The 44227-nt window shown below is 63.0% G+C and carries 50 protein-coding genes and 1 tRNA gene; 20 read left to right on the top strand and 31 right to left on the bottom strand.

Annotated features, from left to right (window positions below; all coding sequences use genetic code 11):
- A partial coding sequence (locus WBQ96_RS18170; protein ID WP_336552512.1) for a hypothetical protein occupies window positions 1–226 on the top strand: 226 nt, incomplete at its 5' end.
- A 24-nt stretch (window positions 227–250) separates the two neighbouring features.
- On the opposite strand, the gene WBQ96_RS18165 is transcribed toward WBQ96_RS18170, so the two are convergent.
- The 7 genes from WBQ96_RS18165 to WBQ96_RS18135 all read right to left on the bottom strand — a co-directional run bounded on the left by WBQ96_RS18165 (window position 251) and on the right by WBQ96_RS18135 (window position 8612).
- Window positions 251–1831, bottom strand: a complete 1581-nt coding sequence (locus tag WBQ96_RS18165) for an FGGY-family carbohydrate kinase (protein ID WP_336552511.1) — start codon at window positions 1829–1831, stop codon at window positions 251–253.
- A 102-nt stretch (window positions 1832–1933) separates the two neighbouring features.
- Window positions 1934–3412 (bottom strand): mannitol dehydrogenase family protein, encoded by a 1479-nt coding sequence (locus tag WBQ96_RS18160; RefSeq protein ID WP_336552509.1) that lies wholly within the window; start codon window positions 3410–3412, stop codon window positions 1934–1936.
- A 192-nt stretch (window positions 3413–3604) separates the two neighbouring features.
- Window positions 3605–4381: an L-iditol 2-dehydrogenase gene (locus WBQ96_RS18155; protein WP_336552507.1), complete on the bottom strand. Its 777-nt coding sequence runs from the start codon at window positions 4379–4381 to the stop codon at window positions 3605–3607.
- Complete coding sequence (locus tag WBQ96_RS18150) at window positions 4378–5376, bottom strand: ABC transporter ATP-binding protein (protein ID WP_336552505.1); 999 nt, start codon at window positions 5374–5376, stop codon at window positions 4378–4380. The genes WBQ96_RS18155 and WBQ96_RS18150 overlap by 4 nt, the downstream gene beginning before the upstream one ends.
- Before the next feature lie 31 nt (window positions 5377–5407).
- The gene (locus WBQ96_RS18145) at window positions 5408–6232 is read right to left on the bottom strand and encodes a carbohydrate ABC transporter permease (protein WP_336552503.1); all 825 of its coding nucleotides are present in this window, start codon (window positions 6230–6232) and stop codon (window positions 5408–5410) included.
- A 9-nt stretch (window positions 6233–6241) separates the two neighbouring features.
- On the bottom strand, window positions 6242–7114 hold the full coding sequence (locus WBQ96_RS18140) for a carbohydrate ABC transporter permease (RefSeq protein ID WP_165119103.1): 873 nt from the start codon (window positions 7112–7114) through the stop codon (window positions 6242–6244).
- 187 nt (window positions 7115–7301) lie between these two features.
- Complete coding sequence (locus WBQ96_RS18135; protein WP_336552501.1) at window positions 7302–8612, bottom strand: ABC transporter substrate-binding protein; 1311 nt, start codon at window positions 8610–8612, stop codon at window positions 7302–7304.
- Window positions 8613–8980: 368 nt separating this feature from the next.
- On the opposite strand from WBQ96_RS18135, the gene WBQ96_RS18130 reads away from it, so the two are divergent.
- Window positions 8981–10411 carry an adenylate/guanylate cyclase domain-containing protein gene (locus WBQ96_RS18130; protein ID WP_336552500.1) on the top strand — a complete coding sequence of 477 codons (1431 nt, stop codon included), beginning with the start codon at window positions 8981–8983 and terminating at the stop codon, window positions 10409–10411.
- Window positions 10412–10414: 3 nt separating this feature from the next.
- Here WBQ96_RS18130 and gcvA read toward each other — a convergent pair whose 3' ends face one another.
- Complete coding sequence (gene gcvA / locus WBQ96_RS18125) at window positions 10415–11320, bottom strand: transcriptional regulator GcvA (protein ID WP_336552499.1); 906 nt, start codon at window positions 11318–11320, stop codon at window positions 10415–10417.
- A gap of 119 nt (window positions 11321–11439) precedes the next feature.
- On the opposite strand from gcvA, the gene WBQ96_RS18120 reads away from it, so the two are divergent.
- Window positions 11440–11628: a hypothetical protein gene (locus WBQ96_RS18120; RefSeq protein ID WP_336552498.1), complete on the top strand. Its 189-nt coding sequence runs from the start codon at window positions 11440–11442 to the stop codon at window positions 11626–11628.
- A 32-nt stretch (window positions 11629–11660) separates the two neighbouring features.
- Here WBQ96_RS18120 and WBQ96_RS18115 read toward each other — a convergent pair whose 3' ends face one another.
- A complete protein-coding gene (locus tag WBQ96_RS18115; RefSeq protein ID WP_336552496.1) occupies window positions 11661–12296 on the bottom strand; it encodes a LysE family translocator in 636 nt (211 codons plus the stop codon).
- 134 nt (window positions 12297–12430) lie between these two features.
- On the opposite strand from WBQ96_RS18115, the gene WBQ96_RS18110 reads away from it, so the two are divergent.
- On the top strand, window positions 12431–13135 hold the full coding sequence (locus tag WBQ96_RS18110; RefSeq protein ID WP_336552493.1) for a helix-turn-helix transcriptional regulator: 705 nt from the start codon (window positions 12431–12433) through the stop codon (window positions 13133–13135).
- A 14-nt stretch (window positions 13136–13149) separates the two neighbouring features.
- Here the strand turns inward: WBQ96_RS18110 and WBQ96_RS18105 are convergent, their stop codons facing one another.
- Both WBQ96_RS18105 and WBQ96_RS18100 read right to left on the bottom strand, forming a co-directional pair.
- Entirely contained in the window at window positions 13150–13434 is a 285-nt protein-coding gene (locus WBQ96_RS18105) for a hypothetical protein (RefSeq protein WP_336552491.1), read from the bottom strand.
- A gap of 5 nt (window positions 13435–13439) precedes the next feature.
- Entirely contained in the window at window positions 13440–14396 is a 957-nt protein-coding gene (locus tag WBQ96_RS18100) for a sugar-binding transcriptional regulator (protein WP_336552489.1), read from the bottom strand.
- 232 nt (window positions 14397–14628) lie between these two features.
- Here WBQ96_RS18100 and WBQ96_RS18095 point away from each other — a divergent pair, with 232 nt between their 5' ends.
- Complete coding sequence (locus WBQ96_RS18095) at window positions 14629–15264, top strand: HAD family hydrolase (protein WP_336552525.1); 636 nt, start codon at window positions 14629–14631, stop codon at window positions 15262–15264.
- Window positions 15265–15268: 4 nt separating this feature from the next.
- On the opposite strand, the gene WBQ96_RS18090 is transcribed toward WBQ96_RS18095, so the two are convergent.
- The 9 genes from WBQ96_RS18090 to ureC all read right to left on the bottom strand — a co-directional run bounded on the left by WBQ96_RS18090 (window position 15269) and on the right by ureC (window position 22646).
- Entirely contained in the window at window positions 15269–16036 is a 768-nt protein-coding gene (locus WBQ96_RS18090; protein ID WP_336552488.1) for a class II aldolase and adducin N-terminal domain-containing protein, read from the bottom strand.
- Window positions 16037–16109: 73 nt separating this feature from the next.
- Complete coding sequence (gene ureG, locus WBQ96_RS18085) at window positions 16110–16748, bottom strand: urease accessory protein UreG (RefSeq protein ID WP_336552486.1); 639 nt, start codon at window positions 16746–16748, stop codon at window positions 16110–16112.
- Window positions 16749–16763: 15 nt separating this feature from the next.
- Window positions 16764–17495 carry an urease accessory protein UreF gene (locus WBQ96_RS18080; protein WP_442920851.1) on the bottom strand — a complete coding sequence of 244 codons (732 nt, stop codon included), beginning with the start codon at window positions 17493–17495 and terminating at the stop codon, window positions 16764–16766.
- On the bottom strand, window positions 17428–17979 hold the full coding sequence (locus tag WBQ96_RS18075; protein ID WP_336552485.1) for an urease accessory protein UreE: 552 nt from the start codon (window positions 17977–17979) through the stop codon (window positions 17428–17430). Before WBQ96_RS18075 ends, WBQ96_RS18080 begins: the two co-directional genes overlap by 68 nt.
- Window positions 17976–18581: a glutathione S-transferase family protein gene (locus WBQ96_RS18070; RefSeq protein ID WP_336552482.1), complete on the bottom strand. Its 606-nt coding sequence runs from the start codon at window positions 18579–18581 to the stop codon at window positions 17976–17978. The genes WBQ96_RS18075 and WBQ96_RS18070 overlap by 4 nt, the downstream gene beginning before the upstream one ends.
- 45 nt (window positions 18582–18626) lie before the next feature.
- Window positions 18627–19220 carry a hypothetical protein gene (locus WBQ96_RS18065; RefSeq protein WP_336552480.1) on the bottom strand — a complete coding sequence of 198 codons (594 nt, stop codon included), beginning with the start codon at window positions 19218–19220 and terminating at the stop codon, window positions 18627–18629.
- A gap of 126 nt (window positions 19221–19346) precedes the next feature.
- On the bottom strand, window positions 19347–19892 hold the full coding sequence (locus WBQ96_RS18060; RefSeq protein ID WP_336552478.1) for a peroxiredoxin: 546 nt from the start codon (window positions 19890–19892) through the stop codon (window positions 19347–19349).
- 215 nt (window positions 19893–20107) lie between these two features.
- A complete protein-coding gene (locus WBQ96_RS18055; RefSeq protein ID WP_336552477.1) occupies window positions 20108–20902 on the bottom strand; it encodes a PhzF family phenazine biosynthesis protein in 795 nt (264 codons plus the stop codon).
- A gap of 34 nt (window positions 20903–20936) precedes the next feature.
- Complete coding sequence (ureC, locus tag WBQ96_RS18050; protein WP_336552475.1) at window positions 20937–22646, bottom strand: urease subunit alpha; 1710 nt, start codon at window positions 22644–22646, stop codon at window positions 20937–20939.
- Between the two features lie 167 nt (window positions 22647–22813).
- Here ureC and WBQ96_RS18045 point away from each other — a divergent pair, with 167 nt between their 5' ends.
- The gene (locus tag WBQ96_RS18045) at window positions 22814–23191 is read left to right on the top strand and encodes a hypothetical protein (protein WP_336552473.1); all 378 of its coding nucleotides are present in this window, start codon (window positions 22814–22816) and stop codon (window positions 23189–23191) included.
- Between the two features lie 222 nt (window positions 23192–23413).
- The gene (locus WBQ96_RS18040; protein WP_165119085.1) at window positions 23414–23905 is read left to right on the top strand and encodes a hypothetical protein; all 492 of its coding nucleotides are present in this window, start codon (window positions 23414–23416) and stop codon (window positions 23903–23905) included.
- A 52-nt stretch (window positions 23906–23957) separates the two neighbouring features.
- Here WBQ96_RS18040 and WBQ96_RS18035 read toward each other — a convergent pair whose 3' ends face one another.
- Genes WBQ96_RS18035 through WBQ96_RS18015 form a run of 5 tightly spaced genes read right to left on the bottom strand, consistent with a single transcriptional unit; the run spans window position 23958 to window position 26350 of the window.
- Window positions 23958–24263: an urease subunit beta gene (locus tag WBQ96_RS18035; RefSeq protein ID WP_165119084.1), complete on the bottom strand. Its 306-nt coding sequence runs from the start codon at window positions 24261–24263 to the stop codon at window positions 23958–23960.
- 11 nt (window positions 24264–24274) lie between these two features.
- Window positions 24275–24880, bottom strand: a complete 606-nt coding sequence (locus WBQ96_RS18030; RefSeq protein WP_336552523.1) for a HupE/UreJ family protein — start codon at window positions 24878–24880, stop codon at window positions 24275–24277.
- 32 nt (window positions 24881–24912) lie between these two features.
- A complete protein-coding gene (locus WBQ96_RS18025) occupies window positions 24913–25170 on the bottom strand; it encodes a DUF1272 domain-containing protein (RefSeq protein WP_336552471.1) in 258 nt (85 codons plus the stop codon).
- Between the two features lie 21 nt (window positions 25171–25191).
- Entirely contained in the window at window positions 25192–25494 is a 303-nt protein-coding gene (locus WBQ96_RS18020; protein WP_336552469.1) for an urease subunit gamma, read from the bottom strand.
- A gap of 16 nt (window positions 25495–25510) precedes the next feature.
- Complete coding sequence (locus tag WBQ96_RS18015) at window positions 25511–26350, bottom strand: urease accessory protein UreD (RefSeq protein ID WP_336552467.1); 840 nt, start codon at window positions 26348–26350, stop codon at window positions 25511–25513.
- A gap of 220 nt (window positions 26351–26570) precedes the next feature.
- On the opposite strand from WBQ96_RS18015, the gene WBQ96_RS18010 reads away from it, so the two are divergent.
- From WBQ96_RS18010 to WBQ96_RS18000, 3 genes are all read left to right on the top strand, one after another.
- Window positions 26571–26825, top strand: coding sequence for an acyl carrier protein (locus WBQ96_RS18010; protein ID WP_336552466.1), 255 nt, complete (start codon window positions 26571–26573; stop codon window positions 26823–26825).
- 1 nt (window position 26826) lies between these two features.
- The gene (locus WBQ96_RS18005; RefSeq protein ID WP_336552464.1) at window positions 26827–28038 is read left to right on the top strand and encodes a beta-ketoacyl-[acyl-carrier-protein] synthase family protein; all 1212 of its coding nucleotides are present in this window, start codon (window positions 26827–26829) and stop codon (window positions 28036–28038) included.
- Window positions 28039–28131: 93 nt separating this feature from the next.
- Complete coding sequence (locus WBQ96_RS18000) at window positions 28132–28836, top strand: glutathione S-transferase N-terminal domain-containing protein (RefSeq protein ID WP_336552462.1); 705 nt, start codon at window positions 28132–28134, stop codon at window positions 28834–28836.
- A gap of 94 nt (window positions 28837–28930) precedes the next feature.
- Here WBQ96_RS18000 and WBQ96_RS17995 read toward each other — a convergent pair whose 3' ends face one another.
- A complete protein-coding gene (locus WBQ96_RS17995) occupies window positions 28931–29494 on the bottom strand; it encodes a hypothetical protein (protein WP_336552461.1) in 564 nt (187 codons plus the stop codon).
- Window positions 29495–29572: 78 nt separating this feature from the next.
- Window positions 29573–30181, bottom strand: coding sequence for a nucleoside triphosphate hydrolase (locus WBQ96_RS17990; protein WP_165119078.1), 609 nt, complete (start codon window positions 30179–30181; stop codon window positions 29573–29575).
- Window positions 30182–30423: 242 nt separating this feature from the next.
- Here WBQ96_RS17990 and WBQ96_RS17985 point away from each other — a divergent pair, with 242 nt between their 5' ends.
- Window positions 30424–31266: a D-alanyl-D-alanine carboxypeptidase family protein gene (locus tag WBQ96_RS17985; protein ID WP_336552522.1), complete on the top strand. Its 843-nt coding sequence runs from the start codon at window positions 30424–30426 to the stop codon at window positions 31264–31266.
- A 28-nt stretch (window positions 31267–31294) separates the two neighbouring features.
- Here the strand turns inward: WBQ96_RS17985 and WBQ96_RS17980 are convergent, their stop codons facing one another.
- From WBQ96_RS17980 to WBQ96_RS17965, 4 genes are read right to left on the bottom strand one after another with little or no spacing between them, the layout of a single operon-like run.
- On the bottom strand, window positions 31295–31945 hold the full coding sequence (locus tag WBQ96_RS17980) for a CDP-alcohol phosphatidyltransferase family protein (RefSeq protein ID WP_336552460.1): 651 nt from the start codon (window positions 31943–31945) through the stop codon (window positions 31295–31297).
- Window positions 31942–32331, bottom strand: a complete 390-nt coding sequence (locus tag WBQ96_RS17975; RefSeq protein WP_336552521.1) for a hypothetical protein — start codon at window positions 32329–32331, stop codon at window positions 31942–31944. Before WBQ96_RS17975 ends, WBQ96_RS17980 begins: the two co-directional genes overlap by 4 nt.
- Window positions 32331–33278 carry a phosphatidate cytidylyltransferase gene (locus tag WBQ96_RS17970; RefSeq protein WP_336552459.1) on the bottom strand — a complete coding sequence of 316 codons (948 nt, stop codon included), beginning with the start codon at window positions 33276–33278 and terminating at the stop codon, window positions 32331–32333. Before WBQ96_RS17970 ends, WBQ96_RS17975 begins: the two co-directional genes overlap by 1 nt.
- The gene (locus tag WBQ96_RS17965) at window positions 33275–33919 is read right to left on the bottom strand and encodes a lysophospholipid acyltransferase family protein (protein ID WP_336552458.1); all 645 of its coding nucleotides are present in this window, start codon (window positions 33917–33919) and stop codon (window positions 33275–33277) included. The genes WBQ96_RS17970 and WBQ96_RS17965 overlap by 4 nt, the downstream gene beginning before the upstream one ends.
- 292 nt (window positions 33920–34211) lie before the next feature.
- Here WBQ96_RS17965 and WBQ96_RS17960 point away from each other — a divergent pair.
- The 9 genes from WBQ96_RS17960 to WBQ96_RS17920 form a co-directional block, all read left to right on the top strand.
- Window positions 34212–34288: transfer RNA gene (locus WBQ96_RS17960), tRNA-Arg, on the top strand.
- A 132-nt stretch (window positions 34289–34420) separates the two neighbouring features.
- On the top strand, window positions 34421–35020 hold the full coding sequence (locus WBQ96_RS17955; protein ID WP_336552457.1) for an ANTAR domain-containing response regulator: 600 nt from the start codon (window positions 34421–34423) through the stop codon (window positions 35018–35020).
- A 2-nt stretch (window positions 35021–35022) separates the two neighbouring features.
- Window positions 35023–36261: a CmpA/NrtA family ABC transporter substrate-binding protein gene (locus WBQ96_RS17950; protein ID WP_336552454.1), complete on the top strand. Its 1239-nt coding sequence runs from the start codon at window positions 35023–35025 to the stop codon at window positions 36259–36261.
- Between the two features lie 355 nt (window positions 36262–36616).
- Window positions 36617–37933 (top strand): CmpA/NrtA family ABC transporter substrate-binding protein, encoded by a 1317-nt coding sequence (locus WBQ96_RS17945; RefSeq protein WP_336552452.1) that lies wholly within the window; start codon window positions 36617–36619, stop codon window positions 37931–37933.
- A gap of 53 nt (window positions 37934–37986) precedes the next feature.
- Entirely contained in the window at window positions 37987–38880 is an 894-nt protein-coding gene (gene ntrB, locus WBQ96_RS17940; RefSeq protein ID WP_336552450.1) for a nitrate ABC transporter permease, read from the top strand.
- Window positions 38881–38891: 11 nt separating this feature from the next.
- On the top strand, window positions 38892–39689 hold the full coding sequence (locus tag WBQ96_RS17935) for an ABC transporter ATP-binding protein (protein ID WP_336552448.1): 798 nt from the start codon (window positions 38892–38894) through the stop codon (window positions 39687–39689).
- Between the two features lie 4 nt (window positions 39690–39693).
- Entirely contained in the window at window positions 39694–42144 is a 2451-nt protein-coding gene (gene nirB, locus WBQ96_RS17930; protein ID WP_336552446.1) for a nitrite reductase large subunit NirB, read from the top strand.
- Window positions 42145–42146: 2 nt separating this feature from the next.
- Window positions 42147–42476, top strand: coding sequence for a nitrite reductase small subunit NirD (gene nirD / locus WBQ96_RS17925; protein ID WP_336552520.1), 330 nt, complete (start codon window positions 42147–42149; stop codon window positions 42474–42476).
- A 4-nt stretch (window positions 42477–42480) separates the two neighbouring features.
- A partial coding sequence (locus WBQ96_RS17920; RefSeq protein WP_337035907.1) for a molybdopterin-dependent oxidoreductase occupies window positions 42481–44227 on the top strand: 1747 nt, incomplete at its 3' end.

The raw sequence follows: 44227 nt of genomic DNA, 5'->3' as shown, positions 1-44227 counted from the left end.
CGCGGTCTCCATGACCTGGGACCCATCGGCCTCCCGCCCGCAACCATCATGCCACAAACACAACACACAGGGACCCATTGACCAGCTCGGCCGGGTACTGAGTTCGCACATCGGTATTGAAGCGTGCCAGGCCGAGGACCGGGCCGTTCTCGACGATGCCCTGGCCAATGGGTCCCGGGTCTCCCTTCGCTTTGCTATGGTCGCCCGGGATGACGCCTGCGAGTAACGCCTCGATGCATGTCACTACCGCCTACAGCCCCTCCAGCACCTGCCGCTGGCGGTGCATCTCCAGAAAAATCCGGTAGTCGCGCTCGAAGCTTTTCCGCGCCGCGGGATTGGGTTTGCGCTCGCGCCCGCCCTGCTGCATGGCCGCCGCTGCCTCGGCAAGTGTCGGATAGAGGCCACCGGCGGCGGCTGCCGCCATGCCGGTGCCGAGCAGGACTGCTTCGTCGGCTAAAGGTTCTATCACCGTGCAGCCGGTTGCATCGGCATAGAGTTCCATCAGCAGCGGGTTCTTGGTGTGGCCGCCGGTGACGTGCAGTGTGTCGATGACATAGCCGTTCTCGTTCAGCGTCTCGAGAATGTGGCGCACGCCGAGCGCGATGCCGACGGCGGTGCGCCAGTAGAGCCGGCACAGGCTGTCGAAGGAGGCGTCAAGCGTCAGCCCGGAGATGACGCCGACCGCATGCGAGTCGGCCAGCGGCGAGCGGTTGCCATGAAAATCCGGCAGCACCTGCAGCCGCGACGCAAAGGCCTCGCCTTCTTCGGCGCGCAGCGCCATGACGCGCTCGGCGATTCTGCCATGCATGGCGGCATCCGGTTCGCCGCCGGCGCCATGCCAGCGGATGATGTGGTCGAGCAGCGCGCCCGTTGCCGATTGACCGCCCTCGCTCGTCCAGCAGTCGGCCAGCGTGACCCCGAAATAGGGGCCCCAGCCCCCGGTGAAGGGACGCGGTTCCGGTGACATCGCCATGACGCAGCTCGACGTGCCGGCAATCAGCGCCATGTGACGCTCTATGCTGGCGAAATCGCCGACGAAGCGGCCGAGCACGCCAAGCGCGCCGGCATAGGCATCGATCAGCCCGGAGCCGACGCGGCAGGCGGTGGTGAGGCCGAGCGCTTCCGTGGCCTGCGGGGTAAGCGGGCCGAGATCGGCGCCGACGGGGCTTGCTCGGTCGGGCAGATTTCCCCGCGCCAGAAGGTCGCCGAGTGCTACCGTGTTGAGAAAATCGTCCTGCCAGCCGGGGCTCTCATGGGCGAGATAGGTCCATTTGCAGGTCAGCGTGCATTGCGAGCGCGCCGTCGAGCCAGAAGCCTTCCAGGTCAGGAAATCGGCCAGATCGAAGAAATATCCGGTCTTCTGCCACTGGCCGGGCAGATGGCGCTTCAGCCACATCAGCTTGGGAATTTCCATCTCCGGCGACATCACGCCGCCGACATGGTCGAGCACATGATGCCCTGTGGCGGTGCATTCGTCGGCCTCGGCCAGCGCCCGGTGGTCCAGCCAGACGATGGTGTCCCAGCGCTTGTCGCCGTCGCCGGAAACGCCGAGCTGGTTTGCATCCACATCGCGCACCACCAGCGAGCAGGTGGCATCGAAGGAAATGCCGACTATGTCTTCCGGCTTCACCTCGGCCTTCTCGCGCGCAGCCTTCACTGCCGCGCAGACGGCCGACCAGATATCTTCCGAATCATGCTCGGCATGGCCGGGTTTCGGCTGGCGCATCGCTATTCTGTGGTCGGCGCGGCCGAGCAGATTGCCGTCACGATCGAGAATGCCGGCGCGCGCGCTGCCGGTTCCGACATCGACGGCGCAGACGAACCCCGCCATCAGCAGGCGGACTTTCTTGATTTCGGGGAGTGAGGGCGAAGCATCATGGCAGGCAGAATAATGCCCACCGGATAGGGCGCAAGGGGCCAGCGCGGTCTGACTCTATAGCGCGCCGGCCAGATAGAGCTTCAGCGTCTCGCGCGCGCCTTTTTCCCACAGCGTTTTCAGATTCCAGGCGAAGGCGGCGGCAAAGACCGGCGAGCGCCCGACCTCGCCATAGATATCCTCCATCGCAAGCCATGCCGAGGGATCGTCCTTGGCCGCACGCGCGGTTTTCTGCAGGCGCTCCCAATTCGGGTCGTTGGGTTCGATGAGCGCTCCTGAATCCGTGGTGCCGAAGCAATAGCGGCACCACAGCGCCGATTCGAGCGCGAGGCCGGAGACGTCCTTGCCGGCCTTCAGCCGGTCGGAGATGGTCGGGATGATGAATTTCGGCTGGCGGTTGGAGCCGTCGAGGCAGAGCCGCCGCACGGTATCGCCGATCTTGGGGTTGGAGAAGCGTTTTTCGATCAGCTTGAAATAGTCTTCCAGCACCACGCCCGGAACCGGCGGCACGGTCGGGATGATCTCCTCGCGCTCCAGCTTGGCGAGGAAATCGCGCACCAGCGGCTCCTGCATCGCCTCGTGCACAAAATGGATATCCATCAATCCGGCGGGATAGGCGATCGTCGCGTGACCGCCATTGAGGATGCGGATCTTCATCAGCTCGAACGGCGACACGTCCTGCACGAAGGTAACGCCGACGGCCTCCAGCGCCGGCCTGCCGGTCGGGAAATTGTCTTCCAGCACCCATTGCCGGAACGGCTCGCAGAACACCGGCCAGTTGTCCGCCAGGCCGAATTCTTGCACCAGGAGCTTGCGCTCGCGGTCGGTCGTTGCCGGTGTGATGCGATCGACCATGCCATTCGGGAAAGCGACATTTTCCGCCACCCAGCGGGCGAAATCGGGATCGCTGAGCTGCGCCAGCCCGATCACCGCATCGGCAGTCACGTGCCCATTGTGGGGGATGTTGTCGCAGGACATGACAGTGAAGGCCGGCGTGCCTTCCACGCGCCGCCGCGCCAGCCCGGCCAGGATGAGACCGAAGACGGTTTTTGGCGCATTGGGATTGCCGGCGTCACTGACGATGTCGGGGTGCGCGGGATTGAACTTGCCCGAGGCCGGATCGATGAAATAGCCGCCTTCGGTAATGGTCAGCGAGACAATACGAATTTTTGAATCGGAAAGCCGGCTAATGATCGCTTTCATATCGCCCGGGACCAGAAAATCAGTCATCGCGGCGGTTACGCGCGCTGCCATGTGACCTTCATCCTGCTCGACAACAGTCGTGAGAAAATCCTGCCCGGCGAGCTTTTCGCGCCCGACCTTCTCGCCCTCGAAAACGCCCGCGCCGACCAGTGCCCAATCATGGTCGCGGCCTTCATTGAAGAGGTCGTCGAGATAGACGGCCTGATGCGCACGATGGAAATTGCCGACGCCGAAATGCAGGATGCCGGGAGTGAGCGAGGCGCGGTCGTATTTCGGGCCAGCGACTTTGGCGGGGAGGTGCCGGAGGGTCGTTTGGGAGAGTTTTACGGGCATGTTTCGACGCTTTCTCTTTTGGGCGCCGAAGTTCGCGACACCTTCTCCCCTTGTGGGAGAAGGTGGATCGGCGCGCAGCGCCGAGACGGATGAGGGGTGTTGGAAGAAATGAGACGCTGGCGATCCTGCCAACACCCCTCATCCGACCTCGCTCCGCTCGGCCACCTTCTCCCACAAGGGGAGAAGGGAAAATCAACTCATCCAATTGCCGCCATCGACATTGTAGGTCTGGGCGACGATGTATTCGGCTTCCGCGCTGGCGAGGAAGATCGCCATGCCGGTGATATCCTGCGCCGTGCCCATGCGGCCGAACGGCACCGCCTCGCCGACGAGCTTTTTCTTCTCGCCCTTTGCCAGTTTCTCGTGCTTGGCAAACAGCGCATCGACACCGTCCCAGTGCTCGCCATCGATGACGCCGGGCGCGATGGCGTTGACGTTGATGCCGTGCTTGATGAGGTCGAGTCCGGCCGATTGGGTCAGGCTGATGACGGCGGCCTTGGTGGCGCAGTAGACGGCGACCAGCGCCTCGCCGCGACGCCCGGCCTGGCTTGCCATGTTGATGATCTTGCCGCCCTTGCCCCGCGCGATCATCGAGCGGGCGGCGGCCTGCATGGTGAACAGCGTGCCGGCGACATTGACGGAAAACAGCTTGTCGTAGCTCGCCTTGGTGATATCGACGATCGGCGCCAGATCGAAAAGTGCTGCATTGTTGATCAGGATGTCGAGCCCGCCTGTCTTCTGCTCGACCGCCTTGATCGCCGCCTCGATCGATGTCTGGTTGGTCACGTCGAGGCTGACGGCATAGGCCGATGGGCCGATCTCGTCAGCGGTCTTCATCGCCGCATCGAGATTGATATCGCCGATCGCAACAGTCGCACCCTCGTGGATATAGGCCTCCGCGAAGGCGCGGCCGATGCCGCGCGCAGCACCCGTGATCAGGGCGGACTTGCCCTTCAGTCTTTGTGTCAAATTGCTCTCCCGTCGGCACCGAAGCGGTGCAGTTTCGATGGATCGGGCGTCAGGAAAATCGTGTCGCCATGCTTGACCGCGATTTCACCGTCGCCGCGCACGGTGAGCGGGCCGACGCCGTCGGAATGGACATGCAGGAAGGTGTCGGAGCCGAGATGCTCGGCAACGCCGACGGTTGCCTTCCAGTCGCCGGAGGTTTTCGAGATGGCGAGGTGCTCGGGGCGGACGCCGACGGTCGTCGCGCCGACCTTCGCAGCCGGCGCGCCGGTAATGAGGTTCATCTTCGGCGAGCCGATGAAGCCGGCGACGAACAGGTTCTTCGGCGTCTTGTAGAGCTCCATCGGCGAGCCGACCTGCTCGATATTGCCGGCATTCAGCACCACGATCTTGTCGGCCATGGTCATTGCCTCGACCTGATCGTGGGTGACGTAGATCATCGTCGTCTTGAGCTGGTGGTGAAGCTCGCTGATCTCCAGCCGCATCGTGCCGCGAAGGGCGGCGTCGAGATTGGACAGCGGTTCGTCGAACAGAAAGGCGGAAGGCTGGCGCACGATGGCGCGGCCGATGGCGACGCGCTGGCGCTGGCCGCCGGAAAGCTGGCCTGGCCGGCGCTCGAGATAGTTGGTGAGGTTCAGAACGCGCGCTGCGTCCTGCACCTTCTTGTCGATGCTGGCCTGGGTCTCGCCGGCCATCTTGAGCGGGAAGGCGATGTTCTTGGCCACCGTCATATGCGGGTAGAGCGCATAGGACTGGAACACCATGGCGAGCTTGCGCTTGGCCGGCGCCTCGCCGGTCACGTCGCGCCCGTCGATGTTGATGGTGCCGCCGCTGGTGTCTTCCAGCCCGGCTATCAGCCTGAGCAGCGTGGACTTGCCGCAACCCGAAGGGCCGACGAAGACGACGAACTCGCCGTCTTCGATGACGAGGTCGATTTTCGGAATGATGACCGTCGCCCCGAAGGACTTCGACACTTGCTTGAGCGTGATGTTTCCCATGATTTCCTCCCCCGAAGGGCTTTTGTCTTCGTTACTTCACAGCACCGAATGTCAGGCCGCGGACCAGCTGTTTCTGGCTGAACCAGCCCATGATCAGGATCGGCGCGATCGCCAGCGTCGAGGCCGCCGACAGCTTGGCCCAGAACAGGCCTTGTGGGCTGGAGAACGAGGCGATGAAGGCGGTGAGCGGTGCCGCGTTGGTGGTCGAAAGCCGGATCGTCCAGAAGGCTTCATTCCAGGCGAGGATGATGTTGAGCAGCATGGTCGAGGCGATGCCGGGGATAGCCATCGGCGTCAGCACATAGACGATCTCGCCCCAGAGGGTTGCTCCATCCATGCGCGAGGCCTCCAGGATCTCGCCCGGGATTTCGCGGAAGTAAGTGTAGAGCATCCACACCACGATCGGCAGGTTGATCAGCATCAGCATCACGGTCAGCCCGATGCGGCTGTCGAGAAGCCCCCAGTCCCGAAAGATCAGATACATCGGAACCAGAACCGCCACCGCCGGCATCATCTTGGTGGAGAGCATCCACATCAGGATGTCCTTGGTTCGCTTGGTCGGCGAAAACGCCATCGACCAGGCCGCCGGTACCGCGACGAGCAAGGCGAGGATGGTCGAGCCGACGGAGATCACCACCGAGTTCAGGAAGAACTTGAAGTAGTTGCTCTGCGACTGAACCTCGGCATAGCTCTCCAGCGTTCCCGACGGGATCAGCTTGAAGCCGGCGATCGCCTCGGTCTCGGATTTGAACGAGGTGATGATCGTGTAGAGGATCGGAAAGAAGATCAGAAGGGCGATCACCCAGGCGGCGATAGTCCATCCGACCTTGGCCTGTGTCGAAACTGCGCGTGCCATGGTTCTCTCCTATTTGTCGAGGTTCTTGCCAACGGCGCGCATCAGGAAGAAGGCGACGATGTTGGCGAGGATGACCGCGATGATGCCGCCCGCTGATGCCCCGCCGACGTCGTAGCCGAGGAGCGCGGTGCGGTAGATCAGGAAGGGCAGGTTGGTCGATGCGTAACCCGGGCCGCCATTGGTGGTGACGAGGATTTCGGCATAGACGCCAAGCAGGAAGATGGTCTGGATCAGGATGACTACAGTGATCGCCCGCGACATATGCGGGATCGTCAGATGGATGAAGCGGCTGACGAAACCGGCGCCGTCCATCTCGGCGGCCTCCTTCTGCTCGCCGTCAAGCGATTGCAGGGCGGTGAGCAGGATCAGGGTGGCGAAGGGCAGCCACTGCCAGGCGACGATGATGATGATCGAAAACAGCGGGTATTGCGCGAACCAGTCGACCGGCTGAAAGCCGAGCGATTTCGAGATGCCGGCAAAGACGCCGTAGCCCGGATGCATGATCATGTTCTTCCACACCAGTGCCGCCACCGGTGGCATGACGAAGAAGGGCGAGATCACCAGGATGCGCACGATGCCCTGGCCGAACATCGGCTGGTCGAGCAGCAGCGCCAGCGCGGTACCGCCGATGACGGTGATCAGCAGGACGCCGACGACGATCAGCAGCGTGTTCCAGATCGACTGGAAGAAGGCCGGATCGGTGTAGAAGAACTGGTAGTTGAACAGCCCTGCGAAACTGACATTGGCCGGGTTGAGCAGATTGTAGTTCTGGAACGAGAACCACAGCGTCATTGCCAGCGGCACGATCATCCAGATCAGGAGCAGGAACACCGACGGCGCCATCATGAAGCGCGCAAGCGTTCGGGTTTGTTGAGTAGCCATGGTTCACCCTCGGTTTGAAAGAACCGTCCCGGTTGTCTTCACCACAGGCGGCGCCTGGCGCGCCGGTCGAATGAGCAGCCCCTTGGGGCGAGCCTGGCAGTCACGCCTTCTGTACGCGGACGCCAACATGGTTGGGGCGGGCCGCCCGGACTGGGAACCGGACGGCCCAAGGCATCAAAACGATGCCTTATTTGATGTAGCCGGCCCGGGTCATTTCGCGGACCGAAGCAGTCTGAGCTGCCGCAAGCGCGTCATCGACGCTGGATTGGCCGGCAAGGGCTGCCGAGAACAGCTGGCCCACCGTCGTGCCCAGGCCCTGGAATTCAGGGATGGCCACGAACTGCACGCCGACATAAGGCACCGGCTTGACGGTCGGCTTGGTCGGATCGGCCGAGTTGATCGAGTCGAGCGTCATCTTGGCGAAGGGCGCGGCCTTCTGGTACTCGGGGTTCTCATAGAGCGAGGTGCGCGTTCCCGGGGGAACGTTGGCCCAGCCTTCCTTCGAGGCGACGAGGTCGAGATAGCCCTTGCCGGTTGCCCAGGCGACGAACTTTTCAGCCGAGGCAGCCTTCTGCGTGCCGGCCGGAATGCCGAGCGACCATGCCCACAGCCAGTTGCCGCGCTTGCCGAGGCCGGTGTCAGGCGCCAGCGCATAGCCTACCTTGTCGGCAACGGTGGAGTCCTTCGGGTTCGAGACGAATGAGGCAGCAACGGTGGCGTCGATCCACATGCCGCACTTGCCCTGCTGGAACAGCGCCAGGTTCTCGTTGAAACCGTTGGAGGAGGAACCGGCCGGACCGGCATCCTTCATCAGGTCGACATAGAACTGAAGCGTCTTCTTCCATTCGGGCTGGTCGAACTGCGGCTGCCACTTTTCGTCGAACCAGCGCGCGCCGAAGGAGTTGGACATGGCGGTCAGGAAGGCCATGTTCTCGCCCCAGCCGGCCTTGCCGCGCAGGCAGATGCCGTTGATGTCGTTGGCGCGGTCGGTCATCTTGCGGGCCGCGTCGGCGATGAAGTCCCATGTCGGGGCGTCGGGCATCTTGAGCCCGGCCTTCTCGATCAGGTCCTTGCGATACATGACGAAGGAGCTCTCGCCATAGAAGGGCGCGGCATAGAGCTTGCCGTCGGCCGACAGGCCGCCGGCGATCGCCGGAATGATATCCTTGGCGTCATAGTCGGCGCCGAGATTGTCGAGCGGCAGGAGCCAGCCCTGCTTGGCCCAGATCGGAACCTCATAGGTGCCGATGGTCATGACGTCGTACTGGCCGCCCTTGGTGGCGATGTCGGTGGTGACGCGCTCGCGCAGCACGTTCTCTTCGAGCGTGACCCATTCGAGCTGGATGTCGGGGTTCTTGGACGTGAAGTCTTCCGTCAGCTTCTGCATGCGGACCATGTCGCCATTGTTGACGGTGGCAATGGTTATGGATTCGGCATGCACGGAGAATGCAAGCGCGCTGGCCGAACACAGGCCCAGAATGAGCGTGGTCAGTTTCATCGATATTCCTCCCTAGGACCAAGTTGAGCATTTGCCTTGGCTGTGGGCAATTATTCACTTACCGTGATTTATGTCAACCCGGATTCGATGCTGCGCCGCAGCACCTGGATCGCCGTGCGTCCATTCGGACGTACAAAGGACGATCCAGCACTTTGAATGGCATCCTAGGCCCTTGCAGGTTTCGCTCCGGCTCCCCAAATTCGGCGCCAGTTGCGTGAAGATGTTTCAATGAGGGAAACACGGTTGAAAATTTTTCACGCCTGTAATCGAGGGTTTTGCTAAAACTGGCAGGAATCAACGGACCGTGCGGGCGCAAAGCAGTCCGCCCGCGAGGCCCCGTTGCCTGCTTCTGAAAGCGGTGGGATTGGATGACGCTCTTGCCGTCGATCGATAGTCAGACAGAGCCGAAGGCAGATGTGCCGACCATTTCGCTTGAGGCTATCCAGGCTGCGACAAGCCTAAGTAAGCGGCGGCGGTTTCGGCTGTCGGCCATGCTGGCGCGCGCGGAGCGCGAGGGCGCGCGGCTGCAATACTGGGCGCGTTCGGCCGCCCTCGTCGCCATCGCCTTGTTTTTTCTGGCCTTTGCCAAATGGGGTGCGGCTCTCGTCTTCACGCTTTCGAGCCTGGGCCTTTTCTACATTATCGGCCTGATCAACTACCGGCTGGTGAAACGGCGGCTGAGCCCACCCTGGCTAAGCGCGGTGATCGGAACGCTGGACATCGTGCTGCTCACCTTTCTGATCGTCGGCCGGAATCCATTCGGCACAGACATAATTCCGCCGGCAATGCATCTGCGCGAGGGCACATTCGCCTATCTGCTGATCTTCGTCAGCCTTGGCGCGTTGACGCTTTCGCCGCGCCTTGCCTTGTGGCTCGGGCTTTCGGCCGCACTGTCCTGGACGGGGGCGATAATCTGGGTCATCTCGCGGCCGGGCACCTATATCGCCAGCAAGATAAGATCCGACATGGAGCTTACTGACCGGCTGCATTTCGCGCAGGATCCGAATTACGTCGACATCATCGCCCAATCGGCCAATGTGGTACTGATCCTGATCGTCACCGGCATATTGGCGATCGTCGTTTCGCGCTCCCGAAGGCTGGCTGACGATTACATCGCCGCGGAGCGATCGCGCATCAATCTGGCGCGGCATTTCTCGCCCAACGTCGTCGACGAACTGGCGTCGGCCGACGAGCCGTTCGGTCCCGTCCGGCGTCAGGAGGTTGCTGTGGTGTTCGCCGATATCGTCGGCTTCACCAATTATTCCGAAGACCACCCGGCAGAAGAAGTGTTTGAACTGCTGCGGCAATTTCATCGGCGCATGGAACAGGTCGTGTTCGACCATGGCGGCACGGTCGACAACTATATCGGCGACTGCATCATGGCGACGTTCGGCGTGCCGCGGCCGACGGAAACGGACGCCACGCGGGCCATGCGCTGCGCATGGGCGATGATGAATTCGATGAACGAATGGAACGCCCGGCGCATTGCCGCGGGTGAGGAGCCGATAGAGGTCGGCATCGGCTGCCAGTATGGCCCGGTCGTTCTCGGCGCCGTCGGCAGCGAGCGCAATCTGTCGATCGCCGTGGTGGGCGACACCTGCAACGTCGCCAGCCGCCTGCAGGCCCTGTGCCGCGAACTGGACGCAGGCATCTGCGTCGGTGCGTCGCTCGTCAAGGCGGTCGGGCGCGAGGACGGGATCGATGCGCTTTCAGGGCTGGTCGACCATGGCCTCGTCACGCTGCGCGGGCGCGACGAACCGGTGAATGTCTGGGCAATCCCCAGATCCGGCAGGGTGTGAACGTCACGGCTCGGACTTGCCGAGCGTGGCTTCCACCGCGGTAAGCAGCCAATCGCGAAAGGCGCGGATCTTGGGCACGTTGCGGCGTGCCTCCGGATAGACCAGCCAATAGGCGTTGCCGTCCCAGGCAACCAGATCGAAGGGCTGGATCAGGCGGCCATCGGCGAGTTCCGCCGAAAACAGGGCGCGCGTCAGGATCGCCACGCCATTCCCGGCCATCGCAGCACTTGCCTCATAGGCCTGCGCCCCGAGGCTGTTGCGCGGCCGCGATTCCAGCGAGTCGGTCGGCAGGCCGGCAGCGGTGAACCACTCCTTCCACCAGTAGTCGCCCGGGTCGAGCACCGGCAGGCGCAAGAGGTCGGCAGGCTCCTTCAGGCCGCCGATGCTTTCGGCAAGTTTTGGGCTGAGCATGGGCGTGAAGTCGGCTTTGAACAGGAAGTGCTTGGTGAGCCCCGGCCAGTTGCCGGGTCCCGCCCGGATGGCGACATCGACGTCCTCGCGGGCGAAATCGATCAGCCGGGTCGAGGTGTCGAGGCGAACGGCGAGATTGGGGTGTTCGATCTGGAAGGCGCCGAGATGCCGGGCCAGCCAGTTGGATGCAAAAGTCAGGATGGTGGTGACGCACAAAACCCCCTCTGCCCCGGTGCGCGCGGCGGCATAGGCTTCGCCGATCATGCCGAAGGCTTCGGTGATGGTTGGCGCCAGCCGCTGGCCCGTTTCCGTAAGCGTCACCTGGCGTGGCTTGCGCAGGAAAAGCGGCGCGCCGACACGCTCCTCCAGCAGCTTGATCTGGTAGCTGACGGCGGCCTGCGTCATGCCGAGTTCATCCGCCGCCTTGGTGAAACTGGCATGGCGGGCGGCGGCCTCGAAGACCCTTATCGCCTGGAGTGGCGGAAGCTGTGACGCCATGATGGATAAAGCCACCTTATGCATGATGATCGACGTTCGATTGGAAAATAGCGCATTTCAGGCGCAAATAAAGGGTCGACGCATCAAACAGGAGCGGTCTTGAAAAAGACCTGACCAACATGTCACACGTTCACGCCAAGTCGAACACCGCATATTCGTCCAGCCAGTTCCTGCGGGCATTCCGCCAGTTTTCCTGGCCACGCGCCACGAGCCATGCTGCCTCGCTCGACATCCGGACTCTGCCTGATCACCTCAAGCGCGACATGGGCATCCTCGACGGCAACGACCCGAGCGGCAGGCGCAAGTAGCGCCTGCGCAGCCTCCCAAGAGCCTTTGACCTTCAGCTCGCCGCCCAGCCATGCCAGGCGGTGAGCCCTGCCACGACGATGAAGATGACACCGGCAACACGCCCCGCCAGCATTGTCGCCTGCGGGCTCGAGACGAGAAAGTCGCGGCTCCTGCCGGCGGCAAGCGCCAGCCCGCCATAGACGCCAAGCTGCATCAGCACGGTCATGACGCCCATGACCAGCGCCTGCGACCAGATCGCGCCATATTGCGGCTTGAGGAATTGCGGATAGACCGCCAGCACGAACAGATAGGCCTTCGGGTTGAGCAGGCAGGTCACCGCGCCTTGTCGGAACGCCACCCACAATGACCGTGCCGTAGCCGTGCCGACTGCGTCGATGGCAATGGAACTGCGCATCAGCGTTATGCCGATCCACGCCATATAGCCCGCCCCGACAAAAAGCATGACGGTGAACACCGAAGGCGCTAGCGTCGTCAGGATGCCTACGGCAAGGGCTCCGAACAGCGTGTGGATCGCGCCGCCGGCCATGACGCCGGCTGTGGCGGACAGGCCGGCATTGCGCCCCCGCGTCAACGAGTTTGCCAGCACGAACAGCATGTCCATGCCCGGCACGATGATGATGCCGAAAAGCAGCGTCAGGAACAGCCAGAGATTTTCCGTGTAAGTCATGTCAGTTGCCCCGCCCGCATTTCGCGGCTTCCCGCGTCGATATCGTTGTTTTTCAAGTCGATGACGGGCCGTATACAGAAGGCCAATGGCCAGGGTATTGTCAGTTGCGATGTGGATCGCGACGGAAAATCGGCATGCGCAAGGCGTCACGCCTATTCGAGATCATTCAGATACTGAGGCTCGCGGTAAAGCCGGTGACGGCCGCCCAGATCGCCGAGCAACTGGAAGTAACGCAGCGTTCCATCTACCGCGACGTGGCCGCCCTTCAGGCGATGCGCGTGCCGATCGAGGGCGGGCGCGGCATCGGTTACATCCTGCGTCCCGGTTTCGATCTGCCGCCGCTGATGTTTTCCATCGAGGAAACCGAGGCGATCGTGCTGGCGCTGGCGCTTCTCGAACGCACCGGCGACGTTGAGCTCAAGCAGGCGGCAAAGCGGGTGAACCAGAAGATCGCCGCAGCCATGCCGGCGCCGTTGCGCCAGACGCTCGCCAGCAATGCCCTTCACGCCTGGGGTAACGTCGCGCCGCCGCCGGAAGGCGTCGATTTCGCGCTGGTCAGGCGCGCAATCCGCGATGAGCAGAAGATCGAAATCCGCTACCGCGACGAATATGGCCGCGCGACCGAGAGGATCATCCGGCCGATCGCGCTGATCTATTATTCGGAGGTCGCCAACATCGTCGCATGGTGCGAGCTGCGCCAGGACCTGCGCAATTTCCGCACTAATCGCGTCGAAGACAGCGCGCTGCTCGACGACTTTTTCCACGGCGAAGGTGAGGCGTTGCGTAGGCGCTGGGTCGCCGGCTGGAAAATCGATGAAGAAGCCGCTGCGATCGGCTGAGCGGATATCAAAAACTACTTACGAAGATCGCTGCCATCCCAGCGCTCGGCCAGCAATTCGCGCGAGCGGCTGACGATTTGCCTGTAGTCACTGCGCAACGGCGCGACCAGTTGTGCCTCCAGATCGCTCAGCACGCCGTGCAGAACCGCACACTCGCTTCGATCCTCGAAACATGCGCGGTCAGGCGTTGGATGATCGGTGTCGTTGCACCAGCGCGACAGCAACTCAAACAGCACCACCGCCTCTTCACTGCTCAGGCGGACTGCTATTTCCCCGGTCTCTTCGTAAGGAATTGCCATTTGCCTCACCCCGCCAGCAGCGCCGCCGCCGTGCGCTCGTCGGTAATCAGACCGTTGACCAGCCGGCGTGTCACGGCCGCCAGTATGCCGGGCAGCTTGCGGTCGCCCATGGCGAGCGCCACGACAAGCGATTTCTCGCGCGACGGCAGCGGTGCGGAGGCGACGCGGTCATTGGTGATGCCGTCGATCTGCTTGCCGTCGCGGTCGAACACCCAGCCGACGATCTCGGCGACGCCGCCGGCTTTCTGCAAGGCTTTCAGCTCGCTTTCGGAAATGAAGCCGTCTTCATAGAGCGGCGCCTTTGGGCCGAGGTCGCCGATGCCGACGAAGGTCACGTCGGCGCGCGCGGCCAGCGCCAGCGTCGGCTGGATCATCGGCTGGCCGAGCAGCATCTCGCGCTCCTCGGGCGACGAGGCGATGACCGGCAGCGGCATCGGAAAACTGCGCGCCTTGATCCTGTCGGCCATGGTGAAGATGACGTTGTAGAAGGCGGCCGAGCCGTCCGGCGAAATGTTGCCGGTCAGCGACACCACCTTGTGCTGCGGACACTCCATTGGCGGCAATTGCTCGATCGAGGCCTTCAGCGTGCGCCCCGTTCCGATCGCCATGACGATGGGCTCGGTCTTGCGCAGCCACTTCTCGATTTCGGCCGCCGCCGCACCCGCAATGCCGATCGTCGTCGAGGTCGAATCCGGGTCGCTCGGCACGACCTCGACCAGATCGAGCGCGAAGCGCGATTTCAGCCTGGCCGCGAGATCGAGGCAATTGGCGATGGGATGATCGACCCGAACCTTGATCAGCCCTTCGGAAACAGCGAGTGAAACCAGCCGCTGCGCGGTCTGGCGCGACACGCCGAGCTTGCCGGCGATCTGGTCCTGCGTGTTGCCGGCGACATAATAGAGCCAGCCGGCGCGCGCCGCATCGTCGAGCCGTCCGCCGCCGGTTTCCTGCCGGGTATTCATGATGCGTGCCGTGCCTCCCAAGCCAGTCTTGGCCGAAGCGATTACCTTCGCAGGGATTTTGTCCGCGCGCAATTGTCTATCGCCAACGTCAATTGCTCGCATATGATCGCGGGCGACTTTTCCGGTTCTCGCGGGCTCATGGCCGTGACGCCGGGCCGCGGGGCGATATCGCCTTCATCCGGTTTATCTCCGGCGGCAAACGCTCTATGACCGTTTTGGAAGGATTTTTATGATGATGCCGCAAGCCGTATTCTGGGACATGGACGGAACGCTGATCGACAGCGAGCCGCTGCACGAGCAGGCGCTGATCGCCGTCCTGAAAAGCCTCGGCATCAACCCGCCGGCCGACCTGCACGATCGCGTGCTCGGCATCGCCGCTCTGCCGGTCTACGAAATGCTGCATGACGAGTTCGGGCTAAAGCTCGCCTTCGACGACTGGATCGTGCGCAAATACGTCTACTACATGGAACATGTCGGCAATCTGAAACCGCGCCCCGGTGCCGTTGAAGTCTTCCGCGACCTGCGCGCGCAAGGCACGCAGCAGGCGGTAGTATCGAATTCCGACCGGCTGATCGTCGAGGCCAACATGCGCGTCATCGGCATCGACCGTCCCGGCATAAAGACCGTCACCCGCAACGATGTACGCCTGGGCAAACCCGATCCCGAGCCGTTCCTGCGCGCCGCATGGCTGGCTGAGGTCGATCCGTCAGGGGCTTGCGTGGTCGAAGATAGCTGGACGGGCGCATCCGCCGGCGTTGCCGCCGGCATGCGCACCCTGTTCTGGCCACAGCAGCCGGCTGAAGCCCTGCCCGGCGCGATCTATGTCGCCAGCGCGGAAGAATTGCGCGGCCATCTCGGCCTGGATTGATCCATCAATTCCGATATGCCGGTTCCTGCTCGTCCAGGATTGCCTTCAGCTCGGCAAGATGGCGCTCGGCCTGGCCGGGATAGTCGTCCATCTCGCTCGCCGTCTTCTCGGCGATCTCGTCCGAAAGCACGCGCAGCGGCCGCCCGGTCCACAGCGCCTTGATGTAGGTCTCGGCGGCACGCTCGAAATAATAGAGCTGGTTGAAGGCATCCGCCACGCTGTGGCCGATGACCAGAACGCCATGGTTACCCATGACCATCACCTTGACCTTGGGATCGGCCAGAAGCTGCGAGCAGCGCTCGCCCTCTTCCTCGAAAGCCAGCCCGCCATAATGCTCATCGACCACGTGGCGGTTGAAGAACATCGCCGAATTCTGGTCGACCGGCGGCAGTTTGGAATCGGCAAGCGAGGCCAGAACGGTCGCATGGATGGAATGCACATGCAGCACGCAGCGCGCATGGGCGCAGTTGCGATGCACCGCGCCATGCAGGCCCCATGCAGTCGGGTCCGGCGCGTCGGGGCCATTCATGGTTTCGGGGTCGTTGGCGTCGATCAGCAGAAGGTCGCTCGCCTTGATGCGCGAGAAATGAACCTGGTTCGGGTTCATCAGGAACTGCGAGCCGTCATCATTGACGGCCAGCGAGAAATGATTGGCCACGGCTTCATGCATATTGAGCCGTGCCGTCCAGCGGAAGGCGCAGGCAAGGTCGACGCGCTCCTCGTAGAAGGGCAGGTTGGTGCGGCTCTTCGCGGTCAGTTGCGTCACGCTCATGGCTTTCCCCTTTCTGATTTTCCCTGAAGATGCCTTCACGCGCCCTGCGCGGCAACCTGAATCCGGCCCTGCCTCAAGCGCTGCGGCGCTGCTGGTCTATTTGGAGACCGCCATTCTCGATGATGAAATCGATGACTTTCTGCAGCCCGGTGCCGCGCGACAGGTCGGTGAAGCCGAACGGCCGTTTTCCGCGCGCGCGGGTCGCGTCCTCTTCCATCAGCTCAAGGTCGACATTCACGTAGGGCGCAAGATCGCTCTTGTTGATGATCAGGAAGTCGGAGCGCGTGATCGCCGGCCCGCCCTTGCGCGGAATGTCGCCACCCTGGCAGACCGAGATAACATAGAGGCTGAGATCGGCAAGATCGGGCGAGAAGGTCGCGGCCAGATTGTCGCCGCCGGACTCGATGAAGATGATGTCGAGGTCGGGGAAGCGCTTGTTCATCTCGGCGATGGCCGCGAGGTTTATCGAGGCGTCTTCGCGGATCGCGGTGTGTGGGCAGCCGCCGGTCTCGACGCCGATAATACGCTCTTCCGGCAGGGCCTGGAGCCGCGCCAGCATCATCGCGTCTTCGCGCGTGTAGATGTCGTTGGTGACGACGGCGATGGAATAGTGGTCGCGCAGCGCCTTGCACAGCTTTTCCGTCAGTGTCGTCTTGCCTGAGCCGACCGGGCCGCCGATGCCGATGCGAAGCGGGCCGTTTTGCGATTTCATGGGACAAAAATCCTTTCAGGAGCGGAACAGCCGCGAATGCATGGTTTCGTGCCGCATGGCCATGACGTCGGACAGCAGCGTGGTAGTGCCAAGATCGTCCAGAGTCGAATTTTTTGCACGCGCGGCGGTGGCTGTGGTGAGCGTTTCCAGCGCGGCGATGATTTCCACGCCGCCGCTTTGGCCGGTGACGCCGAGGCGTATCGAGGCCTGCACGAGATTGGACGCGAAAGTCTGGAGCCACGCGCCGAGCGCGTCTTCGAGCGGTATCCCATGCGCACCGGAAACCGCGCCGACGGCGATGCAGTAGGGGCAGCTTTCCGGCAGGTTTGCGAGCAAAGGATGCGGCCATGATTGGGCGGCGCTGACGAAGGCCTGGCCCTGCAGCATAGTTTCCATATGCCGCTCCTGCGAACCGGCCAAAGCTTCCGCGAGTTCGGCCAGCTCCGCTAGGTCGCCGCCATCGCGCGCGCGCCGCCAGCTCTCGGCGAAAAGCACGGCGTCGTTCCAGCCGGAGCCGATCTCGATCAGTTGCGACAGCCAGTCGAGCAGCGTCTCGCGGCTGTTGATCAGCCCGCCATGAACCGCCTGCTCCAGCCCGTGGCTGTAGGAGAAGCCGCCGACCGGGAAGACCGGCGAAAGCCATGTCATCAGGCGCAGCAGCGCCATCTGTCGCGGCTGCTCAGTCATGGTGGTGATGATGCCCGTCGTGATGATGGTGATCATGCCCATGGTCATGATCGTGGCCATGCGAATGGCCATGGCCGGTTTCGCCCGAATAGGCACCACGCACGGGCTTGAAGGGTTCCGACACATCCGTCACCGTCGCGCCCAGCCCTTCCAGCATCGCCTTGATGACGTGGTCGCGAAGGATGAGGATACGGGCCGCCTCGATGCCTGCCGCGAGATGGCGGTTGCCGATGTGCCAGGCAAGCTCGGACAGATGTACCGCGTCGCGGGCGCGGATGTCGTAGAGCGGCTCGTCGGCGGCGATGATTTCGATTTGGCGGCCGTCCTCCAGCACCAGCCGGTCGCGGTCGCCCAGCGCAATCGGCTTTGGCAGGTCGACAAGCACCTTGTCGCCGCCCGTGATTTCGATGACACGACGGCGCAGATGCCGCTCGTCATGAGCGAGCGCGGCGCTACCAAACGGCTCTCCCGACGCCTCACCGGCGGCAAGAACCGAGACGGCGCGGGGCAGCTTGGTGAAGTCGGTGCGTATGTCGAGCTTCATCGGAATGATCCTCCATTGGCGTCGGCGCGGGCACGGGCCGGTCGTGACAGAACGCGGTCGAAATAGGCGTTGACCGTGTCGGACGCGATCTTGAACTTGCCGCCGCGCGCCCAGCCGCCGATATCGCCGAGCAGTACGTCGACGGCGCTGAAACGGCCTCCCAGCGCGAACTCCCTGCCGGTGAGCCTGCGATCCAGCGCTTCGACCTCGCTTGCAAAATCATGGGCCGCCGCTGGCCCGACATCCACCCGCACGTCCTTGGGCAGAAGAAAGCGGTGGCGCAGCTTGTTCCACAGCGGCGCCTCGAATTCGGACTGCGCGAAATGCATCCAGGAATCCATCTCGGCACGCCCAGTGATGCCCGGATTTGCGCCCATGCCTTTGTCGGCGTGCTTGTCGCCGAGATAGACGCAGATGGCAGCCGAATCGGTCACCACCAGATCATCGTCGATCAGCACCGGCACCTTGCCGGAGGGGTTCAGCGCATAGGCTTCCGGCGAGCGCAGAGCGACCTCGACGAATTGATAAGGCAGCCCGAGTTCCTCCAGCATCCAGAGGACGCGGCTGACCCGCGATCCGCGCGAACCAACGGCTTTGTACATGAAGAAAGATGCCTTTCCGAATTCGATTTTCCGTCGCCTGCCCGATCACACGATGTCGTCAAACAGGCGCAGAATCCATGACGCCTGATAGATCAATGCCGTCGCCACGAACAGGATATGAAACGTCCGGTTCGTCGTGAAGATGGCGATGATGGATAGCGCGAAGAAAATCGGCGTGCGGATCATATACTCGTTGCCGAAACGCGCGAAATGTTCTTGGCCCTTGAGCAGCGTGTCGATGACATCGAGCAGATAGGTCGAGGCCAGCAGGCCGAAGAACCACGCTCGCCGCGATATGAAGAAATCCTCGTAGCTCTTGTAGTCGAGCATGCTGTCGGGAAACAGCAGCGCGCACATGAGAAAGAGGATGACGGCGTAGCCGATGAGGAAGAGATATTTGCCGAAGGTCCAGTGCTGGATCTGAAACAGGCCGAATTCCCACCACCAGAAATGGATGAGCATCAGAAGCAGCATCGCCACCCAGGCGAGATGCACGGGATAGAGCTGGTAGCCGCGTGGATGCTGGACGATGCGCGCCACACCGGACAAGAGCCGGGTCACGCCCAGGCCGATGACCATGCCCATGATGATGCGGATGTGGGGAAAGACTTCCGCGACGGTGTGCGTGTCTGGGTCCATGAGCCTGTCGTCTGAAGCGATATCGGGTGGAGGCAGCCTAGAACACCGTATTGCTACCGGCAACAAAAAGCCCCGGCGCGCGGACGCTGCCGGGGCTGATCATATTCTGGCTCGCTGCCGTCAGGCTCAGGCGGCTTCGGCCACGTCGTCGGCCTTGAGCGCTTCAAGGATGTTCTGCGGCGAGGACAGGCCGTAAGGGTCGCTGTCGCAATTGTCGGAGAAGCCTTCTTCCTCGAACCATTTTTCGATGCGGCCATTGTTGATGACGGCAGCATAGCGCCAGGAACGCATGCCGAAGCCGAGATTGTCCTTGGCAACCAGCATGCCCATTTTGCGGGTGAATTCGCCCGAGCCGTCCGGGATGAGCTTGACGTTTTCGAGGTTCTGCGACTTGCCCCAGGCGTTCATGACGAAGGCGTCGTTGACTGAGATGCAGTAGATCGCGTCGATGCCCTGCGCCTGGAATTCGCCGTGCAGTTTTTCGAAGTCAGGAAGCTGGTAGGTCGAGCAGGTCGGCGTGAAGGCGCCCGGCAGCGAAAACAGGACGACACGCTTGCCGTCGAAATAGTCGGACGATGCCTTGTCTTCCCAGCGGAAGGGATTCGGGCCGCCGATTGACTCATCGCGGACGCGGGTGCGGAAGGTGACGGAAGGAACTTTCTTCCCGATCATGACTGTGCTCCTTGTTGATGGCGAGCCCGCGCCTTTTGGGAGGAAAAGGGGACTCAAAGGCCATTGTGCGGTGCACAAAATACCGATTGATCGAGGCCTGTCCAGCCTTGACCGCGTGGCAAGCCGTCGCGGTCCACAGGCAGAAAATTGGCACTGCCCGCCGGCAGAGCAGATGCTTGCAAAGCGGGCATGCTGGGATGCTTTGCCGGACTAAATCAGGCCTGGGAAATGTAGATCTGCGCGTCCATATAGATCACCGCGCTACCCGTCAGATAGACGCGTTCCGATGTGACCTCGCAGGCAAGTGTCCCGCCGCGTGCGGAAAGCTGGCGCGCCGTGAGGTTCTTCTTGCCGAATTTCTCGGCCCAATAGGGAGCGAGCGTCGCATGGGTCGAGCCCGTTACCGGGTCTTCGGGGATGCCGGCGCCCGGCGCGAAATAGCGGGAAACGAAATCGCTCGTTTCGCCGCGCGCCGTGATGCAGAAGCCGAAGGAGCCGAGTTTGGCAATCATCGGCAGGTCGGGCTGGTAAGCGAGCACATCAGCCTCTGAAGCCAGTTCGGCGAAGAAATTCTCCTGATTGCGGAAGGTCTTTACCCAGGCATCGCTGCGCAGGCTGTTGACGAGGGCGTCTGCGGGAATGTCGAAATCAGGGTCGAAGCGCGGGATGTCCATGCGGTAGCCGTTGCCTTCGGGCGTCACGACGATGTCGCCGACCTGCCGCGTCGAAAACCGCATCGGCCGCTCGATGCCCTTGCGCCGGTGCAGGGCGCATGCCGAGGCGAGCGTGGCATGGCCGCAAAACGGCACTTCGTCGGTCGGCGTGAACCAGCGTATGTCCCACTGGTCGTCCCGCGGCTTCAGGAATGCCGTTTCGGCCAGATTGTTTTCCAGCGCGATTCCCTGCAGCACCGTGTCGGGCAGCCAGTCGTCGAGAAACACGACGGCAGCCGAATTGCCGGAAAACACCGTGTCGGTGAAGGCGTCCACCTGGACCATTTCGAGCTTCATGATGTCTCCGAGAAAGCCGTTTGCGAAGCTATCCCTAGAACAGGAAATAGCGCTGCGCCATCGGCAGTACCGTCGCCGGCTGGCAGGTCAGCAATTCGCCGTCGGCGCGCACTTCGTAGGTTTCGGGATCGACCTCGACATGCGGGGTGGCGTCGTTCAGCACCATGGAATGCTTGCCGATGCCGCCGCGCGTGTTTTCCACCGCGATCATCTGCTTGTCGACGCCGAGCTTTTCGCGAAGCCCGGCATCCAGCGACGCTTTTGAAACAAAAGTGACGGAGGAATTCGTCATCGCCTTCCCGTAAGCCCCGAACATCGGGCGATAATGCACCGGCTGCGGTGTCGGGATCGAGGCGTTGGGGTCGCCCATGGGGGCAGCCGCGATCATGCCGCCGATCAGCACCATGTCCGGCTTGATGCCGAAGAAGGCCGGGTTCCACAGCACCAGATCGGCGCGCTTGCCGACCTCGATCGAGCCGACTTCCTTCGACAGGCCATGCGCGATGGCCGGATTGATCGTGTATTTGGAAATGTAGCGGCGCACCCGGAAATTGTCGTTGTCGCCGGTTTCCTGGGGCAGACTGCCGCGCTGGCGCTTCATCTTGTCGGCGGTCTGCCAGGTGCGGATCGCCACCTCGCCGACGCGGCCCATGGCCTGGCTGTCGGACGAGATGATCGAGAAGGCGCCGATATCGTGCAGAATGTCTTCCGCCGCGATCGTTTCCTTGCGGATGCGGCTTTCAGCGAAGGCGATGTCTTCCGGGATCGACGGCGATAGGTGATGGCAGACCATCAGCATGTCGAGATGCTCGGCAATGGTGTTGACCGTGTAGGGCCGCGTCGGATTGGTCGAGGACGGGATAACGTTGGGCAGGCCGCAGACTTTTATGATGTCGGGCGCATGGCCGCCCCCCGCACCCTCGGTGTGGAAGGCGTGGATGGTGCGGCCCTTGAAGGCGCCGACCGTGTCTTCGACGAAGCCGCTCTCGTTCAGCGTGTCGGTGTGGATCATCACCTGCACGTCATATTCGTCGGCAACCGTGAGGCAGCAGTCGATGGCCGCAGGCGTCGTGCCCCAGTCCTCGTGCAGCTTCAGCGAGCAGGCGCCGCCCAGCACCATCTCCTCGATTGCCGCCGGCAGCGAGGCGTTGCCCTTGGCCGACAGGCCGATATTCATCGGGAAGGCGTCGAAGGACTGGATCATGCGCGCGAGGTGCCACGGGCCGGGCGTGCAGGTCGTCGCCAGCGTGCCGTGCGCCGGGCCGGTGCCGCCGCCGAGCATGGTGGTGATGCCGCTCATCAGCGCTTCCTCGATCTGCTGCGGGCAGATGAAGTGGATATGCGCGTCCATGCCGCCGGCGGTCAGGATCTTTCCTTCGCCGGCTATGATTTCCGTGCCGGGGCCGATGATAATGGTGACGCCGGCCTGCGTGTCCGGGTTGCCGGCCTTGCCGATGGCTGCGATGCGCCCGCTTTTAAGGCCGATATCAGCCTTGAAGATGCCGCTGTGATCGACCACCAAAGCGTTGGTGATGACGGTGTCGACCGCGCCCTGCGCGCGCGAAACCTGGCTCTGGCCCATGCCGTCGCGAATGACCTTGCCGCCGCCGAATTTTACTTCCTCGCCATAGGTGGTGAGGTCTTTTTCAACTTCGATGAAGAGCTCGGTGTCGGCCAGCCGCACCTTGTCGCCGACGGTCGGGCCGAACATGCGGGCATAGGCGGCGCGGGAGATTTTTGTCATCGGAAATTCCTGCAGGCGAGAGGGTTGGCGAAGGGCACGGTCCACATTCCTGCCACCGTATCGCCTCGCAATGACCCGATGAACGGCAGGTTCTTGGCCCATTCGGCAGGTGAGGTGGCCGAGTCATCGTGAGATGACGTTTTGCAAAACGATGGAAAGGGAAATCCATGCGGAAAATAATGATTCTTGCGGCGAGTGCTGCGATGATGGCCGCCACCGCTGCCAGTGCGCAGCAGCAGCCTGCCCAGCCGCCGGCTGCCGCGCCCTCGGCTCCGGCCGCGCCCGAAAGCCAGTCGGCTGCTCCGACGATCCAGAGCGTTACCGTCGTCGACATCAACGAACTGCCGAAGGAAACCCAGACGCAGGTCAATACGGTTGTGGCGCAGCGCAGCGACGACGATCTCAAGCAGTTGCGCAGCTCGATCGACGCCACGCCGCAGATCAAGTCGGCGCTCGAAGCCAAGGGCCTGACCTCGGCTCAGGTGATTGCCGCCAGCATGGCCAAGGACGGCGCTCTGACGCTGATCACCAAGAAGGCGAGCTGACGCCTTTTGCCGGCGGGCATGCCCGCCATGCCTTGCGGCGGGGGGCACCTCGGTGTTGCCGCAAACAGGCCTATGATTGCGCCGGCTGCCGTGATTGGCCATGCCGGAAAAGGCCGAAGCGCAACAAACCGTCGCATTCACGGAACCGCTGCCATAGACTAGCCGTTTGGATGGCGACGCCCGTGGAGGACCGGGCTCGAAATGGAATTCAAGGAGCACCGAATGACGCTTACGATGACCCGCGACGCGAAATGGATGCATGTTATCGCGGTCTTCGCATTTTTTCTTGCCGCCTGCGCGCCCAACATGGCGCTGATGGCGCAAGGGCTCGAAAGCCAGAAGGCCATCGACACGATCATCGGTTCCGACGTCCAGGAAGAACAGGCCAGCGCCGAAGCGCAGCCGGAGCGGATCATCGCGGCCATCGAGAACACGCTCGCCACCACCAGCGAGGTGCGCAAGACCTCCAACCTCGACAAGGTCGACATCGTCTTCCTGCCGGATGCTGCCGAAAACGGCCTGCCGCCGGAAATCGATGCCAAATTCAAGGAACATGAGAAGGAAGTCGTCGACCTGCGCAAGGAGCTGGAAGGCAACGCCATGCTGTTCCACGCCATCGATTCGCGTGCCGTGCTGATGCGCGACGTGGTCGCGGTCGAGTTCGACGGTGGCAAGAGCGTAATCATCTACGCCGCCGCCAAGCCGAGCCGCTAAGGACTGGCATCCTCTTCCATCAAAACGGATAGAAGCAGCGGCGCGCTGCATTTCAGAGCGCGCCCATGATCTTCTGCCGAAAGCCATAAACCTCCCGCTTGCCGCCGAGCGGGATCAGCGTGACGTCGCGTTCCTGGCCGGGCTCGAAGCGCACTGCGGTGCCGGCGGCAATGTCGAGCCGCATACCTCTCGCGCTCTCGCGGTCGAAGCGTAGCCCTTCGTTGGTTTCGAAGAAATGATAGTGGCTGCCGACCTGGATGGGGCGGTCGCCTGTGTTCGCCACTTTCAGCGTCACCGTCGGCAGCCCCTTGTTCAGCTCGATATCGCCCTCAGCCGTGATGATTTCGCCGGGTATCATAAAATGTCCCCTTAACCGGCGACCGCGAGCCACACGCCGCCGAGCGCGGTGGCGGCACCTGCTAGGCGCGTGACGATCCGGCCGGTTTCTCCGCCGAGCAGGCGGCCAAAGCCTAGGCCGATGCCTATGCCTGCCGCATGAAGCAGTGCCGTTGAGAGCGCGAAGCCGATGCCGAAGGAAAGAGCACCCGCCGAACCGAGCTCGCCGCCATGCGCATGGCCGTGGAAAAAGGCGAAGAAGCCGACCATGATCATCCCTGCCCAGGTCGGCACGTTCAGCGACATCGCCGCGAGCAGGCCGATGACCACGACCGAGGCGAGGATCACCGGTTCGACGAAGGGGAGGGGTGCGCCCATGATTGCAGCCGCAAAACCGATCGTCATGGTGCTGACGAAAGCTGCGGGAACCAGCCAGCGCGCGCTTTCAAAGCCTTTGCGCGTGCCGAGCTGCGCTGCCCAGAGGCCGACCGCGACCATTGCCAGGATATGATCGACGCCGAATAGCGGATGCGAAACGCCCGCCATGAAGGAGCCGTGCTCGGCCGGGTTGAGATGTGCGAAGGCCGGGGCGGCACTTGCGGCCAATGCCAGCGCTGCGATGGAGATTTTCCTGAACATCATATTGGTTCCTGACGGTTCTCAATGAAATCTTACGCAACCTTGCGGGCCGGCGGACAACCCTCGGCCTTCAGCACGCGCTTGGTCGAAGCCGGGTATTTCTGCAGCATTGCCGCGGGGCGGCTGGGGCGCTGGGAAAAGTTGCCGCCGCAATTGGGGCAGACGCCGCCGAGCACATTTTGCGCGCAACCGGCACAGAAGGTGCATTCGAAGGTGCAGATCATGGCCTCGCCGCTCTCCGGCGGCAGGTCCTTGTCGCAGCATTCGCAATTGGGACGAAGTTCCAGCATGGCGGCCTCCCTGCCGTGGTTTCAGCGTATCGGTTCGTGCACGGTCACCAGCTTGGTGCCGTCGGGAAAGGTCGCCTCGACCTGTACGTCGTGGATCATCTCGGCGATGCCTTCCATGACCTGCGCCCGGCCTATGACGTGGGCGCCGGCATCCATCAACTCGGCAACCGAGCGCCCGTCGCGCGCGCCTTCGACGACGAAATCGGTGATCAGGGCGATGGCTTCGGGGTGGTTGAGCTTGACGCCGCGTTCCAGTCTTTTGCGGGCCACGATCGCCGCCATGGCGATCAGCAGCTTGTCTTTTTCGCGCGGCGTCAGGTTCATGCTGTTTCGAAATTCCCTAAAGTGACCAAACTTTTGGCAAGCCTGCCTGCCCGTTGAGCAATTCGATGAGCGGCACCAGCCGCTTGCGCAGGCTGTAGCCGTCCCCAGCGTGAAGCCTCGCAAGAAGCTTGCCAGTTTTGCCGACCCGCCAAGCGCTGGCGCCGCCCTGATCGCCGATGATGGTGCGGGCGGGTTCCACCAGCCGTTCTGGTTCCGGGGCGATGAGAAGCAGCGTGGCCACCGCGATGTCGCCGCCCGTCACCGCCGAACGCGCCAGCGTGTTGGCGATTTTCGGTCCAATGGCAAAATCCTCGGCATGAACCATTCGTCCGTCGCTTCTGATGCGCCAGCGGTCATGAAAAGTGCCGTTTGCAGCACTTTCGCCCATGGCCAGCCGCCCGAAAATCGTCGCCTCGACGATCAATGCCTCGGCGTCGTCGGCGAGCTCGACATCGAGCCTGCGCATGAAGGCCGCACGTTCGAAGACGATCGTTTCCTGCGGCAGCCACGCGATTCTGCCACCGGCGGCGACGGAAAGTTTCACCGAGGCTTCGGCGCGGCCGGAATTTGCCTTGTAGACCTTTTCGCAGGCTTGCGTGGTGATGGTGGCTCTGGCGCCCGCGCCGATGGCGATCTCCCAGCCGATCCGGTCGCCGCCGGTCAATCCGCCGGCCGTGTTGATCAGGATCGCTTCCAGCGGGCCGCCGTGGGTCTGCGGCATGCGTATCTTGGCAGCACCGTCCTGATAGAGCCGGGCAAGGCGCGTGCGCCCGTCGATAAAACTGGCCGACAGCCGGGCGCTGGCTGCGACGCGCTGAAGGGAACGATCGACGGGTTCTATCGTTTCTGATGGCATGAGGTTGCTCTTTCGCAGTACAGCCTAACCGTCGCAATGGGTTTGTCGAGATATGACTTGTTGCCTGATGGGCTTTCGCTTTCTATAGAGAGAAGCAGCTTCTTGCCGTTTTTGCCTGTTTTGGCACTTGCAGATGCTTTGCAGTCGCTCGTTTCGAAGCGCAACGACATAAATAGGCGTTTTGACTTGGGCAAACGCCGGGAATTTGGGGAGAGGCGTGTTGGCGGATCAGCTGGCCCAGGACATTATCGACAAGATCAAGGTTCATGCGGAGCCGGATGGTGGCGAAGTAACGCCCGAGACCGAACTCACCGCGCTGGGCATCCATTCGCTCGAGCTGACGGAGATCATCTTCGATCTCGAGGAAGCCTATGGCATCGACATCGAGATGAATACGGTCGAAGCCTGGAGCAATCTCAAGAATGTCGGCGACATGGTCGAGGCCGTGCGCGAACTGATCGCAAAAAAAGCCTGACATGGCGCGCCCGCGTATCGTCATCACCGGCCTGGGCGGGCTATGCGCACTTGGCACCAGCGTGCCGGCAATATGGGGCGCGATGCGGGCCGGCCGCTCGGGCATCGGCGAGATCACCACGGCGCCGCTTCACGAGCTGAAGGTACGCATCGGCGCCGAGATCAAGGAACTGCCCGACCACGACCTCGACAGGAAGCGCCTCGTCACGATGGACCGGTTCAGCCTGCTGGCTGTTATCGCGGCCGGCGAAGCCATCCGCCAGGCCGGCCTCGTGGTGGACCAGGCGAACACGGCGCGCATCGGCGCCATTGTCGGCACAGGCATTTATGGGGCTGAGACGGCCGAAGAGAATTATCGCGCCGTTCTGCTCGAAGGCAAATCGCGTGCCGCTATCTTCACGGTTCCGAAAATCATGCCGGGGGCACCTGCTGGCCAGGTCAGCATGTCCTACGGCCTGCGTGGCCCGGTGTTTGGCGTAACCTCTGCCTGCGCCTCCTCCAACCATGCCATTTCCGCGGCTGCCGACCAGCTTCGCCTCGGTCGCGCCGACGTCATGATCGCCGGCGGCACCGATGCCCCGCTCGTCTACGGTGTTCTCAAGGGCTGGGAGGCGCTGCGCGCGCTGGCCCGCGAAACCTGCAGGCCGTTCTCAGCCGATCGTGACGGGCTGGTGATCGGCGAAGGCGCCGGCATGGCCGTGCTTGAAACCTATGAACATGCCGTGGCACGCGGCGCGACCATTCTGGCGGAACTCGCCGGCGCCGGCATGTCCGGCGACGCAAGCGATATCGTTGCCCCGACTATCGAAGGTCCGGTCTCGGCGATGCAAGCCTGCCTTGCCGATGCCGGACTGAAGCCGGAGGATGTCGACTACATCAACGCCCATGGCACCGGCACCAAGGCCAATGACGAGATCGAAACGACCGCCATCCGCCGTGTTTTCGGCGCGCATGCCGACCGGCTTTCGGTTTCATCGACCAAATCCATGCACGCCCATTGCATGGGCGCATCGGGCGGGCTCGAAATGATCGCCTGCGTCATGGCCATCCGCGAAGGCATCGTGCCGCCGACGGCCAATTATCGCGAGAAGGACGCAGCCTGCGATCTCGACGTGACGCCGAATGTGGCACGGGAACGCGACGTGCGCGCGGCGATCAGCAACGGCTTTGCCTTCGGCGGCACCAATGCGGTGCTTGCCTTCAAACCGGCGTGAAATCGGCGCGGCCGCCTTATTGATGATGCGGCTGCCTGTGCTTATCTGCCAACACGCATCCTCTCCCCCAAAATCCCTCCCAAGGATCTTCCCATGACCGATCTTTCCGCTTTCCCGATCACTGCCCGCTGGCCCGCCAAGCATCCGGACCGCATTCAGCTCTATTCCTTTCCGACGCCGAACGGCGTGAAGGTTTCGATCGCGCTCGAGGAGCTGGGACTTCCCTACGAGGCCCATGCCGTCAATATCGGCAAGGACGAGAGCTGGACCCCGGAATTCCTGTCGCTCAATCCGAACGGCAAGATCCCGGCGATCGTCGATCCGAACGGCCCGGACGGGAAGCCGATCGGCCTGTTCGAATCCGGTGCGATCCTGCTCTATCTCGCCGAAAAGACCGGCAAGCTGATCCCCGCCGATGCGATCGGGCGCTACGAGACGATCGAGTGGGTGTTTTTCCAGATGGCGGGCATCGGGCCGATATTCGGACAGCTCGGCTTCTTCCACAAATTCGCCGGGCGGGCGATCGAGGACAAGCGTCCGCTGGAGCGCTATCGCGACGAATCCAAGCGCCTGCTCGGTGTGCTCGACAGGCGTCTGGCTGGCCGCAAATGGGTCATGGGCAATGATTACACGATTGCCGACATCTCGATGCTTGGCTGGGTGCGCAACCTGATCGGCTTCTATGAAGCGCGCGAACTCGTCGGTTTCGACGATTTCGCGAATGTCGCGGCCTGGCTGGAGCGCGGCTTGGCGCGCCCTGCAGTGAAGGCGGGCCTCGAAATACCCGCCAGAGGCTAGGCCATAAAAACAACGTGGCGGCGTTTCCTCGGAAAGCCGCTTGTGAAATTGATTGAAGCGTCGGCGCCAGCCGGTTCCGACGCGAAGCGGAAAGCTACCTGGCTTTTGCCTTCGTCTTTCCGGTGACTTTGCCGGCCACGACGGTTGCAAGCCCGACGGCAACCGTTGCCGTGTCCTTGACCCCGCGCAGAACCTTCGTGCCGATGGATTCGGCACCCGCCTTGGCCTTCGCAACGGTCGACTTCGCTTTTGCTACCGGCGCCTTGGGCTTTGCTGCTGCGGGCTTCTTCGCCGCCGCTTTTGCCGCTGCGGGGGCCTTGGCTTTTACAGTTGCAGCCACTTTGGCTGGAGCAGCCTTTACCGCCGCCGGTGCCTTGACGCTTGCTGCCTTGCTGCTGGCCTTGGCGGTCGCTTTCTTGGCCGCCGCCTTGGTTGCCGTCACTGCCTTGGCAGCCTTGCTGCCTGTGGTTTTGACAGCTGCGGCTTTGGCGGTTGCAGGCTTCTTCGCCGCTGCTTTTGGCGCCGCCGGCGCTTTCGCAGCAGGCGCTTTGGCCGCCTTCTTGGTGTCCTTCGTGCGTTCGGCAAGGGCTGCTGCCGCGCCCGTCTTGGCCGCTGCTTGCTTGCCGGTTTTTGGAGATGCCTTCTTGGTCGCCATCATTCCAGTCCTCTCACACGGCACGGTTGCCGCGAACGGAAAATGAACGAAGCCGGCTTTTGTTCCAGTAGGCAGTTTTCTCTAGATCACCAGATCGGCGGCGCGGCGGCTTTTCAGCACGCGATCGACATTCGGCATGTCGTTGGAGGCGACCCATGCCCGAGCGTCCTCGTCCGATTTGCCGTGCTCATGCCAGCGCTGCAGCAGGCGGCGTTCCAGCTCCTGGCGCGCAACGTCGATGAAGATGCCGAAATCGAAAAGTGGGGCAAGGCCGCTCCATGGCGCTTCGTCGAGAAGAAGGTAATTGCCTTCCACCAGCACGAACTTGACGTCCGAGCCGATGATGGACGCGGCGGCGCGCGAAAGCTCCATGCTGCGGTCGAAGACGGGAATGGCGATATCCGGCTCGGCCGCATGGATGCGGCGCAGCAGCACCTCGAAACCGGCATAGTCGAAGGTTTCCGGTGCGCCCTTGCGCGACCGCAACCCGCGCTGATGGAGAATGACGTCGTCATAGTGGAAGCCGTCCATCGGCACCACGACCGCCGATCCCTCGGGCAGAAGATCGCGCAATTGTTCCGAGATTGTCGATTTGCCCGCTCCCGGCGCACCGGCGATGGCCACGACAAACCGTTTGCCCTTGGCCGCGCGTTTGAAGATCGTGGCGGCTATTGTCGCTATTTCGGACATCGTGCCTCCATTTGCTTGGAATGGCTCCTATTCTGCTGCGTTATCGGCAAAATTTCAAACCTTCGCGTGATGCAATATGCCTGCGGCGACAGGTCCGCCGCAGGTTAATGGACCGGAAACCTTGATTGCGATAATTTGGGCAAGGCTGTAACGCGAGGGGTTCGTCGTCTCAGTCGTCCTCGCGTTTCAATCAGGTAGCCTTCTTGCCGATCGCCTCTCATCATCTTTCATCGCCTCTGCGCATGGTGGCAGCCCTTTTCCTCGCACTGGGCCTGCTTGCCGGCTGTTCCACCACCGGCACGCTGAACACGGTGCAGGCGCCGCAGCAGAACCTTTCGCCGAAGCACGCGGCGATCGTCGTCGACGGCAGCACCGGCAAGGTGCTCTACGAGCAGAACTCGGAAGCCGCACGCTATCCGGCCTCGCTCACCAAGATGATGACGCTCTATATGCTTTTCGAGGCGCTGGAGAGCGGAAAGCTGTCGAAATCATCGCAGATACCGGTGTCGGCCTTTGCTGCGTCGCGCCCGCCGTCGAAGATCGGTTTGAAGCCGGGTCAGTCGATCGATGTCGAATCGGCGATCAGCGCGCTTTGCACCAAGTCGGCCAACGACGTGGCCGTGGCGGTCGCCGAAGCGCTCGGCGGCACGGAAGAGCGTTTCGCCTCGATGATGACGGCCAAGGCGCGCCAGCTCGGCATGCGCGGCACCTTCTTCAACAACGCGTCAGGCCTGCCTGACGAGGCGCAGCGCAGCACGGCGCGCGACATGGCGCTGCTCGGTATCGCCCTGCGCAAGCGCTTCCCGCAGCACTACGGCTATTTCTCCGCCACCTCCTTTGCCTTCAACGGCAAGACGATCCGCGGCCACAACGATCTGCTCGGCCGGGTCAGCGGTGTAGACGGCATCAAGACCGGCTATATCCGCGCTTCCGGCTTCAACATCGTGACTTCGGTGAACTCCGGTGGCCGCAAGCTGGTGGTCGTCGTGATGGGCGGCGACACGGCGCGCAGCCGCAATGCCGAGGTCGAGCAGCTGATCGATCGCTACCTGCCGCAGGCAAGCCTGGGCGTCGCGACGCAATAGCGCAAGGCGACGCCAGGGCAAGGATTGGCTACGCCCTGCGTCCCTTCAGCCATCGCATCTGCCGGCGGGCCCGGCGAAGCGCGGTCAGGGCAGCGCCGATCGCCACGATCGAGAGCGCGAGCGTCAACACCTCGTTCCTGCCATGCCAGAGGAATTCCATGGCGGAAAACAGGGCTCCGGCGGTGACGACGGCCATGCGGTGCTGCTTGGCCATCGGGCCTGCAAAATCGCTCGGTGCGCCATTGGCGCGGCCAAGTTCGCGGACATAGGCAGTCAGCACGGCAAAGGTCGCAGCCGCCCAGCCGAGGCTCGGTGCGCCGATGCCGTAGCCGATCCCGGCCAGGATGAGGATGTCGGCGATCCTGTCGGGAAATTCGTTCCAGAACGGCCCGTCCGCCTCGGCCTTGCCGCCTTCCATGGCGACCATTCCGTCGAACAGATTGCACAGCAGGCGAAGCTGGCAAAACAGCGCGGCTGCGACCAGCAGCAGGCTGCGCACGGTGCCGCTGGTTTCCCCGGCAATCCAGAAGGCCAGGCCAGCCGCCGCAGCAGCGGCAATGCTTGCCTGCGAAATGGCATTGGGGGTGATCGAAAGTGCGGCCATGCGCTTGGCGATCGTCTGTGCCCAGCGCGTGTTGCGGCTTGCCAGCGGCCTGCGGTCGCCCTTGTCCATGGTCATCTCATCCCTTGCCGGAAGATCGAATAATTGTAGGTCGCCGCATAGGTCGTGGACACGATCAGCGGCACGGCGATGGTCCGCAGAATTTCGGGCGTGCCGCTTAGAGCGTGAACGGTGACGAGAATGCCGGTCGTCGCGAGGCAGGCGATGAGCGGAGGCGCCCACAGGCCGGTGAAGCCACTGAACCGCCGCGAGAGCGCGTCGATGATCGATTTCAGGCAGAGCGTCAGCACAGCGGAAAGTGCGCCTTGGACGATGCCGGCGAAAAGCGGGCGCGGCATGGGGTGCATGCGATTGGCGAAAACGGCCCAGCCGCCCATCGCCACGAAGGCGAAGACGACATGAACGACACCGCTGCCGGCAAGCGCGCGCAGCCGCGCCGTCATCATGCCGCCCACCAGTAGCGGGTGAGATGGAAGAAGATCGGGGCCGAAAAGACGACCGAATCCAGCCGGTCGATGAGGCCGCCATGGCCCTCGATCAGATTTCCCCAGTCCTTGACGCCGCGATCCCGCTTGATCGCCGACATGACCAGCCCGCCGAAGAAACCCATCAGGGTGATGACCAGGGCCATCACGCCGGCCTGAATGGGCGTGAACGGCGTTATCCACCACAGGCCGGCGCCGATCAGCGTCGCGCTGGCAACCCCGCCGACGAAGCCTTCGACGGTCTTGGACGGCGAGAGATTGGGCGCGATCTTGGTGCGGCCGAACAGCTTGCCCCAGACATATTGCAGGACGTCGCTGAGCTGCACGACAATGACGAGGAAGGCGATCAGCAGCACGTTGCGGCCTTCATAGCCGGGGATATGCAAGGTCAGCAGCGCCGGCACATGCGAGGCGCAGAAGACGCAGATCATCAGCGCCCATTGCACCTCGGAGATACGGATGAGGAAATGCTGCGTGTCGCCGCGCATGACGGCGATGATGGGCATCAAGAGGAAGGCATAGACGGGGATGAATATGGAGAAGATGCCGTAATCCTCGGTCCACAGCAGAAAATACTGCACCGGCAGGACGACGAAGAAGGCGGTTGCCAGCGCCCAGTGGTCGGCGCGCCGCGTATTGGTCAGGGTCACGAACTCGCGCAGCGCCGCAAACGAGCAGAAGGCGAACAGGATGAGCACGCCGATGCGGCCGGCGACGAATGCGATGGCGATCAGGATCGCCATGACCCACCAGGCATTGATACGGGAATTGAGGTTTTCGATGGCCGCGTTCGACCCGTCCGGCGACAGCCGCCGTTGCAGCACGTAGCCGACAAGCGAGGCGACGAGCAGGACCCCGCATATGCCGAGGACCAGTAGGAACATGTCGTATTGGGTCGCGCTCATTCGCTGCCGCCTGCCTGTTTCGGGGAAAGCGCAAGCAGCGCGGCATGCGCCCGCTCGATGAATGCTTCCTTGGCCTCGCCACTGATCAGGCGCATCGGCGCGCCGAAGGTCACCGTGCAGATCAGCGGTATGGGCACGAATTCGCCCTTCGGCATCACCCGGTTGAGATTGGCGATCCAGACCGGCACCAGATCGACATCCGGCTTTGCGGTCGCCAGATGGAACAGGCCGCTCTTGAAGGGCAGCAGCTGCGCATCCGTCTGGTTGCGCGTGCCTTCGGGAAAGAAGATGAGAGACGAGCCTTCGTCCAGGGCCTGTGCCATCATCGCGACGGGATCGTCCTTGCGTTCATCGCGATCGCGCTGGATCAGCACGGCGTTGAAAACATCGCGGCCGATGAAGCTGGTGAGCTTCGATCTGAGCCAGTAATCGGCCCCGGCAACCGGCCGCACCCGCCGGCGCAGGCGCGGCGGCAGCACGGTCCAGATCAGAACGAAATCACCGTGGCTGGAATGGTTGGCGAAATAGACGGACCGGCGCCGCGGCAACCCGCTTTCATGCCAGGTCGCCCTGACAGCTGTGACGGCGCGGGCAAACAGGAGAACGATCTCCGCCGCAAACTTCGCGATCAGCGCCCGCATTCAGCCTCCCCTGCACTTCAGTCCAATCCGAATAGCCGAAGCGGCGGGCGCTGAACACCCTCCCATACGTGTTGCGCCCCTCCATCATAAGGCTCAGTGCCATCTGACGGCATACCAATTGCAAAGACCAGCGTGCGTATCGCCGGACCGGCATCGAACCTGTGACTTCTGCGATCGGAGGCCGCGCAGTTTCATTTGCCCGTTGAAGCCTGCCAGCGCTTCGGCTATGAAGCGGTCAGCCGGGCGTTGCCCGACCGGGAATTTCTGAAACGAAGGTCTTCGTTTCAGCCAGGCACCCGTAGCTCAGCTGGATAGAGCGCTGCCCTCCGAAGGCAGAGGTCACAGGTTCGAATCCTGTCGGGTGCGCCAATAAAATCAAAGACTTATGTTACATGCAGGCACGGATCATAGGTTCATTGGAACCAAAGGCTCCGCGACGGACGGCTCACGTCCGTTCATGATGCCGCATTGCACAATCGCGGCAACTGCGCAAAATGCGGCATGGTCCGAAAAACCCTCGCCGTCCTTGTGATCGACGAAAACCGCATCCGCGCTTCCATCATCGAGGCGGGGTTGCGGGAGGCGGGCCATGAGCAGGTTACGGTCGTTCATGATGTGACCGGCATCGCCCGGCGGATCGCCGAGATCGAGCCGGACGTCATCGTCATCGATCTGGAAAACCCCAACCGCGACATGCTGGAGAACATGTTCCAGCTTTCGCGCGTGGTGAAGCGGCCCATCGCCATGTTCGTCGACCGTTCCGACCAGGCCTCGATCGAGGCTGCTGTCGACGCCGGCGTTTCGGCCTATGTCGTCGATGGGCTGCGGCAGGAGCGGGTGAAGCCGATCCTCGATATGGCGGTGAGCCGTTTCAATGCCTTTTCGCGCATGTCGCGGGAGCTGGAGGAAGCCAGGAACGAACTCGAGAACCGCAAGGTCATCGACCGTGCCAAGGGCATCCTGATGAAGTCGCGCGGGCTGTCTGAGGACGCTGCCTACACGCTGCTGCGCAAGACCGCCATGAACCAAAACCGCAAGATCAGCGACATCGCCCAAAGCCTTGTCACCGCTGCCGACCTCTTGGGTCCGGGGGAGAGTTGAAGATGGGTTTTGAACACCAGATCAACGCCGGCTTCATGCCGCTCTTTGACAGTGCAGTGCTCGTCACCGCCAGGGAGATGGGCTTCGCGGCACGCGAAGGCGTCGACCTGACGCTGAACCGCGAAACCTCGTGGGCCAATATCCGCGACCGCATCGCGATCGGGCATTTCGATCTGGCGCATATGCTGGGGCCGATGCCGATTGCCTGCAATCTCGGGCTGTCGCCGCTGGCCTCCGACACCATCGTGCCATTCGCGCTCGGGCTCGGCGGCAATTGCGTGACGGTTTCGAACGAGGTGTGGGCCGGCATGGCAGCGCACGGCGCTCTGCCCGATCTCGACCCGGAGCGAACGGGCAAGGCATTGGGCGCGCTGATCCGCGAACGGGCGCAGGCAGGTCGCGACCCGCTGTGCTTTGCGGTCGTGCATCCCCATTCGGGGCACAACTACGAACTGCGCTACTGGCTCGCCGCCTGCGGCATCGATCCCTCGCGCGATATCGAGATCGTCATCGTGCCGCCGCCCTTCATGGCCGATGCGCTCGCCGCCGGCCGCATCGACGGCTACTGCGTCGGCGAACCCTGGAACAGCGCCTCGGTCGTCGCCGGCACCGGCCATATCGCAACCGTCAAGGCCAGGATCTGGCGGAACAGCCCGGAGAAGGTGCTGGGCGTGCGCAGGGCATGGGCCGAAAAGCAGCCGGAGGCGCTTGCGGCCCTGCTGCGCGCTTTGCACCACGCGGCACGCTGGTGCCAGGACCCGGCAAATCGCGGCGAACTGGCCGCCCTGATGGCGCAGCCGGCATTTCTCGGCCTTTCGCCGGAGCTGCAGATGCCGGTCCTGACCGGACGTCTCGCGCTCGGCGGTGGTGCCGAACTGACCGTGGACGACTTTTTTCTGCCGTTCGACAAGGCAGCAAGCTTTCCGTGGAAGAGCCACGCTCTGTGGTTCTACACGCAGATGGTGCGCTGGGGCGATATCGCCCACACACTTGAGAACGCTGAGATTGCCCGCAACTGCTATCGCCCCGATCTCTACCGCGCGGCTCTCAAGCCGCTTGGAGTCGCACTGCCGGGGGCGAATGCCAAGGTCGAGGGGGCGCTGACCACAGCCACACCGGTCGGCTCGGCCGGCGCCAGTCTTATCCTTGGCCCCGATGGCTTCTTCGATGGCGGCATCTTCGATCCCGATCGCATCGACGACTATCTGGCGACGCAGAAATTTGCAGTCGCGCACGCCTGAGCATTTCTTGCGCATGATGATGCACTGCACAATTTTTGTGCGATTGCACATTCCGTGTGGCTAATGCGTGAACGGCGTAATTTGCCGCCGCATTCACCTGCTGAAGAAATTTCCTTGATTCCATTGCTGAATTAGCTGGTCCTCAAAACTGGCACGGTTCCTGCTTCACTAACAACAGGCCCTCGGGTCACGGAACAGGCGTCCAATGACGGGCGCCACAGGCAAAGCTGCCGATCAGGAAGACGCGATCCCGGATGTACGGACGCGGCGACTTGGCCGGCAGCTTTTTTGTTTTTGACCGAACCGAACACGCAATCGATGGCGCGATCCTCCCCGCGCCCAGCCGGAGACACCGATGACGAAACGGATCGAGACTGGATCACCCCTGAAGGCGCTGACGCGCCGCGACTTTCTCGTCAGCAGCGCAACCACGGCGGCCATGTTCATAGCTGCCCGCAAGCTTTTCCCGTCGGGCGCCTATGCGGCGACCTCCGCTCCGGAAGTGACCGGCGCCAAGCTCGGCTTCATCGCGCTGACGGACGCCGCGCCGCTGATCGTCGCCAAGGAAAAGGGTTTCTTCGAAAAGCACGGCATGCCCGATGTCGAGGTGCTGAAGCAGGCTTCTTGGGGCGCAACGCGTGACAATCTCGTTCTCGGCGGAGAAGCCAATGGCATCGACGGCGCGCACATACTGACGCCAATGCCTTATCTCATGCACACCGGCAAGGTGACGCAAAACAACCAGCCGCTGCCGATGGCGATCGTGGCGCGGCTCAATTACGACTGCCAGGGTATCTCGGTCGCGCAGGAATATGCCGAAACCGGCGTGACGCTGGACTCCTCGAAACTCAAGGAAGCCTTCGCCAGGAAGAAGGCCGAAGGCAAGGATGTGAAGGTTGCCATGACCTTCCCGGGCGGCACCCATGACCTCTGGATTCGCTACTGGCTGGCCGCCGGCGGCATCGACCCGGACAAGGATGTCTCCACCATCGTCGTGCCGCCGCCGCAGATGGTCGCCAACATGAAGGTCGGCAATATGGATGCCTTCTGCGTCGGCGAGCCGTGGAACGAGCAGCTCGTGCATCAGGGCATCGGCTTCACCGCCGCTACGACGGGCGAGCTGTGGAAGGGCCATCCCGAAAAGACCTTCGGCCTGCGCGCTGATTTCATCGAGAAGAATCCGAACGCGGTGAAGGCCATGCTGATGGCCGTCATGGAAGCCCAGCAATGGTGCGATGCCATGGAAAACAAGGAAGAGATGAGCGCCATCCTCGGCAAGCGGCAATGGTTCAACGTGCCGCCAGCCGATATCATCGGCCGCCTCAAGGGCGATATCAATTATGGCAATGGCCGCGTCGCCACCGGCACCGACCTCTACATGAAGTTCTGGAAGGGCGGCGTCTCCTACCCGTTCCGCAGCCACGAAAGCTGGTTCCTCGCCGAGAACATCCGCTGGGGCAAGTTCGCGCCCGACACCGACATCAAGGCGCTGGTCGGGCAGGTCAACCGCGAGGATTTGTGGCGCGAGGCGGCGAAGGAGCTTGGAGTGGCCGAAGCCGATATTCCGGCCTCAACGTCGCGTGGCCCGGAAACCTTCTTCGACGGCAAGGTCTTCGATCCCGAAAACCCATCCGCCTATCTCGAATCGCTTTCGATCAAGGTCGCGTCCTGATCCCGTCGGCGCGGTCACCCGCCGCGCCGCAACGATCCCCTGGAGTTTTTTGTATGACCGTACACGCTCTCAAGGAGCATGCCGCCGAAATGGACGCCCCGCCCCGGCCGTCCGAAGTGGTCGCGTTGCCCGCGAAGCCATCGTCGCGCTTCGATGCCGCCGCACTTGCCCGTCGCGTCGCATCCGCGGTTCTGCCGCCGGTCGTCGTCGTTCTCGTCATCCTGCTGGTCTGGGAAGCGGCCTGCTCGTCGCCCGGCGCCAGCCTGCCGCCGCCCACGCAGGTATGGAGCGAGGCCTATGACCTGATCGTCCATCCCTTCTTCAACTTCGGTCCGCAGGATGTCGGCCTCGGCTGGCGCATCCTTGCCTCGCTGCAGCGCGTCGCGGTCGGTTTCGGGCTCGCGGCCGTCGTTGGCGTGGCGATCGGGGCCTTGATCGGCCAGTCGGTCTGGGCCATGCGCGGACTGGACCCGGTGTTCCAGATATTGCGCACGGTGCCGCCGCTTGCCTGGCTGCCGCTTGCGCTCGCAGCCTTCCGCGATTCCAATCCGGCAGCCCTTTTCGTCATCTTCATCACCGCCATCTGGCCGGTGATCATCAACACGGCGGTCGGCGTCCGGAACATCCCGCAGGATTATCGCAATGTCGCGCAGATTCTGCGGCTCAACCCGGTCGAGTTCTTCTTCAAGATCATGGTGCCGGCAGCTGCCCCTTACATTTTCACAGGCCTCAGGATCGGCATCGGCCTGTCCTGGCTGGCGATCGTTGCCGCCGAAATGCTCACCGGCGGTGTCGGCATCGGCTTCTTCATCTGGGATGCGTGGAACTCCTCGCGCCTGCCCGACATCATCGTGGCGCTCGTCTATATCGGCGTGGTCGGCTTCATGCTCGACCGGCTGGTTGCGGCGGTCGGCGCCTTCGTCACACGCGGCACATCCGCGAGCTGAGGAAAAACATCATGAAGCCCTATCTGAAGCTCGATCACATCGACAAGTCCTTCACCCGTGGCGGCACCCGCACCGAAGTGCTGAAGGGCATCACGCTCGGCATTGACCAGGGCGAGTTCGTGTCCATCATCGGCCACTCCGGCTGCGGCAAGTCCACGCTGCTCAACCTCATCGCCGGCCTGACCAAGGTATCCGCCGGCGCCGTGCTGCTCGAGGACAAGGAGGTCGACAGCCCCGGTCCCGAGCGCGCCGTGGTGTTCCAGAACCATAGCCTGCTGCCCTGGCTCACCGTCTACGAAAACGTCAACCTCGCGGTTGCCAAGGTCTTCGGCTCGACCAGGACCAAAGCCGAGCGGCATGACTGGATCATGCGCAATCTCGACCTCGTGCAGATGGCCCATGCCGCCGATAAGCGCCCGGCCGAGATTTCCGGCGGCATGAAACAGCGCGTCGGCATCGCCCGCGCGCTCGCCATGGAACCGAAGATCCTGCTGCTCGATGAGCCGTTCGGCGCGCTCGACGCGCTGACGCGGGCGCATCTGCAGGATGCGGTGATGGATATCCACGCTAGGCTCGGCAACACGATGATCATGATCACCCACGATGTCGACGAGGCCGTGCTGCTCTCCGACCGCATCGTCATGATGACCAACGGTCCCGCAGCCCGCATCGGCGAGGTGCTCGACGTGCCGCTCGACAGGCCACGCAAGCGCGTCGAACTCGCCTCCGATCGAACCTATCTGCGCTGCCGCGAGGCGGTGCTGAAATTCCTTTACGAGCGTCATCGCTTCGTGGAAGCGGCGGAGTAGAATCATGACCGAGAAACTCGTCATCATTGGCAACGGCATGGCGCCGGGCAGGATGCTGGAGCATCTGTTCGAGAAGGCGCCGGGCCAATTCGACGTCACGATCTTCAACGCCGAGCCGCGCGTCAATTACGACCGCATCATGCTCTCGCCCGTTCTGTCGGGCGAAAAAACCTTCGAGGAAATCGTCATCCACGGCGACGGCTGGTACGTCGCCAATGGCGTGACGCTCTATAAGGGCCACAAGATCGTCGCCATCGATCGCGCGGCCAGGACCGTGACCTCCGACCACGGCGTCACCGAAAGCTACGACCGGCTGGTTATCGCCACCGGCTCGGTGCCCTTCATCATCCCCGTTCCCGGCCACGATCTGCCGGGCGTTCTGTCCTACCGCGATCTCGACGATGTTCAGGCCATGCTGCTGGCGGCGCAATCGCGGGCCAAAGCGGTGGTGATTGGTGGCGGCCTGCTCGGGTTGGAGGCGGCGGCAGGGCTTTCCATGCAGGGCATGGACGTCACCGTGCTGCATGTCATGCCGACGCTGATGGAACGCCAGCTCGACCCGGCGGCCGGCTATCTCTTGCAGAAGGCGGTGGAGGAACGCGGCATCAAGGTGATGACCAAGGCCAACACCAAGGCGATTGTCGGCAACGGCAAGGTCGAGGGCATCGAGCTTGCCGACGGCACCATCGTTCCGGCAACGCTGGTGGTGATGGCGGTTGGCATCCGGCCCAATGCGGCTCTGGCAAAGGATGCCGGCCTGGAGGTCAATCGCGGCATCGTCGTCGATGCCGGCATGCAGACCTCCGATCCCGCCATTTTTGCGCTCGGTGAATGCGCCGAGGTCGGCGGGCAGGTCTATGGCCTCGTCGCGCCGCTCTATGAGATGGCGCGGGTGACGGCGGCACGGCTTGCCGGCGAGGAAGGGGCCAGCTTCGTCCATTCCGACACGCCGACCAAGCTGAAAGTCACCGGCATCGACCTGTTCTCGCTCGGCGATTTCGCCGATGGCGACGACCGGCAGGAAATCGTGCTGCGCGATGCCTCTGCCGGCGTCTACAAGCGCCTTGTGCTGAAGGACAACCGCATCATCGGCACCGTGCTCTATGGCGAGACTGCCGATGGCGCGTGGTTCAACGACCTGAAGAAGAAGGGCACCGACATCTCGGAGATGCGCGAAACGCTCATCTTCGGCCAGGCCTATCAGGGAGGGTCACCGCTGGACCCTATGGCGGCCGTTGCAGCCTTGCCGGATGATGCGGAAATCTGCGGCTGCAACGGCGTCTGCAAGGGCAAGATCACCAGCACGATCACTGCCAAAGCGCTGACTTCGCTGGACGACGTGCGCGCTCACACCAAGGCTTCCGCTTCCTGCGGCTCCTGCACCGGGCTGGTCGAGAAGCTGATGGTGCTGACACTGGGCAACACATATAACCCCGCCGCCGTGCAGCCCATGTGCTCCTGCACCGCGCTCGGCCATGACGAGGTGCGCCGCCTGATCAAGGCGAAGGGCCTGAAGACCATTCCGGCGGTCATGCAGGAGCTGGAATGGCAGACCTCCTGCGGCTGCGCCAAATGCCGGCCGGCGCTGAATTACTATCTCGTCGCCGACTGGCCGGACGAATATGCCGACGACTATCAGTCGCGCTTCATCAACGAGCGCGTCCACGCCAACATCCAGAAGGACGGCACCTATTCGGTGGTGCCGCGCATGTGGGGCGGCGTCACCAATTCCAGCGAGCTGCGCGCCATTGCCGATGTGGTCGACAAGTTCGATATCCCGATGGTCAAGGTCACCGGCGGCCAGCGCATCGACATGCTCGGCATCCGCAAGGAGGACCTGCCCGCCGTCTGGGCCGATCTGGGGCAGGCGGGCTTCGTCTCCGGTCATGCCTATGCCAAGGGCCTGCGCACCGTGAAGACCTGCGTCGGCTCCGACTGGTGCCGCTTCGGCACGCAGGATTCGACCGGCCTCGGCATCCGCATCGAAAAATTCATGTGGGGTTCGTGGACGCCGGCAAAGCTGAAGATGGCGGTTTCCGGCTGCCCGCGAAACTGCGCCGAGGCGACCTGCAAGGATGTCGGCGTCATCTGTGTGGATTCGGGCTTCGAAATCCATTTCGCCGGTGCTGCCGGCCTCGACATCAAGGGCACCGAGGTTCTGGGGCAGGTCAAGACCGAGGACGAGGCGCTGGAACACATCGTGGCGCTGACGCAGATGTACCGCGAGCAAGCGCGCTATCTCGAGCGCATCTACAAATGGGCCAAGCGCGTCGGCTTCGACGAAATCCGCCGCCAGATCATGGACGACGGCGAAAAGCGCCGCGCCTATTACGAACGCTTCGTCTTCTCCCAGAAATTCGCCCAGGTCGATCCATGGTCGGAGCGCGTTTCCGGCAAGGACAAGCATGAGTTCCGGCCGATGGCTTCGGTGGGTTTTGCGGAGGCCGCGGAGTGAGCATGAACTGGATCGCCATCGGCACCATCACCGATATCCCCCGGCGCGGTGCGCGCTGCGTGGCGACGCCGCAAGGCAAGATCGCGGTGTTTCGCACGGCTGACGATCAGGTATTCGCCATCGAGGACCATTGCCCGCACAAGGGCGGCCCGCTCAGCCAGGGTATAGTCCATGGCGCGGCAGTTACCTGCCCGCTGCACAACTGGGTGATTTCGCTCGAAACCGGCAAGGCGCTCGGTGCGGATGAAGGCGCGGTGAAAACCATTCCGGTGCGGGTCGACGGCGAACGGCTGTTCATCGCGCTGGAAGCGCTGGCAGACCGGGCGGCGTGAGGACATGCAAACGGAGGAAGCGCGCGAGGTGAGGACCACCTGCCCCTATTGCGGGGTGGGTTGCGGCGTGCTGGCGGGCGTCGCCGCGGACGGGGAGATAACCGTTCGCGGCGACCCCGACCATCCGGCCAATTTCGGCCGCCTCTGCTCCAAGGGCTCGGCGCTGGCCGAGACCCTCGATCTCGGCGATCGCCTGCTCTATCCGGAAATCCACGGCCGTCGCGCCGGCTGGAATGAAGCGCTCGATCTCGTCGCCACGAAATTCTCGCAGGCAATCGCCGAACACGGGCCGGACTCGGTGGCGTTCTACGTCTCGGGGCAGTTGCTGACCGAGGATTACTACGTCGCCAACAAGCTGATGAAAGGTTTTGTCGGCTCGGCCAATATCGACACCAATTCGCGGCTGTGCATGGCCTCTTCGGTCGCGGGCCATCGTCGCGCCTTCGGCTCGGACACCGTGCCCGGCACCTATGAGGATCTGGAGCTTGCCGACCTGATCGTGCTGGTCGGCTCCAACCTCGCCTGGTGCCACCCGGTGCTCTATCAGCGCATCGTTGCGGCCAGGGAGAAGCGGCCCGGCATGAAGATTGTGGTGATCGACCCGCGCCGCACCATGACTGCCGACTTCGCCGACCTGCATCTGGCCATCGCGCCCGACGGCGATACCGCGCTTTTCACCGGACTTCTCGCTTATCTAGCGGACGGCGAGCGTCTGAATCGCGATTATATTAGCCGGCACACGAATGGTTTCGAAGAAGCGCTTTCAGCGGCTGTAGCCCTTGATCTCGCCGCCGTCTCCGATCGCACGGGCATCTCGGAAGAAACACTCGCGCGGTTCTATTCCCTGTTCGCGAACACGCAGCGCCTGGTCACCGTGTACAGCCAGGGCGTCAACCAGTCGGCCTCCAGCACCGACAAGGTCAACGCCATCATCAACTGTCATCTGGCTACGGGCCGCATCGGCAGGCCGGGCATGGGACCGTTCTCGGTCACCGGCCAACCCAATGCCATGGGCGGGCGCGAGGTGGGCGGGCTCGCCAATATGCTGGCTGCCCATATGGAGATCGAGAACCCTCAGCATCGTGACCGCGTGCAGCGTTTCTGGAAGTCGCCGGCAATCGCCGAAAGGCCGGGCCTGAAGGCGGTCGACATGTTCCGCGCAGTCGCCGATGGCCGCATCAAGGCGCTGTGGATCATGGCCACCAACCCGGCAGATTCCATGCCCGATGCCGACGCCGTGGAAGCTGCGCTGCGCGCCTGTCCCTTCGTCGTCGTCTCGGACATTGCAGCCAATACCGACACCATCCGCCACGCCCATGTGAAATTGCCGGCCACCGGCTGGGGCGAGAAGGACGGCACGGTCACCAATTCGGAGCGCCGCATCTCACGCCAGCGCGCCTTTCTGCCACCGCCCGGCGAGGCGCGGCCGGACTGGTGGGCGATGGCGGAGGTCGCGAAGCGCATGGGCTTTGCCGAGGCGTTTTCTTATGACGCGCCCTCGGAAATCTTTGCCGAGCATGCGGCGTTGTCGGCCTTTGAGAATGGCGGCGAGCGCGATTTCGATATTGGAGTTTATGCGGCGGTCGATGGTGACGGTTATGAGGCGCTTGCGCCATTTCAGTGGCCAGCACCAGCTGGTGGCACAACCCCCCTCTGGCCTGCCGGCCATCCCCTTGGGGGGGGGGGGGGGGGGCGGGCAGGGGGGGGGGGGGGTTGGTTTTTTTCCAAGAGGAACGTCCTTTCTTCCCACA

Source organism: Mesorhizobium sp. CCNWLY176 (genome assembly GCF_037153935.1).
GTDB classification, from domain to species: Bacteria; Pseudomonadota; Alphaproteobacteria; order Rhizobiales; family Rhizobiaceae; genus Mesorhizobium_M; species Mesorhizobium_M zhangyense.
Note: the sequence above shows the minus strand (reverse complement) of the source record. Positions and strands in the feature narration are given on the sequence as shown.

What these genes read in the sequence shown, in the direction of transcription:
- WBQ96_RS18165 (WP_336552511.1), bottom strand. Translation starts at nt 1,831, where the DNA reads ATGGCGGGGTTCGTCTGCGCCGTCGATGTCGGAACCGGCAGCGCGCGC.
- WBQ96_RS18160 (WP_336552509.1), bottom strand. Translation starts at nt 3,412, where the DNA reads ATGCCCGTAAAACTCTCCCAAACGACCCTCCGGCACCTCCCCGCCAAA.
- WBQ96_RS18150 (WP_336552505.1), bottom strand. Translation starts at nt 5,376, where the DNA reads ATGGGAAACATCACGCTCAAGCAAGTGTCGAAGTCCTTCGGGGCGACG.
- WBQ96_RS18145 (WP_336552503.1), bottom strand. Translation starts at nt 6,232, where the DNA reads ATGGCACGCGCAGTTTCGACACAGGCCAAGGTCGGATGGACTATCGCC.
- WBQ96_RS18140 (WP_165119103.1), bottom strand. Translation starts at nt 7,114, where the DNA reads ATGGCTACTCAACAAACCCGAACGCTTGCGCGCTTCATGATGGCGCCG.
- WBQ96_RS18135 (WP_336552501.1), bottom strand. Translation starts at nt 8,612, where the DNA reads ATGAAACTGACCACGCTCATTCTGGGCCTGTGTTCGGCCAGCGCGCTT.
- WBQ96_RS18130 (WP_336552500.1), top strand. Translation starts at nt 8,981, where the DNA reads ATGACGCTCTTGCCGTCGATCGATAGTCAGACAGAGCCGAAGGCAGAT.
- gcvA (WP_336552499.1), bottom strand. Translation starts at nt 11,320, where the DNA reads ATGGCGTCACAGCTTCCGCCACTCCAGGCGATAAGGGTCTTCGAGGCC.
- WBQ96_RS18120 (WP_336552498.1), top strand. Translation starts at nt 11,440, where the DNA reads ATGTCACACGTTCACGCCAAGTCGAACACCGCATATTCGTCCAGCCAG.
- WBQ96_RS18115 (WP_336552496.1), bottom strand. Translation starts at nt 12,296, where the DNA reads ATGACTTACACGGAAAATCTCTGGCTGTTCCTGACGCTGCTTTTCGGC.
- WBQ96_RS18110 (WP_336552493.1), top strand. Translation starts at nt 12,431, where the DNA reads ATGCGCAAGGCGTCACGCCTATTCGAGATCATTCAGATACTGAGGCTC.
- WBQ96_RS18105 (WP_336552491.1), bottom strand. Translation starts at nt 13,434, where the DNA reads ATGGCAATTCCTTACGAAGAGACCGGGGAAATAGCAGTCCGCCTGAGC.
- WBQ96_RS18100 (WP_336552489.1), bottom strand. Translation starts at nt 14,396, where the DNA reads ATGAATACCCGGCAGGAAACCGGCGGCGGACGGCTCGACGATGCGGCG.
- WBQ96_RS18095 (WP_336552525.1), top strand. Translation starts at nt 14,629, where the DNA reads ATGATGCCGCAAGCCGTATTCTGGGACATGGACGGAACGCTGATCGAC.
- WBQ96_RS18090 (WP_336552488.1), bottom strand. Translation starts at nt 16,036, where the DNA reads ATGAGCGTGACGCAACTGACCGCGAAGAGCCGCACCAACCTGCCCTTC.
- ureG (WP_336552486.1), bottom strand. Translation starts at nt 16,748, where the DNA reads ATGAAATCGCAAAACGGCCCGCTTCGCATCGGCATCGGCGGCCCGGTC.
- WBQ96_RS18080 (WP_442920851.1), bottom strand. Translation starts at nt 17,495, where the DNA reads ATGGCCACGATCATGACCATGGGCATGATCACCATCATCACGACGGGC.
- WBQ96_RS18075 (WP_336552485.1), bottom strand. Translation starts at nt 17,979, where the DNA reads ATGAAGCTCGACATACGCACCGACTTCACCAAGCTGCCCCGCGCCGTC.
- WBQ96_RS18070 (WP_336552482.1), bottom strand. Translation starts at nt 18,581, where the DNA reads ATGTACAAAGCCGTTGGTTCGCGCGGATCGCGGGTCAGCCGCGTCCTC.
- WBQ96_RS18065 (WP_336552480.1), bottom strand. Translation starts at nt 19,220, where the DNA reads ATGGACCCAGACACGCACACCGTCGCGGAAGTCTTTCCCCACATCCGC.
- WBQ96_RS18060 (WP_336552478.1), bottom strand. Translation starts at nt 19,892, where the DNA reads ATGATCGGGAAGAAAGTTCCTTCCGTCACCTTCCGCACCCGCGTCCGC.
- WBQ96_RS18055 (WP_336552477.1), bottom strand. Translation starts at nt 20,902, where the DNA reads ATGAAGCTCGAAATGGTCCAGGTGGACGCCTTCACCGACACGGTGTTT.
- ureC (WP_336552475.1), bottom strand. Translation starts at nt 22,646, where the DNA reads ATGACAAAAATCTCCCGCGCCGCCTATGCCCGCATGTTCGGCCCGACC.
- WBQ96_RS18045 (WP_336552473.1), top strand. Translation starts at nt 22,814, where the DNA reads ATGCGGAAAATAATGATTCTTGCGGCGAGTGCTGCGATGATGGCCGCC.
- WBQ96_RS18040 (WP_165119085.1), top strand. Translation starts at nt 23,414, where the DNA reads ATGACGCTTACGATGACCCGCGACGCGAAATGGATGCATGTTATCGCG.
- WBQ96_RS18035 (WP_165119084.1), bottom strand. Translation starts at nt 24,263, where the DNA reads ATGATACCCGGCGAAATCATCACGGCTGAGGGCGATATCGAGCTGAAC.
- WBQ96_RS18030 (WP_336552523.1), bottom strand. Translation starts at nt 24,880, where the DNA reads ATGTTCAGGAAAATCTCCATCGCAGCGCTGGCATTGGCCGCAAGTGCC.
- WBQ96_RS18025 (WP_336552471.1), bottom strand. Translation starts at nt 25,170, where the DNA reads ATGCTGGAACTTCGTCCCAATTGCGAATGCTGCGACAAGGACCTGCCG.
- WBQ96_RS18020 (WP_336552469.1), bottom strand. Translation starts at nt 25,494, where the DNA reads ATGAACCTGACGCCGCGCGAAAAAGACAAGCTGCTGATCGCCATGGCG.
- WBQ96_RS18015 (WP_336552467.1), bottom strand. Translation starts at nt 26,350, where the DNA reads ATGCCATCAGAAACGATAGAACCCGTCGATCGTTCCCTTCAGCGCGTC.
- WBQ96_RS18005 (WP_336552464.1), top strand. Translation starts at nt 26,827, where the DNA reads ATGGCGCGCCCGCGTATCGTCATCACCGGCCTGGGCGGGCTATGCGCA.
- WBQ96_RS18000 (WP_336552462.1), top strand. Translation starts at nt 28,132, where the DNA reads ATGACCGATCTTTCCGCTTTCCCGATCACTGCCCGCTGGCCCGCCAAG.
- WBQ96_RS17995 (WP_336552461.1), bottom strand. Translation starts at nt 29,494, where the DNA reads ATGATGGCGACCAAGAAGGCATCTCCAAAAACCGGCAAGCAAGCAGCG.
- WBQ96_RS17990 (WP_165119078.1), bottom strand. Translation starts at nt 30,181, where the DNA reads ATGTCCGAAATAGCGACAATAGCCGCCACGATCTTCAAACGCGCGGCC.
- WBQ96_RS17985 (WP_336552522.1), top strand. Translation starts at nt 30,424, where the DNA reads ATGGTGGCAGCCCTTTTCCTCGCACTGGGCCTGCTTGCCGGCTGTTCC.
- WBQ96_RS17980 (WP_336552460.1), bottom strand. Translation starts at nt 31,945, where the DNA reads ATGACCATGGACAAGGGCGACCGCAGGCCGCTGGCAAGCCGCAACACG.
- WBQ96_RS17975 (WP_336552521.1), bottom strand. Translation starts at nt 32,331, where the DNA reads ATGACGGCGCGGCTGCGCGCGCTTGCCGGCAGCGGTGTCGTTCATGTC.
- WBQ96_RS17970 (WP_336552459.1), bottom strand. Translation starts at nt 33,278, where the DNA reads ATGAGCGCGACCCAATACGACATGTTCCTACTGGTCCTCGGCATATGC.
- WBQ96_RS17965 (WP_336552458.1), bottom strand. Translation starts at nt 33,919, where the DNA reads ATGCGGGCGCTGATCGCGAAGTTTGCGGCGGAGATCGTTCTCCTGTTT.
- WBQ96_RS17955 (WP_336552457.1), top strand. Translation starts at nt 34,421, where the DNA reads ATGGTCCGAAAAACCCTCGCCGTCCTTGTGATCGACGAAAACCGCATC.
- WBQ96_RS17950 (WP_336552454.1), top strand. Translation starts at nt 35,023, where the DNA reads ATGGGTTTTGAACACCAGATCAACGCCGGCTTCATGCCGCTCTTTGAC.
- WBQ96_RS17945 (WP_336552452.1), top strand. Translation starts at nt 36,617, where the DNA reads ATGACGAAACGGATCGAGACTGGATCACCCCTGAAGGCGCTGACGCGC.
- ntrB (WP_336552450.1), top strand. Translation starts at nt 37,987, where the DNA reads ATGACCGTACACGCTCTCAAGGAGCATGCCGCCGAAATGGACGCCCCG.
- WBQ96_RS17935 (WP_336552448.1), top strand. Translation starts at nt 38,892, where the DNA reads ATGAAGCCCTATCTGAAGCTCGATCACATCGACAAGTCCTTCACCCGT.
- nirB (WP_336552446.1), top strand. Translation starts at nt 39,694, where the DNA reads ATGACCGAGAAACTCGTCATCATTGGCAACGGCATGGCGCCGGGCAGG.
- nirD (WP_336552520.1), top strand. Translation starts at nt 42,147, where the DNA reads ATGAACTGGATCGCCATCGGCACCATCACCGATATCCCCCGGCGCGGT.